51 protein-coding genes (2 of these 51 cut by a window edge) are annotated in these 57,671 nt (G+C 49.8%); 29 read left to right on the top strand and 22 right to left on the bottom strand.

Going from position 1 to position 57,671, the window contains the following annotated elements; translation table 11 throughout:
* Window positions 1-1,472, bottom strand: partial view of a hypothetical protein gene (locus tag ACED36_RS05745; protein WP_016959095.1) — the 5' portion only. Its footprint begins 256 nt before the window's first position; 1,472 of the gene's 1,728 nt are visible here — the first part of the coding sequence; it begins with the start codon at window positions 1,470-1,472; its stop codon lies off the left edge, out of view.
* 344 nt (window positions 1,473-1,816) lie between these two features.
* Window positions 1,817-2,236: a secondary thiamine-phosphate synthase enzyme YjbQ gene (locus ACED36_RS05740; protein WP_016959094.1), complete on the bottom strand. Its 420-nt coding sequence runs from the start codon at window positions 2,234-2,236 to the stop codon at window positions 1,817-1,819.
* Between the two features lie 307 nt (window positions 2,237-2,543).
* On the opposite strand from ACED36_RS05740, the gene pgi reads away from it, so the two are divergent.
* Entirely contained in the window at window positions 2,544-4,196 is a 1,653-nt protein-coding gene (gene pgi, locus ACED36_RS05735) for a glucose-6-phosphate isomerase (protein ID WP_371732920.1), read from the top strand.
* Window positions 4,197-4,261: 65 nt separating this feature from the next.
* On the opposite strand, the gene ACED36_RS05730 is transcribed toward pgi, so the two are convergent.
* Window positions 4,262-4,723 (bottom strand): chemotaxis protein CheX, encoded by a 462-nt coding sequence (locus ACED36_RS05730; protein WP_016959092.1) that lies wholly within the window; start codon window positions 4,721-4,723, stop codon window positions 4,262-4,264.
* A 17-nt stretch (window positions 4,724-4,740) separates the two neighbouring features.
* Entirely contained in the window at window positions 4,741-5,199 is a 459-nt protein-coding gene (gene zur, locus ACED36_RS05725; RefSeq protein WP_017005269.1) for a zinc uptake transcriptional repressor Zur, read from the bottom strand.
* Between the two features lie 292 nt (window positions 5,200-5,491).
* On the opposite strand from zur, the gene dusA reads away from it, so the two are divergent.
* The 3 genes from dusA to ACED36_RS05710 all read left to right on the top strand — a co-directional run bounded on the left by dusA (window position 5,492) and on the right by ACED36_RS05710 (window position 7,797).
* Window positions 5,492-6,532 carry a tRNA dihydrouridine(20/20a) synthase DusA gene (gene dusA, locus ACED36_RS05720; protein WP_371732919.1) on the top strand — a complete coding sequence of 347 codons (1,041 nt, stop codon included), beginning with the start codon at window positions 5,492-5,494 and terminating at the stop codon, window positions 6,530-6,532.
* Between the two features lie 193 nt (window positions 6,533-6,725).
* The gene (gene pspG / locus ACED36_RS05715; RefSeq protein WP_016959089.1) at window positions 6,726-6,992 is read left to right on the top strand and encodes an envelope stress response protein PspG; all 267 of its coding nucleotides are present in this window, start codon (window positions 6,726-6,728) and stop codon (window positions 6,990-6,992) included.
* Window positions 6,993-7,146: 154 nt separating this feature from the next.
* Complete coding sequence (locus tag ACED36_RS05710; RefSeq protein WP_016959088.1) at window positions 7,147-7,797, top strand: TIGR04219 family outer membrane beta-barrel protein; 651 nt, start codon at window positions 7,147-7,149, stop codon at window positions 7,795-7,797.
* A 136-nt stretch (window positions 7,798-7,933) separates the two neighbouring features.
* On the opposite strand, the gene ACED36_RS05705 is transcribed toward ACED36_RS05710, so the two are convergent.
* The 4 genes from ACED36_RS05705 to ACED36_RS05690 are packed head-to-tail and all read right to left on the bottom strand — an operon-like array spanning window position 7,934 to window position 11,614.
* Window positions 7,934-8,722: an ABC transporter permease gene (locus tag ACED36_RS05705; protein WP_017005267.1), complete on the bottom strand. Its 789-nt coding sequence runs from the start codon at window positions 8,720-8,722 to the stop codon at window positions 7,934-7,936.
* Complete coding sequence (locus ACED36_RS05700) at window positions 8,719-9,447, bottom strand: ATP-binding cassette domain-containing protein (protein WP_371732918.1); 729 nt, start codon at window positions 9,445-9,447, stop codon at window positions 8,719-8,721. The genes ACED36_RS05705 and ACED36_RS05700 overlap by 4 nt, the downstream gene beginning before the upstream one ends.
* Window positions 9,448-9,454: 7 nt before the next feature.
* Entirely contained in the window at window positions 9,455-10,432 is a 978-nt protein-coding gene (locus tag ACED36_RS05695) for a YVTN family beta-propeller repeat protein (protein ID WP_016959085.1), read from the bottom strand.
* Between the two features lie 12 nt (window positions 10,433-10,444).
* Entirely contained in the window at window positions 10,445-11,614 is a 1,170-nt protein-coding gene (locus ACED36_RS05690; protein WP_371732931.1) for an ABC transporter substrate-binding protein, read from the bottom strand.
* A 248-nt stretch (window positions 11,615-11,862) separates the two neighbouring features.
* Here ACED36_RS05690 and pedF point away from each other — a divergent pair, with 248 nt between their 5' ends.
* From pedF to ACED36_RS05635, 11 genes are all read left to right on the top strand, one after another.
* Entirely contained in the window at window positions 11,863-12,315 is a 453-nt protein-coding gene (pedF, locus tag ACED36_RS05685; protein ID WP_017005265.1) for a cytochrome c-550 PedF, read from the top strand.
* A 14-nt stretch (window positions 12,316-12,329) separates the two neighbouring features.
* The gene (locus ACED36_RS05680) at window positions 12,330-13,349 is read left to right on the top strand and encodes a transporter substrate-binding domain-containing protein (protein ID WP_371732917.1); all 1,020 of its coding nucleotides are present in this window, start codon (window positions 12,330-12,332) and stop codon (window positions 13,347-13,349) included.
* 126 nt (window positions 13,350-13,475) lie between these two features.
* The gene (locus ACED36_RS05675; RefSeq protein WP_371732916.1) at window positions 13,476-15,242 is read left to right on the top strand and encodes a PQQ-dependent methanol/ethanol family dehydrogenase; all 1,767 of its coding nucleotides are present in this window, start codon (window positions 13,476-13,478) and stop codon (window positions 15,240-15,242) included.
* A 405-nt stretch (window positions 15,243-15,647) separates the two neighbouring features.
* Window positions 15,648-17,156 (top strand): aldehyde dehydrogenase family protein, encoded by a 1,509-nt coding sequence (locus ACED36_RS05670; protein ID WP_016959079.1) that lies wholly within the window; start codon window positions 15,648-15,650, stop codon window positions 17,154-17,156.
* Between the two features lie 101 nt (window positions 17,157-17,257).
* The gene (locus ACED36_RS05665; protein ID WP_371732915.1) at window positions 17,258-19,381 is read left to right on the top strand and encodes a 4Fe-4S binding protein; all 2,124 of its coding nucleotides are present in this window, start codon (window positions 17,258-17,260) and stop codon (window positions 19,379-19,381) included.
* A 170-nt stretch (window positions 19,382-19,551) separates the two neighbouring features.
* Entirely contained in the window at window positions 19,552-19,623 is a 72-nt protein-coding gene (pqqA, locus tag ACED36_RS05660) for a pyrroloquinoline quinone precursor peptide PqqA (RefSeq protein WP_081796241.1), read from the top strand.
* A gap of 121 nt (window positions 19,624-19,744) precedes the next feature.
* Entirely contained in the window at window positions 19,745-20,665 is a 921-nt protein-coding gene (pqqB, locus tag ACED36_RS05655) for a pyrroloquinoline quinone biosynthesis protein PqqB (RefSeq protein ID WP_017005726.1), read from the top strand.
* A gap of 52 nt (window positions 20,666-20,717) precedes the next feature.
* Window positions 20,718-21,494 carry a pyrroloquinoline-quinone synthase PqqC gene (pqqC, locus tag ACED36_RS05650; RefSeq protein WP_017005724.1) on the top strand — a complete coding sequence of 259 codons (777 nt, stop codon included), beginning with the start codon at window positions 20,718-20,720 and terminating at the stop codon, window positions 21,492-21,494.
* Between the two features lie 107 nt (window positions 21,495-21,601).
* Window positions 21,602-21,868 carry a pyrroloquinoline quinone biosynthesis peptide chaperone PqqD gene (pqqD, locus tag ACED36_RS05645; RefSeq protein ID WP_016959075.1) on the top strand — a complete coding sequence of 89 codons (267 nt, stop codon included), beginning with the start codon at window positions 21,602-21,604 and terminating at the stop codon, window positions 21,866-21,868.
* Window positions 21,840-22,970 (top strand): pyrroloquinoline quinone biosynthesis protein PqqE, encoded by a 1,131-nt coding sequence (pqqE, locus tag ACED36_RS05640; RefSeq protein WP_017005260.1) that lies wholly within the window; start codon window positions 21,840-21,842, stop codon window positions 22,968-22,970. The genes pqqD and pqqE overlap by 29 nt, the downstream gene beginning before the upstream one ends.
* Before the next feature lie 21 nt (window positions 22,971-22,991).
* Window positions 22,992-25,034: an insulinase family protein gene (locus tag ACED36_RS05635; protein WP_371732914.1), complete on the top strand. Its 2,043-nt coding sequence runs from the start codon at window positions 22,992-22,994 to the stop codon at window positions 25,032-25,034.
* A 39-nt stretch (window positions 25,035-25,073) separates the two neighbouring features.
* Here the strand turns inward: ACED36_RS05635 and ACED36_RS05630 are convergent, their stop codons facing one another.
* On the bottom strand, window positions 25,074-25,742 hold the full coding sequence (locus ACED36_RS05630; protein ID WP_016959072.1) for a response regulator transcription factor: 669 nt from the start codon (window positions 25,740-25,742) through the stop codon (window positions 25,074-25,076).
* A 370-nt stretch (window positions 25,743-26,112) separates the two neighbouring features.
* On the opposite strand from ACED36_RS05630, the gene nosP reads away from it, so the two are divergent.
* From nosP to ACED36_RS05600, 6 genes are all read left to right on the top strand, one after another.
* Window positions 26,113-27,330 (top strand): nitric oxide-sensing protein NosP, encoded by a 1,218-nt coding sequence (gene nosP / locus ACED36_RS05625; protein WP_017005258.1) that lies wholly within the window; start codon window positions 26,113-26,115, stop codon window positions 27,328-27,330.
* 1 nt (window position 27,331) lies between these two features.
* On the top strand, window positions 27,332-29,971 hold the full coding sequence (locus tag ACED36_RS05620) for a NahK/ErcS family hybrid sensor histidine kinase/response regulator (RefSeq protein ID WP_371732913.1): 2,640 nt from the start codon (window positions 27,332-27,334) through the stop codon (window positions 29,969-29,971).
* An 82-nt stretch (window positions 29,972-30,053) separates the two neighbouring features.
* Window positions 30,054-30,284 (top strand): hypothetical protein, encoded by a 231-nt coding sequence (locus ACED36_RS05615; RefSeq protein ID WP_016959069.1) that lies wholly within the window; start codon window positions 30,054-30,056, stop codon window positions 30,282-30,284.
* 251 nt (window positions 30,285-30,535) lie between these two features.
* A complete protein-coding gene (locus ACED36_RS05610; RefSeq protein WP_371732912.1) occupies window positions 30,536-32,359 on the top strand; it encodes an assimilatory sulfite reductase (NADPH) flavoprotein subunit in 1,824 nt (607 codons plus the stop codon).
* A complete protein-coding gene (cysI, locus tag ACED36_RS05605; protein WP_371732911.1) occupies window positions 32,359-34,077 on the top strand; it encodes an assimilatory sulfite reductase (NADPH) hemoprotein subunit in 1,719 nt (572 codons plus the stop codon). The genes ACED36_RS05610 and cysI overlap by 1 nt, the downstream gene beginning before the upstream one ends.
* Window positions 34,070-34,831, top strand: a complete 762-nt coding sequence (locus ACED36_RS05600; protein WP_016959066.1) for a phosphoadenylyl-sulfate reductase — start codon at window positions 34,070-34,072, stop codon at window positions 34,829-34,831. Before cysI ends, ACED36_RS05600 begins: the two co-directional genes overlap by 8 nt.
* A 124-nt stretch (window positions 34,832-34,955) precedes the next feature.
* On the opposite strand, the gene ACED36_RS05595 is transcribed toward ACED36_RS05600, so the two are convergent.
* Window positions 34,956-35,114 (bottom strand): hypothetical protein, encoded by a 159-nt coding sequence (locus tag ACED36_RS05595; RefSeq protein WP_016959065.1) that lies wholly within the window; start codon window positions 35,112-35,114, stop codon window positions 34,956-34,958.
* 88 nt (window positions 35,115-35,202) lie between these two features.
* Window positions 35,203-36,099: a LysR family transcriptional regulator gene (locus tag ACED36_RS05590; protein ID WP_016959064.1), complete on the bottom strand. Its 897-nt coding sequence runs from the start codon at window positions 36,097-36,099 to the stop codon at window positions 35,203-35,205.
* A 132-nt stretch (window positions 36,100-36,231) separates the two neighbouring features.
* Here ACED36_RS05590 and ACED36_RS05585 point away from each other — a divergent pair, with 132 nt between their 5' ends.
* Together ACED36_RS05585 and ACED36_RS05580 are read left to right on the top strand one after the other, a co-directional pair.
* A complete protein-coding gene (locus ACED36_RS05585; RefSeq protein WP_371732910.1) occupies window positions 36,232-38,337 on the top strand; it encodes an alkyl/aryl-sulfatase in 2,106 nt (701 codons plus the stop codon).
* Window positions 38,338-38,435: 98 nt separating this feature from the next.
* Window positions 38,436-39,209: a hypothetical protein gene (locus ACED36_RS05580; protein ID WP_371732909.1), complete on the top strand. Its 774-nt coding sequence runs from the start codon at window positions 38,436-38,438 to the stop codon at window positions 39,207-39,209.
* An 87-nt stretch (window positions 39,210-39,296) separates the two neighbouring features.
* On the opposite strand, the gene ACED36_RS05575 is transcribed toward ACED36_RS05580, so the two are convergent.
* From ACED36_RS05575 to ACED36_RS05540, 8 genes are all read right to left on the bottom strand, one after another.
* Window positions 39,297-39,950: a DUF2380 domain-containing protein gene (locus tag ACED36_RS05575; protein WP_371732908.1), complete on the bottom strand. Its 654-nt coding sequence runs from the start codon at window positions 39,948-39,950 to the stop codon at window positions 39,297-39,299.
* 2 nt (window positions 39,951-39,952) lie between these two features.
* Window positions 39,953-40,831, bottom strand: coding sequence for a quinoprotein dehydrogenase-associated putative ABC transporter substrate-binding protein (locus tag ACED36_RS05570; protein ID WP_371732907.1), 879 nt, complete (start codon window positions 40,829-40,831; stop codon window positions 39,953-39,955).
* A 9-nt stretch (window positions 40,832-40,840) separates the two neighbouring features.
* A complete protein-coding gene (locus ACED36_RS05565; protein ID WP_016959059.1) occupies window positions 40,841-41,221 on the bottom strand; it encodes a hypothetical protein in 381 nt (126 codons plus the stop codon).
* A 35-nt stretch (window positions 41,222-41,256) separates the two neighbouring features.
* Window positions 41,257-41,706, bottom strand: a complete 450-nt coding sequence (locus ACED36_RS05560) for a plastocyanin/azurin family copper-binding protein (protein WP_016959058.1) — start codon at window positions 41,704-41,706, stop codon at window positions 41,257-41,259.
* Between the two features lie 118 nt (window positions 41,707-41,824).
* On the bottom strand, window positions 41,825-43,627 hold the full coding sequence (locus ACED36_RS05555) for a methanol/ethanol family PQQ-dependent dehydrogenase (protein ID WP_371732906.1): 1,803 nt from the start codon (window positions 43,625-43,627) through the stop codon (window positions 41,825-41,827).
* Between the two features lie 540 nt (window positions 43,628-44,167).
* The gene (locus ACED36_RS05550) at window positions 44,168-44,950 is read right to left on the bottom strand and encodes a quinoprotein dehydrogenase-associated SoxYZ-like carrier (RefSeq protein WP_371732905.1); all 783 of its coding nucleotides are present in this window, start codon (window positions 44,948-44,950) and stop codon (window positions 44,168-44,170) included.
* 15 nt (window positions 44,951-44,965) lie between these two features.
* On the bottom strand, window positions 44,966-45,883 hold the full coding sequence (locus ACED36_RS05545) for a quinoprotein relay system zinc metallohydrolase 2 (protein ID WP_371732904.1): 918 nt from the start codon (window positions 45,881-45,883) through the stop codon (window positions 44,966-44,968).
* Window positions 45,880-46,440: a rhodanese-like domain-containing protein gene (locus ACED36_RS05540; RefSeq protein WP_371732903.1), complete on the bottom strand. Its 561-nt coding sequence runs from the start codon at window positions 46,438-46,440 to the stop codon at window positions 45,880-45,882. The genes ACED36_RS05545 and ACED36_RS05540 overlap by 4 nt, the downstream gene beginning before the upstream one ends.
* Before the next feature lie 148 nt (window positions 46,441-46,588).
* On the opposite strand from ACED36_RS05540, the gene ACED36_RS05535 reads away from it, so the two are divergent.
* Window positions 46,589-47,536, top strand: a complete 948-nt coding sequence (locus tag ACED36_RS05535; RefSeq protein ID WP_016959053.1) for a LysR family transcriptional regulator — start codon at window positions 46,589-46,591, stop codon at window positions 47,534-47,536.
* A gap of 122 nt (window positions 47,537-47,658) precedes the next feature.
* On the opposite strand, the gene ACED36_RS05530 is transcribed toward ACED36_RS05535, so the two are convergent.
* Window positions 47,659-48,279, bottom strand: coding sequence for an FKBP-type peptidyl-prolyl cis-trans isomerase (locus ACED36_RS05530; RefSeq protein ID WP_371732902.1), 621 nt, complete (start codon window positions 48,277-48,279; stop codon window positions 47,659-47,661).
* A gap of 327 nt (window positions 48,280-48,606) precedes the next feature.
* Between ACED36_RS05530 and ACED36_RS05525 the strand changes: the two genes are divergently transcribed.
* Window positions 48,607-49,254, top strand: a complete 648-nt coding sequence (locus ACED36_RS05525; protein WP_016959051.1) for a LysM-like peptidoglycan-binding domain-containing protein — start codon at window positions 48,607-48,609, stop codon at window positions 49,252-49,254.
* A gap of 73 nt (window positions 49,255-49,327) precedes the next feature.
* Here the strand turns inward: ACED36_RS05525 and ACED36_RS05520 are convergent, their stop codons facing one another.
* Together ACED36_RS05520 and cpdB are read right to left on the bottom strand one after the other, a co-directional pair.
* Window positions 49,328-49,792, bottom strand: a complete 465-nt coding sequence (locus ACED36_RS05520) for a GNAT family N-acetyltransferase (protein WP_371732901.1) — start codon at window positions 49,790-49,792, stop codon at window positions 49,328-49,330.
* Window positions 49,793-49,968: 176 nt separating this feature from the next.
* Entirely contained in the window at window positions 49,969-51,921 is a 1,953-nt protein-coding gene (gene cpdB / locus ACED36_RS05515; protein ID WP_371732900.1) for a 2',3'-cyclic-nucleotide 2'-phosphodiesterase, read from the bottom strand.
* Window positions 51,922-52,210: 289 nt separating this feature from the next.
* On the opposite strand from cpdB, the gene cysG reads away from it, so the two are divergent.
* The 4 genes in view from cysG to ACED36_RS05495 are tightly spaced (at most 14 nt apart) and all read left to right on the top strand, a layout consistent with a single transcriptional unit that may run on beyond the window.
* Window positions 52,211-53,632: a siroheme synthase CysG gene (gene cysG / locus ACED36_RS05510; protein ID WP_016959048.1), complete on the top strand. Its 1,422-nt coding sequence runs from the start codon at window positions 52,211-52,213 to the stop codon at window positions 53,630-53,632.
* Between the two features lie 14 nt (window positions 53,633-53,646).
* Window positions 53,647-54,555, top strand: coding sequence for a sulfate adenylyltransferase subunit CysD (gene cysD / locus ACED36_RS05505; RefSeq protein ID WP_016959047.1), 909 nt, complete (start codon window positions 53,647-53,649; stop codon window positions 54,553-54,555).
* Window positions 54,556-54,565: 10 nt separating this feature from the next.
* Window positions 54,566-55,999, top strand: a complete 1,434-nt coding sequence (cysN, locus tag ACED36_RS05500) for a sulfate adenylyltransferase subunit CysN (protein WP_017006125.1) — start codon at window positions 54,566-54,568, stop codon at window positions 55,997-55,999.
* A gap of 6 nt (window positions 56,000-56,005) precedes the next feature.
* Window positions 56,006-57,671, top strand: partial view of an SLC13 family permease gene (locus ACED36_RS05495; protein WP_017005234.1) — the 5' portion only. Its footprint extends 62 nt past the window's final position; only the first 1,666 of its 1,728 coding nucleotides appear in the window; it begins with the start codon at window positions 56,006-56,008; the stop codon falls past the right edge of the window.

Genomic DNA, 57,671 nt, shown 5'->3' with positions numbered 1-57,671 from the left:
AGTGTGCTCGCTGAACCAATAGACAAGCCATCAATGGTTCCTTCAAAACGCGAACTGTGCGTCGAGTTATGGTAATCACCAATCCAAGTGACTGTGTCATTCTCAGAACACCAAGTCAGTGAATTCGTTGCTGACGTCCAGCCACCATTGCTACACCCTCGAATGCCAACTTCAGCCGGGTCATTATCAACGACAGTGACACTGGCTGACGTCAGATCGCTCTTGTCGGTGGAAACCCAAGCATCCAACGAGAAGTTCTCATTGCTTTCGTGCGTAGCATCATTAACCGTTGGCACGCCAATACGCACTGACGTTACGCCTTGCGGCAAACTGATTTCAGTCAACGTCGATGAAATGGTTGCAGAGCCCGTTGAGTTATCAGAGAACAGCAGTTCAACGGTATTTTCGTAATCGCTGTTCAAGTTTGCAGTGCCATCTTTAAGTGCAGCGCGCAGTGTGGTGTTTGCATCGTTAGTGGCTTTGTCAAAATTGACGGTGAAGTAGGCCGTTGAACCTTCATTCACTGACTCTGACGCTAATGTGATACCCGTGACTTCAGGGGTTAAATCACTCGCGAATTCTGTTTTTTCATAACAGGTGTGATCTTCAGACGTCACCGTCGCCATGGCGCTAATGCGGTTGGGGAACAAACCAACCAGCTTTCTCTCACCTGTAGATGGTTTGATGCGGTACAGGTGGTTGCTGTTCACGTTACCCGAGACGTTCTGGTTTTTGGCAGCAACAAGCATTTGGCCATTTTGATCCAACGTTGCTGCAGCAACGAAGTCAATAAAGTGGAAGGCTTTAAACGTCTGAGCGCCTGAGGCGGTATTGATTGAATATGTACGACCATTGGTGACGAACAATAGCTCACCATTTTGGAAGACAAAATCCCCCCAACTACTAAAGCCGCCAAATTTTAATTCATTACTGAAGTTAGCAATGTGGGTGATGTCACCGGTGGTTGGATCTACTTTAAAGATGGTTTGCGAATCGGAAGCAAACAATTCTCCAGTACTTGGGGCAAAAGCCATACGCAGAATCTGTTTTGTCACGGTTGGACCCGCGACATGCTCGCCCGTTGCTGGGTCCATGTAAGCCAGTTGATAAGCGTCAATGGTTTTGGCGTGTAAATCTAGGTTCTGGAGTTCTTCAGTCGTGACATCAGTTGCTGGTACTTCAACGTGATATGAGGTTGGCTGTGGCGTGCTGACGTAATAAAGACGATCCGATATCTGGTCATATGCCATGCTCGGTGTGCTGAACAGCGCACGGGAGTGATACTCCACTCGGTCGCCCGCATCGGAGAAATACTGAGACGACATCTGTTTTGCTTCTTGAACGTCAAGCAGTAGCCCCACATGTCCGCGTCCAGCATTCATTGAATAGACGTTGCCAGCACAATTCGCCATGGCTTGAGCTGAGATGAGGGACCCCGCAAGAATTGCAGTAGTAAGAAGTGTCTTTATCATTATTAATGTACCTAGAATCCGTTATAAATGGGCTAACCCATCATCCATGTTTGACCCGGTCATGTGTGCGGGCTTTGTTCATGTCGCTTACGTTTGCGGCACGTTATCGAAGGATGAAGTTTATTTAATTGTGTAAACAATTAATGGTTCAATAATGAGACATGTGGTTTTTTGGTGGTTTTAGGTAAGTCTTCATAAGACTTTTTCGAGAGTATGGTGGGAAAAGAATGATATGAAAATAATGATTTAATGGTAAGTGATCAACTTAAAGCATGAGTAAAGAATGGCTTACCCGTGTGTCACTTCAGGAAAGGAAGATCGCATCTCGTTATACACATCTATTCTTACTCCCCTTGAATTGTGACCACGACTTGTCGAGAACCGCCGTGGTCTCGATGTTCTCCCAGATAAATGCCCTGCCATGTCCCCAGCGCCATTCGGCCATTTGAAAGGGGAATCGACACGCTTGAGCCTAACAATGAACTCTTGATGTGTGCAGGCATGTCATCATCACCTTCATAAGTATGCTGATAGTAAGATGCGCGCTCTGGAACGAAGTGGTTGAAATGCGCTTCCATGTCGTTGCGCACGGTTGGATCAGCATTCTCGTTGAGCGTTAAACTGGCAGAAGTGTGTTGAATAAACAGGTGAACTAGCCCAACACGTAGATCGCGTAATTCTGGAATTTGTTGTTCGATTTCATCAGTAATTAAATGAAACCCGCGATGCTTTGCTTTCAGATGAATTGTTTTTTGAGTCCACATTTCACACACCTTTCTTCAGATTAATAGGTAAAGTTGGCCTTCACGGGTAATGAACCATTCTTTAGGGATACATCAATCACTGACTTAACGCAAAACGGCTGCAATGTAATCATGTCAACATGGTATCGTTCAACGAATCGCAATAAAAAGATATCCGCGTAAAACTGTGTAATGACCTAGCATGGGTACAAAGTAGATCGTAACATTACACCACTTTGGCGATGACATGACGAAGTGTGGTCTGCCTAGAATAATGTGGGATGACAGTGCCCACCAGAACCGACTCTGTCTATAAGGAACAATAACTATGTTGAAGTCCATTAATCCGACGCAAACGGCCGCGTGGAAAGCGCTGACCGCCCATTTTGAAGATGCGCAGGATTTGACCCTCACTAAGCTCTTTGCCAACGATCCGCATCGTTTTGATAAGTTCTCCGTGCGTTTCGGTAACGATATTCTGCTCGATTATTCAAAAAACCTGATCAGTGAGCAGACGTTGGATAAATTGTTCGCGCTGGCTGATGAAACCGAGCTGAAAGATGCCATTAGTGCCATGTTCCGCGGCGATAAAATCAACCAAACGGAAGATCGCGCCGTATTGCATACAGCTCTAAGAAACCGCAGCAACACGCCAGTGATTGTAGATGGCGAAGACGTCATGCCACACGTGAATGCTGTGCTTGAGAAGATGAAAGCTTTCTCTGAGCGTCTGATCAGTGGCGAGTGGAAAGGTTACACAGGCAAAGAAATTACCGACGTCGTGAACATCGGTATCGGTGGTTCTGATCTTGGTCCATACATGGTCAGTGAAGCGCTAGTATCATACAAAACGCGCCTGAACCTGCACTTTGTTTCCAACGTAGATGGTACTCACATTGCCGAAACGTTGAAAAACCTTGATCCAGAAACCACGCTGTTCTTGGTCGCATCGAAAACGTTTACCACCCAAGAAACCATGACCAACGCCCTGTCAGCGCGAGACTGGTTCCTTGCAACAGCGGAAGATCAAGCACACGTCGCGAAGCATTTCGCCGCACTGTCTACCAATGCAAAATCGGTTGCTGAGTTTGGTATCGACACCGACAACATGTTTGAGTTCTGGGATTGGGTTGGCGGTCGTTACTCTTTGTGGTCAGCGATCGGACTGTCGATTTGTCTGTCCGTTGGCTATGACAACTTTATTGAGTTGTTGGCGGGTGCGCACGACATGGATAACCATTTCCAGCAAGCCCCGTTGTCGCAGAATCTTCCGGTGCTACTGGCATTGATTGGTGTGTGGTACAACAATTTTTACGGCGCAGAGTCAGAAGCCATTCTGCCATACGATCAATACCTGCACCGTTTTGCCGCTTACTTCCAACAAGGCAACATGGAATCTAACGGCAAATACACTGACCGCAGTGGCCTTCCTGTTGATTATCAAACGGGCCCTATCATTTGGGGTGAGCCAGGTACAAATGGTCAACACGCGTTTTATCAGTTGATCCACCAAGGCACTAAAATCATTCCATGTGATTTTATCGCCCCTGCGATTAGCCACAACCCGTTGAGCGACCATCATCCTAAACTGATGGCAAACTTCTTTGCACAAACGGAAGCGCTAGCGTTTGGCAAAACGCGTCAGCAAGTGGAAGCCGAGTTTTTAGCTGCCGGTAAGTCAGCTGAAGAGGTGGCTGAGCTTGTACCGTTCAAAGTGTTTGAAGGTAACCGCCCAACCAACTCGATTCTGGTTAAGCAAATTACCCCTCGCACACTGGGCGCGTTGATTGCCATGTATGAGCATAAGATCTTCGCACAAGGTGTTATCTGGAACATCTTCAGCTTCGATCAGTGGGGTGTAGAACTCGGTAAACAACTGGCGAATCAAATCTTGCCAGAGTTGGCAGACCAGCAAAACGTGGCCAGCCACGACAGTTCAACCAATGGCTTGATTAACACCTTTAAACAGTGGCGCGTGTAAGCAAACTGTTTGACTAGAAAATAAAAAACGCCGCAATTGCGGCGTTTTTTATTTGGAATACATGATTAATCGAAGCAGATCTCGATGTATGCACGACCAAATTCAGAATCAAACGGCATAAGAATAATCTGACCATCGCTTTTGTGGGTGATGGTATGATCTTTCCCGGATACCACAATTGGCGTCGCCATTTCAAAATCGAAGCCTTTTTCAGCCAGAATGCGCTTCGCACCGCCCGTCACCATATTGGTGATTTCGCCGACCATATCCGTTACATCGGCATCTATAGACGTTGGGCGTTCACCCAACATGCGGTTCATGATTTCCAGCGCGAGCTCTTCTTCAAACGTGACAGAAAGCGATCCTTTAGTCTGATCGCCAACCATGCCGATCAAACCAGACACATCACCTTTTGCGATCTCTGATTTTTTAAGCTGCGGCTTCCTTGGTGTGATTTCTAGCTGCGCCATTGTGGTCAGCACGTTCACCAATGAAGACAAGAATGGGTTTACAAATTCAGCGCGCATAATAGTTGTTCACCGTCCTACTGCATTTTATGTGTTGCCAGCTGGCATGCGTGGCATATTCCATGTGTTTCAACAACGTGATGACTCACTGCAAAACCAACCTGATTCGCCTTTTTTTGAAGGGCGTTAGACAAGGCATCCGCATGACACTCTTCTACCGTGCCACACGCATCGCAAATCAACAGTTGAGAGCAATGTTGCTCATGACCGGGCAGACAGCAAGCAATAAAGCAGTTAGTTGACTCAACTTTGTGCACAAACCCCTGAGAAAGCAAAAAATCGAGCGCTCTATAGACAGTGGGTGGCTTGGCCTGTGGTTCAATTTCCCTTAACACATCAAGCAGGTCATACGCGGTTATAGCGCGCTTGCTCTGAATAATGATGTCATACACTCGTTCCCGTTGCGTGGTCATACGCACGCCCCGTTGTTCACACAACGACTGAGCTCGGGCGATGAGTTGTGAATGATTGGCCATAAGATCTCAAAAATCAGGTTGAGATGGATATTCTATCACAGCAAAAAAAACACGCACTCTCAAGGCCGTGACCGCGGTTCGTCTTTGAGACATTGTAGCTTATACGTATGGTGATACGGGATGGGAGAACGAATGCAGCCAGCCATTTTTTACTGGTTCAAGGTGGCAACTACGCATATTCAGATCGCCAGCTATTTGGTCCAGCTCACACTTTGAGGTAGAATCCGCTCACTTTTTATCAGGTGCTGCATTGGCGGCACTGTTGCGTGACTGAGTGCAATGAGGTTTATCCATGCTGAATGAAGCTACTGACATCCAAAATCCACAATCAGGCGTTACGTCTGAGGGTGTGTCTTACCCGTCAGCCCGTTTCTCCGTCGCTCCGATGCTGGATTGGACAGACCGCCATTGTCGCTACTTCCACCGCATTCTTTCTAAGAACGCGCTGCTGTATACCGAGATGATCACCACAGGGGCAATCATTCATGGTAAAGGCGATTTTTTGCTGTTTAATGACGAAGAGCACCCGGTGTCTTTGCAATTGGGCGGTTCTAACCCTGTCGATCTCGCGACCTGTGCCAAGCTGGCGGTTGAACGTGGCTATGACGAAATTAACTTGAACGTGGGTTGCCCGTCTGATCGTGTGCAAAACGGTCGTTTCGGTGCGTGTTTGATGGGTGAAGCTGAGCTGGTGGCGCAATGTGTTTCAGCCATGAAAGCCGTGGTGGATATTCCGGTTACGGTGAAAACGCGTATCGGTATTGATGACCAAGACAGCTACGAATTTTTGGTCGATTTCGTGCGCACAGTTCACGAGAAATCAGGCTGTGACAACTTCACGATTCATGCCCGTAAGGCGTGGCTTTCTGGTTTAAGCCCGAAAGAAAACCGTGAAATCCCGCCGCTGGATTACCCGCGTGTTTATCAGCTTAAGAAAGACTTTCCGCATCTGACGATGGCCATTAATGGCGGTATCAAATCTCTCGAAGAAGCAGAAGAGCATTTGCAATTCATGGACGGCGTGATGATTGGCCGCGAGGCTTACCAAAGCCCTTACATGATGGCAGAAGTCGATCAACGCCTGTTCGGTAGCAATGCGCCGATCATCAAGCGAAGTGACGCAGTGAAAGCCATGTTCCCTTACATTGAAGAGCAGTTGAGCAAAGGCGCTCATCTGAATCACATTAGTCGCCACATGCTGGGTATATTCCAAAACATGCCTGGCGCTCGTCAATGGCGTCGTTATATCAGCGAAAATGCGCATAAGCCGGGTTCTGGCATTGAAGTGCTTGAAGCGGCATTGGCGAAAATCCCAGCGGAGTTGAATGTTTAAATTCAACGAGCAAGGTATTGGTTAAAAATACCGCAAGAGTTGGTGTGATTTACCAATAAATAGGAAAGCGTAGCGAGTTAATCGTTACGCTTTTTTATTATCTATATGATTTTAAACAGTTAGTAAAGTTGGCCTGCTTCGTGCAATACCAGAAGATAATTGGAAGTGACACTGTGTACTCGAGGAGAGTCTGATGATTGAGTTTCTATTTCTGGTGGGGTTCACCATTGCATTGTTAGCCACTGGCATTAGTTTTATTGGCGTAATAGCAGCCATGGTCGTGGGCTTTGTCGTGATGGCACTGGCGGGCATGATTGGCTTAGTGTTTAAAATGTTGCCATGGATTATCGTGATAGCGGTGATTATTTGGTTGCTAAAAGGACGTGATAAAACCGCTAAAAATGCCCGAGATTATTACCACAAGCGTTCACGTCGTCGCGAACGAGCACGTCGTTACTAAAAGTACGACGACAAGAGGGATAGTCGCTCTTGGTGTCCAGATTTATATTGATGATTCCGCATAAAATTCCGACAGTTTGTGCGGAATTTTTGTGTCAGTTTTGCTATAGTCCTCGCAAACCATAAACTGCAAAATGTAAGGCGGAGTCCTTTCAATGAAAAAATTAAACCTTTCTCTTGCTGCGTTAGCCGTAGCAGCAACCGTTTCTCTGCCTGCGCAATCAGCGGTGCTTTTGGGCGCTAAAGCGGGTGTGGATGCTTGGTACGCCGATGCGAAAATCAACGATGTTCGTGCTGATGATACTAACGTACAGGGCTCTTACTACGTCGCATTTGAACACTTCATCCCATTGGTACCTAACGCAAAAATTCGTTACACCGATGTGAGCTCTCAAGGCGCTAACACACAGAGTGTTGCTTTTACTCAGTACGATTTGATCGCTTACTATGAAATTCTGGACAACGACCTGATTTCTTTCGATATCGGTCTGAACCTACAGAAATTTGAAGGTAACTTTGGCGTTCATAAATTCGATGAGTGGCAACCCGCTGTTTACAGTGATGTGCGTCTAGGTATTCCAGCAACGCCAGTGTCTCTGTTCGGTACCTTCAGCTTTGGTAGCTACGATGAAACCAGCACGGTTGATGCGGAAGCGGGCGTATTGTTCACGCTGGGTCTTGTTGCGGCAGATCTGAACTTTAAAGCGGGTTACCGTGTTCAAGACTACGACTTCAACTACTTTGGCGCTAACCCAGGTAAGTTCATGAACGACGGCTTCTTTGGTGGCGTTGAACTGAACTTCTAATTGCTTCCAAGCAATGCAAGTTTCGAAACCGCGCATCGGCGCGGTTTTTTTATGCCTGTTGTTGTGGCTGAAAGGGTTGCTGCAGGAGCGAAAGGTTACTGAAAAGCGGTTAACTGAAACAAGTAAAAAAACGAAGCTAGCGTCCGCCTTTTCCTTGATTTCGCGTGGGCTGAAAGCCCGCAACCGCAAGAATAACAAACACCAAGGTACAGGCAAAAACCACCAGCAGTGCGGTGACATTTAATTGTTCATACAGTGCAAAACGGATTAGCTCGACGCCAAATGTGAAGGGATTAAAGCGGCAAATCTCATACAGCCACACGCTGGCTTCTTGCATCTTCCAAAGCGGGTAGAGCGCGGAAGAGAGAAAAAACATCGGGAAGATGACAAAATTCATCACCCCCGCAAAATTTTCCAATTGCTTGATGCGAGAGGCAATCACAATCCCGAGCGCACTGAGCATGAGGGCGGTGAGAAAAAGCGCAGGGATCGCCAGAATATAACCCATCGGCTCAAGTGGTCTGTCATAAAGGGCGGCAATAACCAAAAATACGCCGACCTGCAAAACGCTGACCAATGCGCTCGCAATCTGTTTTGAAAGTAACAAGAACGGTCTAGGCAAGGGGCTGGTCAGCAACACCTTGATGCTGCCCATTTCGCGGTCATACACAATCGACAGTGAGCTTTGCATACCGTTGAACAGCAAGATCATGGCGCACAGTCCCGGCAGTATGTATTCCTCGTAATTGATGTAAGTGGAATAGGGCTCCATGATGGCGATGCCGAGCGTTGCCCGAAAACCTGCCGCAAACACAATAAGCCACAGCAGCGGCCTCACTAAGCTGGCGGCAAAACGCGCCCGCTGAGAGAAAAAACGCAGCCATTCTCGATAACAAATCCCAACAAACGCGTACCAATAGGTCATCGGGCGGCCTCCGTGTTTTCATCATCCGTGGTGAGTGCGGCAAACACTTTTGCCAGTGTGGGGTGTTGATGCAGACTGCGCAAGGTGCTGGCTTTATTGTGTGCCTGTAATTTGCCGCGATGTAAGATCAGCACATCGTCATCGTCATCCACTTCTTCAATCAAATGGGTTGCCCACAGCACACAAAGTGGTTGCTGCTCGCAAAGGGCGCGCACGGCATCCGATAACGATCTACGCGCTTTGGGATCAAGCCCGCTGGTGGGTTCATCCAGCAGCAATACTGAAGGGGAGTGCATTAAGGCGCGGACTAATTCAGTGCGCCGACGATGCCCGCCGTTTAACGCACGGACTTTGTCGTGAAGCCGATCCGTGAGCGAGAAGTGCGCCAGCAAGGGAGCCGCTTTATTCATGCTTTGTGATTGGCTGAAACCATGCAGCGCCCCGTAATAACTGAGGTTCTGCGCCACGGTTAAATCCATATCCAGTGTGCTTTGCTGAAACACCACGCCAAGCTTGGCCATGGTACGTCGGCTAGGCGTTTCATTCAGTATTTTAATCTCGCCATGTTGGCAGGGTGCGAGCTGGGTAAGCAGCGAGAATAGGGTGCTTTTACCCGCGCCATTTGGCCCGAGCAACATATGCAAACCCTGTCCGAGCGACAGGGTGAGATCGTCTAGCGCAAGGCGCGCGCCATAACGGTAAGTGAGTTCGCTAACATCTATCATGAATGGGTTAGTTCGCCTCTTTGACTGCAACACCCCAAGGGTAGCGTCCGACTTTGACGGTTTTTAATACCTTGCGGTTTGGCACGTCGATGATCGACACATCACCACTGACGCCATTGGTGGCAAGCAGTCTGTCCTGAGCACCGTTAAACGCCATTTGCCACACGCGGCGACCTACCAACAAGTAGTCTTCGACTTCCAACGTATCAGTATTGACTACCGCCACGTGGTTTGCCGGACCTAATGCGACAAACGCCGTTTTTCCATCAGCGGTCAGGCGCACGCCCACGGGCTGAACTTTGTCTTTGTGCACGCCTTTAGGCGCAAAATTGATTTTCTTAATGATCTCTTTGCTCGCCGTATCGATAACCGATACCGTGCCGCCGATTTCTGCACTGACCCAAAGCTGTTTGCCGTCTGGGCTGAATTCCGCATAGCGTGGACGCGCATCGACCAAAGTGTTGTGCACCATGGCGTTGGTTTTGGTGTCAATCCAGTGAACCATGTTGGAGGTTTCAGAAGTGATGATCGCCGTGTTTCCGTCCGGGCTGACCGCGACACCTTCCGGCTCCACGCCCACTTCCACTTGCGCGATCACGCTGGCGCTTGGAATATCCACCACTGTCATCAAAGCATCGTCTTCATTGGCGATGTAAAGGCGTTTGCCATCTGGATGAAGGGCGAACAATTCAGGATCTTCCCCTGATGGTAATTCGCCCACTAAGGTGTTGGTCGCTAGATCGAGCACTTGTACGGTGTCAGATTCACTGGCGCAGATGTAAAGCTGCGTGCCGTCCTTGCTGAGTTCGATGCCTCGAGGGCGATCGCCGACGGCGATGGTGTTGACCACTTCCATCGTGTCCATATCAATCACACTCAGGGTGTCGTCTTTCTCATTGGCGACGTAGGCAAATTCCTTGGCGAAGGCTGGTGCTGCGAGCATGGTGGCAAGCGTCATAGCAAGCAGAGTTCGAGTCAGAGTCATAACGTGACGTCCTTATGCGTTATCGGGTGAAGGGTATAAGCGGCATTGGCTTTGCGCGCGATCAATGCCCAAAGAATCCAATTCGTTGCGAGGGTGCAGAAAACCGTCAAATGGCGCGGAAGCAATCAGAGCCTGATCGTCAAACAGTGGCACGGTTTGGCGAAGCTGCCCATTCCATGAGCGATAGGTCAGCTTGCGACCTTTGTAAGCGGCAAGCTGAAAGCGCTCGCCCAACATAAAGGGCAGTAAGGTCGCTACGTTAGCCGTGTTGGAGGCGGTGACAGCCTCGTTAACTGAACGCACAGCGACCCACGCGGCATAATCTTTAGCGCTCATGGTGCGGGCGAACAAATCATTGAAGCGATTTTGCAGCTGAACCGCGCCCCATTGCTCAATCACGTAATGCCAGCCGTCGGCGCGCAGTCCTTGTGTGCCAACCACAGGGCGAGGTAACCAAGTGTTGTAAGGCAAATGCTGACCAAACACGTTGTTTTCATCGACAGCCCACACCACGTCGTAATCGCTCGCTTGGGTAAATAAAGGCAATTCAGCAGAGGCGGTGCGGCGAAGGTCGGTATCAAAATTCCATACTTTCTCTGCGACCACCTTGTGATTGAATTTATTCAGTGTGTGTTTGACCGTCACCAAAAAGGCGTCGTCTTCTGGCGACATTCCAGAGACCAAAAACACGCGATTGAGTCGACGTACTCTGAGCCATTGCGCAATGGCGTCGGCGCGCATGCTGTAACTGAGGGCGGTATGCAGGGTGTTCGGCAGGCAGGTTGATGTGCGCAAGGCATCGTCTTGATTGCCGATGTTGAGAAGCACGGCATCGTCCGGCAGTGCCTTTCGCAAAGTCACAAGAGAAGGAGTATCAAGGTCGGTCAGGAAAAAGCGCACACCGTCTTGGTACCACTGGTTCGCGGTGGCGTTTAACTGGTCACTATCTGCGTTGGTTTCGGTGCGCAGGCTGTATTTTTGACCCAAAAATTTGCCGGTACCATTGGCATCATCAATCGACAAGGTGGCTCCTGCCTCGCCGTTATTCTCTGGTTCTCTAAGGTAGATCGGCGCGGCGGTGGAGGTATCGACGGGCTGTCGTAGAAGACCTATTTCGATGTTGACGCTGGCAAGTGTCATACAAGAAAAAAACGCGGCAAAGAGGGGCACGCAAAGTGTCATTATCCGTCCGTTGGCGAGTACAGCAAGTCTATCCATTGGTTAAAACACTCCGTATGAAATTCCGTCTTTACTCTATGCAGTGTGGTCTGCTTTTGCCAAATAGCGGGTCTCTGTTTTAAAAAAATCCTCCCAAAGAATGAGGAATAACCCCGCTTTTGTAGCATGTTCTCAATACATTGACGCTCCTACACTTCTCCCTGTACTGCTTAAACGTTCCCCGCATTGATTGAAAAAGGAGCTCGCGCAACATGGAAAAGGTTGAACGCAATATCTGCTTAGTCACCGCTGTCGCACTTGTCGCGACACTCAGTTCACAGCTTGTTTTTGCTCATGGCAATGTCACCCCGCAATCTATCGACACCACATCCATTCCGGTGCTGGGGGCTGATTGGACCGACACCAACCCTTATCGCGATTTGTCTGGCAATGTCAGGGTGGAAGTCGAGCGTATTGGCGCGTCGGCGTATAACCAAAACTGCGCACGCTGCCACGGTCTTGAAGGCATTTCAGGCGGTATTGCGCCGGATCTTCGCATCTTGTCTCCCGACTATGATGGGGATGAGTGGTACATCTATCGCGTGAAAAACGGCGCGGTGCGTAATGGCGCGGTGTACATGCCGAAGATGACGGAGCACCTCAACCAAGAAGCGCTGTGGGCAATTCGTACTTGGCTTGAATCCGTGGCGCCGGAAAACGGTTAACGGGAGGCGCAGTGATGACTCGAATTTTGCCGCTTATCTCAACAAGGCTTCGCCCTATTTTCTCGATCCTGCTTGCGACATGGATGCTGCAAGTAGGGCCTTCAAATGCGCTGTCTTACGACGATATTCAATCGCGAGGAGTGATAGGCATTGCCGTGTATAGCAACTTCCCGCCGTATTCGTTTATGGACGAAAATGGCAACCCTGCGGGAATGGATGTTGAGCTGGCAAATGCGTTGGCAAAAGGGCTAGGCGTCGAGCTAAATCTTCACTGGATGACACCTGATGAAACCGTTGAAGATGACATGCGCAATTACCTTTGGAAGGGGATGAACCTGTCCAGCGACGATGGCCAGCGTGTGAAAGCTGACGTCATGTTGCGAGTGCCTTACGACAGAGCATTCGCCATGCAGCGCGACGATCTCGGCTTGCCCGCTCATGAGTTGGTCCATATGTTTGCGCCCTACCACAGTGAGCGCTGGTTGCTGGCATATGACGGGGACAAACTCGATACACCGCAAACCGCAGCACGTTTTATGTATCACCCTGTTGGGGTTGAAGTCGACACCGTGCCTCAGTTTTATTTGACCACGGCATACGGCGGGCGTTTTCGCGATAACAGCCGTACCTTCCCTTCGGTAACCGAGGCTTTTTCGGCGATGAAACGCGGCGATGTCGCCATGGTGATGGGGATGAGCTCACAGCTCCAATGGCTTCATCAGCAAGCTTCTTACCCCGCATCAAACAAGGTGAAAAACACATCACGGAACGACGAATTCTTGTCAGACACATCAAAGAAAAACGCGTCGCCAGACGCAGCTCCCACCCAGAAACTCACTGAGCTTGCATTCCCTTTACTTGGCCGTGCCGAGTGGGAACTCGGTATCGCCGTGCACACAAACTACCGTCAGTTGGCGTATGCACTGGAAGACATTGTGGTCGCACACATCGAAAACGGCGACTTCTTACGCTGGGGCGAAAAGTATGGCGTTCGCTATCAACTGCCGAATCGCTATTTGCCTGTGCCCCTTTAACGTTTAGCGCCTGCTTTCCCTGTCAAATCAAGGCCGCTATGCGGCGGGATTGGGCGAGGTGGCGCTAGCATGAAATCACGACATGACGTGCTTACCCAAGCAGTCAGCCAACAATGAGGTACTCCCATGACAGCAACGTCATTTAAACGCTGCGGCATTTATGCTGCGCTATCACTCGCTTTGACCGCCGCGCCGGTTTATGCGGGTGTCACGGACGAAGACATCATCGCCGATCAGGAAACCACCGAGGATATCGTGACTTATGGTCTTGGGCTTCGAGGGCAGCGTTACAGCCCGCTTGAATCCATCAACCGTGAAACCGTGCAAGAAATTCGTCCGGTATGGGCATTTTCGCTGGGCGGTGAAAAGCAGCGCGGTCAAGAAAGCCAGCCGATGGTCAAAGACGGCGTCATGTATGTGACGGGCTCTTATTCACGCGTTTACGCCATTGACGTAAAAACGGGGGATGAGCTTTGGCAATACGATGCACGATTACCGGATGGCATCATGCCGTGTTGTGACGTGATTAACCGTGGCGTTGCCTTGTATGACGATTTGGTGATTTTCGGCACCTTGGACGCCAAGCTAGTAGCGTTAGATGCCAAAACGGGCAAAGTGCGCTGGAAAAAAACCGTGGATAACTACCAAGACGGCTATTCGATCACAGCTGCCCCTATTGTGGTCAAAGGTAACGTGATCACCGGCGTTTCCGGTGGTGAATTCGGTGTTGTCGGTAAAGTACGTGCGTATGACGCCAAAACCGGAGCGCTGGTTTGGGAGCGCCCGACCGTTGAAGGCCACATGGGTTACGTGTGGAAAGACGGTAAGAAAATGGAGAACGGTATTTCTGGCGGCAAACCGGGTCAAACCTGGCCTGCGGATCTGTGGAAAAGCGGCGGCGCTGCACCTTGGTTAGGTGGCACGTATGATGCCGACACGGATTTACTGTTTTTTGGTACGGGTAACCCCGCGCCATGGAACTCCCACATGCGTCCGGGCGATAACCTCTTTTCCTCTTCTCGCCTCGCGATCGATCCCGATGACGGCAAAATTGTTTGGCACTTTCAAACCACGCCGCACGATGGCTGGGATTTTGATGGGGTGAACGAGCTGATTTCGTTTGATTACACCGAAAACGGCAAGCCAGTGAAAGCTGCCGCCACGGCTGACCGTAACGGTTTCTTTTATGTGTTGAATCGCACCAACGGTGAATTCATTCGTGGTTTCCCGTTTGTGGACAAAATCAGCTGGGCAAAAGGCTTGGATGACAAAGGTCGTCCAATGTTTGTGTCAGAGAACCGCCCAGGCGATCCAACCGAAATTAAAGACGGCAAGCAGGGCAACACCGTGACTTCCGCGCCGTCCTTCCTTGGCGGTAAAAACTGGATGCCGATGGCATATAGCGCGAAAACGGGTTTGTTCTACGTGCCTGCTAATGAGTGGCAAATGGACATTTGGAATGAGCCGGTTGCTTACAAAAAAGGGGCCGCTTACCTCGGTGCGGGTTTTACCATTAAAGCGCTAAATGAAGATTACATCGGTGTGTTGCGTGCTTACGATCCGAAAACCGGTGAGCGTGTCTGGGAATACAAAAACTATGCGCCCTTGTGGGGTGGCGTGTTGACGACCGCGGGTGGACTGGTATTCACCGGTAACCCAGAAGGCTACCTGATGGCTTTTGATGACAAGACGGGCGAGCTGCTTTACAAGTTCAATACTGGCTCTGGCATCGTGGGTAGCCCGGTGACATGGGACATGGACGGTGAGCAATACATCTCGGTCTTGTCTGGCTGGGGCGGTGCAGTGCCACTTTGGGGGGGCGACGTTGCCAAGCGCGTGAAGGACTTCAACCAAGGTGGCATGGTGTGGACCTTTAAGCTGCCGAAGCGCTAAACCTTCACGTTGAACTTACTTGATGAAAACCACAATGCCGAGCGGATGCTCGGCATTCTCTTGTCTGGTGATCGCCATGATCGCCAAGAACGCAGTGATAACAGGTATTCGTCATGCAACGTGTTGCCGTTATTGAAATCGGGACAGACAGAGGTGTGCGGAGCGAATAATACTCATCGTTAAGCGCGTAAATCTGTGGCCTAGCCCTCGCTCCCGGTCTCATCTCCCTCCAAAGTATGAGATTTTGCCGACCATGGGGCGATGGAGAGATCCTGTGAGAGTTTCATACTCTAACCATAACGCCTGACACTGTTCTGAATTGACCAACTCCTTAAATAGATATTTGGTTTGACTAAGACATGTTAGGGACGACACAGGGAAAATCGCCAAACACAGGGGTGGACAATGATTTACGCAAAACCGAATACCGACGGAGCCGTCGTTAATTTTAAGGCGCGTTATGCTAACTACATCGGCGGTGACTGGGTTCCGCCAATCAAAGGGCAGTATTTCACCGACACCTCGCCTTGCACAGGTGATTCCATCGCTGAAATCCCTCGCTCAACCGCAGAAGACGTTGAGCTGGCGCTCGACGCCGCTCACCAAGCCAAAGCGACTTGGGGGGCTACATCTGCCACAGAGCGTTCAAACATCCTGCTCAAAATTGCCGATCGCATCGAAGCCAACATCGAATACTTGGCCGTGGCGGAATCGTGGGAAAACGGCAAGGCTGTTCGTGAGACCCTTGCCGCTGACCTCCCGCTTTGTGTCGATCATTTCCGCTACTTCGCCGGCGCGATTAGGTCGCAAGAGGGGTCTGCGGCTGAAATCGATGCCAATACCGTGGCCTACCACATTCATGAGCCTCTCGGTGTTGTAGGGCAAATCATCCCATGGAACTTCCCGCTATTAATGGCGGCATGGAAGCTGGCGCCAGCATTGGCTGCTGGTAACTGCATCGTTCTTAAACCCGCGGAGCAAACCCCAACCACTATCTTGTTGTTGATGGAAATCATTGGCGATCTGATCCCACCAGGCGTTTTAAACGTGATTAACGGCATGGGCCCAGAAGCCGGTCAGGCTCTGGCAACGTCAACGCGCATTGCGAAAATAGCGTTCACAGGTTCGACGGCCATTGGTAACCACGTGCTGCGCTGCGCGGCTGACAACCTGATCCCTTCAACGGTTGAGCTGGGTGGGAAATCACCGAATATCTTCTTTGAAGATGTGATGCAGCAAGAAGATGAATTCATCAGCAAAGCCGTTGAAGGCTGCGTGCTGGCGTTCTTTAACCAAGGCGAAGTGTGTACTTGCCCATCTCGCGTGCTGGTTCAAGAAAGCATTTATGACGCGTTTATCGCCAAGGTCATTGAGCGCACTAAAGCGATTAAACATGGCAACCCGCTCGACACCGAAACGCAAGTGGGTGCTCAGGCATCCAATGAGCAATTCGAAAAGATCATGGGTTACATGGACATCGGCCGTGCCGAAGGTGCTGAAGTCTTGATGGGCGGGCATTCGACTGATCTGAATGGTGGTTACTATGTGCAACCGACTATCTTCAAAGGCGACAACACCATGCGTGTGTTCCAAGAAGAGATTTTTGGTCCGGTGATCGCTGTGACTACTTTCAAAGATGAAGCTGAAGCGCTAGCACTCGCCAATGACACGGAATACGGTCTGGGTGCAGGGCTTTGGACGCGTGATGTTAACCGCGCATATCGCATGGGCCGTGCTATTCAAGCGGGGCGTGTGTGGACCAACTGCTACCACCTCTATCCTGCACACGCCGCATTCGGCGGCTACAAGAAGTCAGGTATTGGCCGCGAGAACCACAAAATGATGCTCAACCATTATCAACAAACTAAAAACTTGCTGGTGAGCTACGACATCAATCCGTTAGGTTTCTTCTGATCCTTGTCCGCTCGTTGAAGGCAGTTGCGACCTCCCCGCGCTGCCTGACACAATAGCTTTTGCGGGGCATGATGCCCCGCTTTTTTATGAGCAGGTTTGTCATGCGATGGCGTAGTGCCCTGTTTCTATGGCTGCTTTTAATCTTGCTGCCTTTCTTGGTTTCTGCTGAATCTTGGCGGGAAGTGAGTGAGGAGGCACAGGCAATATTTCCTAGCGCCACACGGATGAAAGCGTCCAGTGACACGTTACCTGTCACTGAAATCTATCAACTCGATCAGCCCCTTGGTTTTTTGTTTGAAACGGATGATCTGACCGATTTCCCCGGCTTTTCTGGTGACAGCATTAATCTGCGTGTTGGCCTCGACACCGACGGGCACATTCTCGGCATTGCCTTACTCGGCCATCATGAGCCTATTTTTCTTCACGGTCTGGGTGAAAAGCCGCTGGTGGATTTTATCAATCAGTACGGTGGTTTATCACTCAAACAACAAGTGTTAGTCGGCAGCGCGCAACAGCGTATCGCCAGTGATGACATTGTCTATTTTGATGGCGTGACCAAAGCGACGGTGTCGGTGATGGTGGTGCATGACACTATTATTTCGGCGGCGCGAAAAGTGGCGCAGGCACGGCTGACAGGCTTTGGTTCGTCAGTGCAAACCAAATTGGATACCGACACTTTTTCGCCCAAATCACTGAGCGCATTGAACGATGACAACTACCTCTATCACTGGCAACTGAGCGAGGAAGAGGCTGCCGCCGCGTTGGGGGTCAATGCCTCGCGCCTTGCCGATGCGCGCGATTCGGATCAACCCGACAATACGTCGTTTATCGATCTCACGTTGGCGGTGTTAAATCCGCCGATGGTCGGAAAAAACCTGCTCGGTGAAACGGAATACCAGCGCGTGATGAACACGCTCGCGCCCGGTGAAATCGCGTTGCTGGTGGGATCACGCGGAGGCTATCATTTTGTGGCGGACGATTTTGTTCGCGGCACCACGCCCGCTCGCTTTTCACTGCGTCAGCAAGGTAGCCCGTTGGCGCTGCGTGATGCGGATTTGTTTCATCTCCAACAAGCCGACTTTGCTTTGCCACTTGCGCCGTTTGAGCGGCTCAATATCTTCACGTTCTCCGATCAGAGCGGGTTTGATCCCGCCGTGCCGCTGTCGGTCGGCATGACAGTGCAACTGGTGAAAAACCATTTGGAATCTGAGCATGTGTTTGTCGAAAGCCTATATGCATTGCCGTCGACCTTGTTGGTGGCAGTGCCGCCAGCAGAAAAACCCTTGCCGCTTTGGCAACGAATTTGGATTGACAGGCAAGCTGAGATCGCGGTGATGGCGATGTATTTGGTGCTGCTCACGGGCGTGTTTGTGTTTCAGCGTCGGCTAGCGCGGTTCAATCGTTATTTGACGCCTGCGCGGCTGGCTTCTTTGGTGTTTGTGATTGGCTTCATTGGCTTTTATGCCCAAGGGCAGTTGTCGGTTGTGAATATCTACACCTTGTTGTTATCACTCTGGAATGGCTTTGATATTCGGGTGTTCTTACTCGATCCTATTTTGTTTGTGCTGTGGACGTATGTGTTTATCAGCCTGTTTCTATGGGGGCGAGGGCTGTTCTGCGGTTGGCTTTGCCCGTTTGGTGCCATGCAGGAACTTATCGCCGCAGTGGCAGAAAAGTATCGTGTTCGGCAGTGGAAAATCAGCGATGCGTGGCATCAGCGGCTGATTTATCTCAAATACTTCGTTTTAGTGTTGCTGGTGGGCATGGCGTTTAACCGTTTGTCGCTGGCCGAAACCATGGCAGAGGTCGAACCGTTCAAAACGGCCGTCACCTTGGTGTTTGATCGCAGCCTGCCTTTCGTGATTTATGCCTTGGCTCTGCTGCTGATCAGCGCGCGTGTTCACAAAGCCTATTGTCGCTACCTTTGCCCACTCGGAGCTGGGTTGGCGGTATTGGGACGTTTTCGGCTTTTCAGTTGGCTGAATCGTCGCAGCGAATGCGGTAGCCCATGTCGTCTATGTGAAAAAAGTTGCGGTATCAATGCCATCCACAAAGACGGCAGCATTGATTACAACGAGTGTGTGCAGTGTTTAGAGTGCGTGGCGATCATCAGTGATGAAAATCGCTGCGTGGCAAACAAATACGGCAAGAACCGAAAATCGAAAAGGGCGACTCAGTCATCAGATGAAAGCGTGGTAGTGGTTGTTTCACCACATATTTATTAGTGGTGAGAGGGAGTCAGTATTGGCTTTCCCTGATTAGGCAAAAGTCTATTGTGTCTCGTACGAGAGAAATCATCACAAAGTAGGATTGGTAGTTTTAGGACTTCTTATTAGGCTAGAAACGGTGGCGAGTATTTTTGTCACTTGAGTATCTGGTACAAGGAGTAAGCACTATGTGGAAAAAACCTAGCTACACAGAACTACGACTCGGCTTTGAAGTCACCCTCTATATCAGCAATCGTTGAGAGAGTCGAAATGGGATGCCGCCTTCGGGATGCATCCCTTTTTTTATGTTCGTAAAAACGTTCGTAAAAGATGGTTCGAAAAATACCGATAATAAAATACAGACAGCAAAGGAGTGCGTTGATGCAGATTGTGGTTTTGGGTTCTGCCGCAGGAGGCGGTTTTCCTCAATGGAATTGTCATTGCCGTATGTGTCAGTCGGTGCGTAACGGCACCAGCCGCGCTTTGCCTCGCACGCAATCTTCCATTGCTGTCAGTGATGACGGTGAAAACTGGGTAGTGATTAACACATCGCCCGATATTCGCCAGCAAATTAATGCCACGCCGCAGCTTGCCAAAGCCGACGGTTCAAGGGGGTCAGCCATTCGCGCGGTGATCGTGACGGATGCGCAAATTGATCACACCACAGGGCTGCTCATCTTGCGTGAAGGCTTACCGCTCGATTTGTACTGCACACCGGAAGTGGAACAAGAACTCAGCTCTAGCTATCCCATTTTGTCGATGATGAAACATTGGGAAGGCGGTTATCGAACCCACACGATCGATGCGCAATCTGCTGATGGCTGGCATATTCCGGCGGTGCCTGCGTTACGTTTTACCCCGATCACGTTAACGTCGAATGCACCGCCATTTTCTCCTTTTCGTCATCGACCGCGTCCCGGTGACAACATCGGTCTAAAAATAACCGATACACGCAGCGGGAAATCGTTGTTCTATGCGCCGGGGTTAGGGGTGAAAGATGATCCAGCTGTGCTTTCAGCGCTAGCCGATGCCGATTGCGTGATGATAGATGGCACCTTGTGGACGGATGATGAAATGATCCGTGAAGGGCTAGGGGAATCCCTTGGCAGCGACATGGGACACTTATCTGTGTCCGGTGAGAACGGCATGTTGGCGCTGCTTGCTGAATACGAGAAGCCGCGCAAAGTGTTGATCCATATTAACAACACTAACCCTATTCTCGACCCTGATTCTAGCGAGCATCAAGCGGTGCTGGATGCCGGTGTCGACATCGCATTTGATGGCATGGAAATGACCGTTTAGGCGTTAAAACACCAGAAATTCGCCACGCAGTATGCGACCCCAAGGAGGGATGATGACGAACACTGCCATGACAACAGCGATGAGCCGAGAAGCATTTAAGGAAGCACTGCTCAGTAAAGGGCAGTACTACCATATTCATCATCCTTTTCACAAAGCCATGTACAGCGGCAATTGCACCAAAGCGCAAATTCGCGCTTGGGTGGCGAACCGTTTTTACTATCAAACCTCCATACCTATTAAAGATGCCGCCATTATGGCCAATTGCCGTGACCCTGACATTCGACGCGAATGGGTACAGCGTATTCTCGATCATGATGGGCATCAGAGCCTTGATTGCAAATGGGGCGGCATTGAAGCCTGGCTTCGATTAGCGGAAGCCGTGGGCTTGGATCGCCAAGATGTGATTGATGAGAAATGGGTGCTACCGGGTGTACGTTTTGCCGTGGATGCCTATGTCAATTTTGCGCGTCGAGCAACATGGCAAGAAGCCGCCTGCTCGTCGTTAACCGAATTGTTTGCACCGGAAATTCATCAATCACGATTGGATTCTTGGCCTACCCATTATGCGTGGATTGATCCCGAGGGGCTGACTTATTTTCGTCAGCGCTTGAGTCAGGCACGTCGCGATGTGGCGCATGGCTTATCCATCACGCTTGATCATTTTCAAACTGCAGAACAGCAAGGCAAGGCGCTGAATATCCTTCAGTTTAAGCTTGATATTCTGTGGTCTTTACTCGATGCCATCAGCATGGCGTATGAATTTGAACGCCCGCCTTATACGGGTATTACCGATAAACCTGTTTGGCATCATGCACTGGATCGTTCATAGCTAAGCGGATCGGAGCAGATCAGAGCTAAGCAGAGAATAGCGGAATTGTTCATAAACAAAGCGTTCGTAAAAGCCGAAGACGACCTAACATCAAGGAGTGACAGTGTGTGAGTGATGAGCCGAAGTACCAGCGAAATGCCATGTTTCGTATGCAGTTTGAAAAAGCACAGGATTGCCATGTGCTGCTGTTTCCAGAAGGCATGGTGAAGCTCAGTGAAAGCGCCGCAGAAATTTTGACGCAGTTTGATTCGCCACGATCTGTCTTGGAGGTGATTGCGCAGTTGGAAGAAAAGTTTCCCGGTGTGGATCTGGCGCAAGATGTGAATGAGTTTGTGGAGGTCGCCCGTGACAAAAAATGGCTCGAGAACTGTTAATCCGCCGCTTTGGTTACTGGCAGAGCTGACCTATCGCTGTCCGCTTCACTGTGCGTATTGTTCTAACCCGCTGAATCTTGGTGACGCAGCCGATGAGCTTTCTACCGAAGAGTGGTATCGCGTTTTAGATCAAGGTCGCGAGCTGGGGGCGGTGCAACTTGGGTTCTCCGGTGGAGAGCCTTTGCTGCGTAAAGATTTGGAATTGCTGGTCGCACACGCGCATCAACTGGGTTATTACACCAACCTCATTACTTCAGCCGTTGGCCTCAACGAAAAACGCATTGAAGCGCTGAAGATCGCAGGGTTGGATCATATTCAGATCAGCTTTCAATCTGCCGATCCCGATTTGAGCGATGCCATTGCGGGCAAGCGTCATGCCTTCGCCCACAAAAAAGCCATGTTCAATTCTGTGAAAGCGCACGGCTTTCCAATGGTGATGAACGTGGTGATCACAAGGCAAAATATCGAGTCGATTGAAGCCATTATGGCGCTGGCGATTGAACTCAACGCAGATTTTGTTGAACTGGCGACCTCCCAATACTATGGCTGGGCGCTGCACAATCGCGATGCCTTGCTGCCCTCACGCACTCAAATCGAACAAGCTGAAGCCAAAGTAAACGCACTGCGTGACACGCAACAAGGGGTCGGACCCAAGTTTATTTTCGTCACGCCGGATTATCACGAGAGCCGCCCTAAGCCTTGTATGAGTGGCTGGGGGAACATATTCATGAACATTGCCCCGGATGGTTTGGCTCTGCCGTGCCACAGCGCGGCTATGCTCGATTTACCTCATCCAAACGTGAAAGATCACTCGCTTTCGCACATTTGGCATGACTCAGAAAGCTTTAATCACTTCCGCGGATTTGACTGGATGCAGGAACCTTGCCGAAGCTGTAATGAGAAGGAAAAGGATTTTGGTGGTTGTCGATGTCAGGCGATGTTGCTGACAGGGGACCCTGCCAAAGCCGATCCAGTTTGCAGCAAGTCTCCCGATCACCATGTGATCGAAGAGGCGGTGGCAAAGGCAAATCAAGGCTGTCACAGCACAGCATTGGCGAGAACCATTAAAAATAGCCAACTGATTTTGTCTGTCAAACCTTGAGCATCTTGATGAGGGAAGTCTATGGCGAAATCACATCCTGCCGCGCCGGATTGGCTATTGTTGCCGCCCAACGAGCAGCAATTGGAAACAGGGTGGGTGGGTTATCGCCATGTGAGTGGAGCGCTGCACTGGCATCATGCCTCGTCGGAAGAATCACGCTTAAGTGCGGCGATTGTTCTCCCCACGCCCGTTAATGATGACAGTGGGATCACCCATGCGTTAGAACACATGGTGTTGCGTGGTTCCATGCGCTATCCCGAACCCGAAACCTTTCTTTCCCTTCGCAGTGAGCTGGCTTTGCTCGAATTCAATGCCAGCACCCAAAAAGAGACCACCCGTTTTCACCTGTCAGGGTATGACCCGAATTCAGTACTGCGCGGCATAGGCTTTTTTGCGGACAGCATTTTGTCGCCGCAGCTGACGCAAGAAGATTTTGATCAGGAAATCGTTCGTCAGCATGACAGTGGGTACGACGGCGCGATGTATCGTGAAATTGGCGAATACATGCGTCATCAAAGCTTTCGAGCGTCTACGGTGCAAGCGGTGAATAGTGACCTGCGAGCGGCGCTGTATGGTGGGATGCCCGATACGATTCCCAAATTAGATATCGGCATGCTTCGTCGCTATCACAGCCATTATTATCGTCCTGACAACATGCTGCTACTGACCTCAGGTTCTTGGCCGATGGTGGCGTTATGGCGGCAAATGTCCAAAGCGCTTAACAATGTGGGAGAGCCTTTGCCAGTATCAATGGAAATCCCGAATATATTCGCGGACATTCCACTTGAGAAAGACGGCGATCGAATTGAAACCTTGCCGTTTTCTTCACATTGGGCGGCGGCGCTATATCCGACGCTGAATGCGCTTAAGAGCCAGAAACAGTTGAAAGCCTTAGGGGCGGAACTGCTGCCGTTGACCAGTGATTTTCAACCTGTGCCCGCGCTGCGATGTCGCGTGTCGGCGCAATGTGACAAGCATGCCCTTGAACGTCATATTGATGATTGCTGCATTCGTCTTTCTTCACGTCGTGCGATGTGGCAAACCGGTTGTTTCACGCTGCAACAGGGCAGAAACATGGTGAATCGATGGGGGAATGGGTTGCAGCGTTTGTATCACGAATTTTCAGAAACCCCATTTGCACCACCGTGTTTACAAGCAGACGTCTGCGATTCTTTGCTGCAACAAGACCCGAAAGAGAATACACCGCATCGTCATGGCGAATGGCTTTCTCCTTGCCCGCCGCTGACTCGCATGGCGATTTTGTGTCGCAGCAATGTGCGTGATGCAGAAACGCGTAGCAGCTTGGAACGCTGGCTTGTGCTTTGTCAGCAGCGCACGCTCAGATGGGCATGGATGAAAGGTAAGCCCATGCTTGGCTCGATGAGGGAGTGGCATTGTGCCAATGCGTTGGTGCTGGGCTATACCGTGGATTTGCCTGAAAGAGACGTCGTCGCACTGCGCCATTTCTGGCATCAAACACTGAGTGCAGATGAGATCAGTGCCGTCGATGGCGAGTGGCAGCATACGCCGCAAGGCATTGTGTTTTGCTGTGCGGGCAGTGTTCCTGTGGTTCGCACAGGGGCTATCATGGCCAGTCACCGAGATGACGAGACGGCGATGCATGTGACGTTGTCTTTCCCTCATACGACCGAAGCAGGCGCCATGGCAGCGCTTGGGCAAGCGGTAATGGCATCCTCATTGGTGCAAAAGCGTCGATTAGGTGGGCGTTGTTACAGCGTTGCGGTATCGCTGGATTTAATGAGCTACGAATTGACCTTTGATACCGTGGCCGATAGCGATCCGAGTGTCAGTTTCATTGCGCTGCTAAATGCGTTTGAAACCCTTTCTTTACCCTTAGGTGAAATTGGTTTTGAACAAGCATGCCGCGGTGGATTGGGTCTGGTATCGGCGCGTTACAACAAATCTCATGCCCGATTTCATCGTGCTTTGCTTAACACAGTAGGGCGAAGCGTCGCGCTGGATTTCTCTGTGGTGACCCCAACAAATCTCGCCCAACTGGCAACCAAAGTGCTTTATGCGTTAAAGCACCCAACGTTGCATTGAAGCGGGTTCGTCCGGTGATCAGAGCGCCTTGCCGATAGATCACCGTTTGAGGTAGCGATCAAAGTCGATATTGGTGACGCCAACAACCGCTTGGATCCGATTGTGCACGCCCAATTTCTTTAAGATCGCTGACACGTGAGATTTAACCGTGGTTTCGGAAATACTCAGCTCGTAAGCGATTTGCTTGTTGGCGGAGCCTTGTGCCATCGATTTTAATACCAACAATTGGCGGCGCGTCAGGGTGTGGAGCATTTCAGGAGAAAACTGCGGGTCGTCTTTGCGACGCGGAGAGCCGTCTTTATCGCTCTCTGCGCGAATGATGTCAGCCGGTAAATACACATGGCCATCAAGGATTTGCTCGAAGGCCTCGCGCATTTTCTCGCGAGAGGCGCTTTTGGCGATGAAACCTACGGCACCATACGCAATGGTCTGCAAGATAATTTGTTTGTTGGTTTCCGCTGAAATAATCGCGATAGGGATGGTGGGGTGTTGATTGCGAAGCTCGAGCAAACCTTTAAGGCCGGCCATGCCAGGCATGTTGAGATCAAGCAAGATAAGATCCAGCTCAGAATGCTCATCCGCCAGCACCAGCGTGCGTTCGATATCTTCTGACTGAAGGATCTCACACTCTTCATAGCGCCCGCGGATCACCGAGATCAGCGCATCACGAAAGAGAGGATGATCGTCAGCAACGAGAAATTTGTACATAACACAATCCCTTCAAGTAGTCGCACCACCATCTTCCCGATAGGGCTTACAACTGTGTATCTGCAAGTTTAAAACGCCAGATTCTGCAGGTTAAAAAAAGCGAAGCCATCATCACGCCATACGCAACGATACGCCTGTCTTTTAGTGTAGAGACCCTGATTCCATTTGTGACCCATGACCTGTCACATTCTTGAAATTTTTGACTCGCACAGTTTGCAAAATTGTAAATATCCTTCGTAAGTATGAGGTTTCAATACCAATACAACGCGTAAACTAATAAGTGATGTATACCTTGTATCTCGAGGTTACTCGGGTATCGAGACACCTAATTTGATCGTGATTCAATTCTGAACGCGACTAGGAGGCCGACATGGCAGCGCTTCAACCATCAGTGCAGCAATCGTCAGTGCAGAAACAGGCAATATTCAGTGCAGCGACTTATCAGCTTGATGCGACCAAGGCGGCGCATGAGCTCGCCCTTCAGCTTGATAACGAAGAGATTGGCTTTGTGCTGTTCTTTTGCTCCTCGGCTTACGATTTGGAGGCGCTGGGCAAAGAGATGAACCATGCGTTCTCGCATTGCGAGGTGATGGGTTGCACGTCGGCGGGGGAAATTACCGAGTCGGGGTATGCCAAAAGCAGTATCAGTGCGCTGGGCTTTTCACGCCGAGATTTTAAAGTGTCTGGGATGCGCGTGCCGTTAGAAGAGTTTGATCTTCATGCGGCGCAGCTTTGTGTCAGCTCGCTCATTGAAGCTTGCCAGCACGATCAAAAAGCGCCGATCAGCAGTAACACTTTCGTACTGACGTTAATTGATGGCCTCTCGCCAAACGAAGAGCGCTTTTTGGTCACGCTCGATACCGCGCTGGGTCGTTTGCCGCATTTTGGTGGCTCGGCAGGCGATGACATCAACCTTGCCAATACTCATGTTTACAGTGAAGGGGCGTTTCATACTGAATCTGCCATTGTGGTGATGTTCAACACCCATTGCCCCTTTGAAGTGTTCACCACTCACCATATTGAAAGCCTTGACAGTAAGCTGGTGGTAACCGAAGCCGATTGTACGGCGCGTCGCGTGTATGAATTTAATGCCGAACCGGCTGCAGAGGTATACGCAAGGGAAGTGGGGATCGCTCTGGAAGATCTGCGCCCTGAGATCTATGCCTTGCACCCGCTGGCGGTGTTGATTGGCGATCAGTATTACGTCCGCTCGATCCAGAAAGTGAATGAAGATCTGAGCCTCGATTTCTATTGTGCGGTGGACGACGGCATTGTGGTCACTGCGATGCGACCGGGCGATCTGTTTGCCGATACACAAACCAAACTGAGCGCGATTGAAGCGCGCATTGGCGAGCTTGAAATGACCTTAGGTTGTGACTGTTTCTTGCGGCGGTTGGAGATCGAACAGGCGCAGATGCGCGATAAAGCCAAAGCCATGTTTGCCCGTTTTCGTCTCATTGGTTTTAACACTTATGGCGAGCAGCTCAATGGTATCCACATGAACCAGACGCTCACAGGGGTGATGATTGGGAAGCCGCCAAAATCAGGCGAACCTTATACGGAAAATGCAGAGCGAAAGGTAGGCTAAATTGAGCGACGAACAACAGACATTGGAACAACAACTGGCTGCTCTAAAAGCCGAAAACGCACGTCAAAAGAAGATGATTGATGCGTTGGTTCGCCGTGTTGAACAGGGCGGAGGTGGCGCGCAGCTTGATGCTTGGGGCGCGTTTCAACATTCTGTTGTGTTGGCAGATCAGGTTCGTGAAAAAACAGATGAGCTTAATCATGCGCTGCAATCGATTGAGTCGGCAAATCGCCAGTTATCGCAGGCTAAATACCAAGCCGAGCAAGCGCATCAGCGTTTTATCGACGCCATAGAATCTATCTCTGATGGTTTTGCCTTGTATGATCCTAATCGCGAGCTTGTCTATTCCAACAGCCATTTCCAACGTTACTGGCGTGATAACGCTATCTCACTCAATACCCCTGCATTGACACCAGAGAAAATTCGTCAGCTGGCGGAAGAGCACGGTTTGATTGTGCGCGAAGTGGATGAAAATCATAACGGGCATACGATAAAACTGCACGACAATCGCTGGTTACAAATCAAAGAACGCGAAACCAGCGATGGCGGCATGGTGATGTTGTATTCCGATATTACCCAACTCAAGTTGGCGGAAACGGCCCGCTTTGAAGCCGCGATGGCAGAAAAAAGCCGCGTGCTGCAAAACATGGTCGATAACCTGTCGCAAGGCGTGCTGATGGTGAGCAAGCAAGGCGGTATCGAGGTCTTTAACCAACGCTTTCTTGCCATGACAGGGTTTACTCAAACCCAACTTAACGGCGCGCACATTGAGGCGTTAACGGCGGCTTCGCCAATGACGTTGTGGCGTATTGGACGCGGTGGGATGCATCCGCCCGAAGGAATACGCGTACAAACCTTGCCGGACGGACGCGTGATTGAAGTGCGCAGTCATGCGATGGAAGATGATGGCTATGTGAATACCTACACCGACATTACGCAGCGCTACCTTGATGCCAAAGAGCTTCGTGAAACCGAACAATGGCTGAGACTTATCACCGATAATGTGCCCGCCCTTATCGCCTATGTTGGAGACGATTTACGCTATCAATTTACAAACCGCGCCTATGACCAATGGTATGGCTTCCCAAGCGGAGAATTGCTTGGGCAGCATATTTCTATTTCACGCAGCCAATCCAAATTTGCCGCACTGAAACCCTATGTTGATCGCGCACTGTCTGGCGAGTCAGTGGTGTTTGAAATTGAAGAATACAACGCCAGTGGAGAGGCTCGCTACGTGGTAAAAAGCTATGTGCCGAACCAGTCATCGAACGGCACTATCACCGGATTGTTTGTTCTCAATTGGGATATCACGGAACGTAGACAAAGTGCGCAACAGTTAGAGTTGGCGTACCAGACGCTGGAAGTACGGGTGCAAGAGCGTACCGCACAGTTGCAGGAACTTAACACCCAGCTTCAGGGTGAAGTGGAAGAGCGTCGGGTGATTCAAGAGCGCTTGCTGGAAACCAAAAAAGAAGCAGAACGCGCTAACTTGTCTAAAACCAAATTCCTTGCCGCAATTAGCCATGATCTGCTGCAGCCACTCAATGCGGCGCAATTGTATCTTGGCTCTTTGCTCAGTCATCGCATGTCGCCCTCTGCACGCAAGCTGGTCAACTCGCTGACCCATTCTTTGGATGATGTGGAATCATTGATCACCACATTGGTGGAAATTTCCAAGCTTGATGCGGGCGTGGTCAGGGCAGATAAACAGTCATTCCCAGTTAGCGATCTACTGGACAATATCGCTCATGACTTTGCTCATGCTGCAGAAGGTAGCCGTGTCGAGGTGCGTTACGTGCCAAGCTCTGCCTGTGTGTACTCTGATTCCCAATTGCTCGCCCGTATTCTTCGCAATCTGATGACCAATGCGCTTCGTTATACTTCGTCGGGTAAAATTCTATTGGGCAGTCGTCGTTGTCGCGATGGGCTACGCATTGAAGTGCTCGATACGGGTGTAGGCATACCGGAAGATAAGAAAAAAGAAATATTTCAAGAGTTTAAGCGCTTGACGTCTGATCATGATCACCTTCATACCCAACTAGGACTTGGCCTTGCCATCGTGGATAAAATTTCCAGCGTACTGGGGCACACAGTGACGGTGGATTCCATACCCGGCGTCGGCTCGCGCTTTTCTGTTCTTGTGCCCTATGGCGCAGCCGAAACACAAAGCCCGCGCAATATTGAAGCTTTGGTGGCGGATGGCGTTGTGGCGCTGCAAGGGGCGCGAGTGTGGGTGGTCGATAACGATCAAAACATTTGTAGTGCGATGGAAGAGTTATTGCAACGCTGGGGCTGTGAAGTGACGACGGCAGGTTCATTGCAAGCGCTGCAAATCAGTTGTGATACGGTGCAATCGCCTGTGGAATTATTGATCGCCGATTATCACCTTGATAACCAGCTGACAGGGTTGGCATTGGCAAAATCACTCAACGCTCAACGACTGCAGCCCGTGCCGACCGTCATTGTGACGGCCAATCGAAGTGAAGAATTACAGCACCACGCGCGCGACTGTGGCTACTTGGTGCTGCATAAGCCCATTTCACCAATGCGCTTGAAAATGACCATGGTGCATCTGCTCAACGGTGATAATGGCGACGGTCTTTCGTTGACGTCGGCATCTACATCGTCTCGAAATCGATAGCACGGCCTGTGGCACATCCAAGTCGGGGCGACTATGCTTTTGAGTATTCTCCTCTGTTTTGGTACGTGAACAGGAAGGCTCAATGACAAAATCAGAACTTCGTTCCCTCTATAGCCAGCAGATGCTGGTGGAAGCCGTCGTCGAACCTTCTTTATCTAGCGATGGATGGATTGTTGAGTTTCGCCATGCCAGAGGCGGCCTTGTGCCACTCACCGATGGCAATGGCTTAGAGCAGTGTTTCGGCGACGTTGATCTTGCCACTGAAAATGCGTTGGATATTGGTTTTCACCAAGTGCGCATCGTCGACATGTAACCTCGTTTTCTCTCGGTAAGTTATCGCGTTGCGTTCACTGCGCTGCATGGCGCTGAATTCGTGTGCCCCTCAAATCCCGCTTTCGCTCTCGCATCAAAACGTCTTGTTTCCTTTCTTCACTCATCCTTGTGCTGCTGTCCACCGCGGGCATGGCGAATACCCATGGTTATAAAACATGCATTTCTATTCTTTCTAGTTATTACGGCGAATAGTTAATCTATGTTCACGAGATAGAAAAGGAATGTCGTGACATGTTACTCAAGGAACTTTCTGCACTGGCAAGCCCGCTTAACGATCAGCAGATCGGCCAACTGCAGCAGACCGTGGCAGAATTATCGCCACAACAGCTGGCCTGGATCAGCGGCTACTTTTGGGGCTTAAGCCAGACGCCTGCAACAGCAGGCAGCAACCCTCAACCCCTTGCGCAGGCGGTTGCCACAGCAGCGAAGCCTGCGGGCAAGCTCACCATCATCTATGCATCGCAAACCGGTAACGCGAAAGGTGTTGCTGAAGCATTGAAAGCGAGCGCGCATGCTGAGGGTGTCGAGGTTGCACTGTTTTCAGCCGATGATTACAAACCCCGTGATTTGGCCAAAGAAACACACCTGATCATCGTCGCATCCACGAACGGTGAAGGCGAGGCGCCTGATAATGCGATTTCACTGCATGAGTTTCTTCAATCGAAGAAGGCACCAAAGCTGGATAACCTGCAATATGCGGTGTTGGGCTTAGGCGATTCAAGCTACGAATTTTTCTGCCAAACCGGTAAAGATTTTGATGCATTCCTGTCAAAGCTTGGCGCAAAAGCCATTATTCCTCGCCTTGATTGCGATGTGGACTACGACGCAGATGCCGATACTTGGCGTGCAGATGTGCTGGGTAAAGTCAAAGAAACGATTGGTGGTGGCGCTGATGAGGTGGTGGTGCCACTGCATGCTGCAACCACAGCCGGCGCAGCATCGGCGTACAATAAGCAAAATCCGTATGCGGCGGAATTGGTCACCAACCAAAAAATTACAGGCCGTGATTCTGGCAAAGATGTTCGCCACATCGAAATTGATTTGGGTGAGTCTGGTTTAACGTATCAGCCGGGTGACGCGCTGGGTATTTATTACAGCAACAGCCCTGAATTGGTTGACGAGATCTTGGCGAAAGTCAGCCTGACTGGCGATGAAAGTGTTGAAGTAGGCGGCGAGTCTTTGTCGCTGCGTAACGCATTGACGGACAAGTTTGAAATCACTGCCGCTAACCCACAACAAGTGGCGGCATATGCAGAACTGTCTGGTAGCAAAAAGCTTCAGAAGCTGGCGGAAGACAAAGACAAGCTTCGCCAATACGCCAACAACACTCAAGTTGTCGATGTGCTGGGTGAGAAGAAAACCAAGCTGTCTGCCGAGCAACTGGCTGGCTTGCTTCGCAAACTCACCCCGCGTTTGTATTCTATTGCTTCAAGCCAAGAAGACGTGGGTGAAGAGGTGCATTTGACGGTGGCTTTGGTGGCATTCCAAAACGGTGACAATACCCGTATTGGCGGCGCATCAGGTTTCTTGGCGCAGCGTGCAGAAGATGCAGAGTCCGTGAAAGTGTTTATTGAACACAACAACAACTTCAAGTTACCTGCCGACGACAACGCCCCTGTGATCATGGTGGGACCAGGAACAGGTATCGCACCTTTCCGCGCCTTCATGCAAGAGCGCGATGTGCGTGGCGCAGAAGGTAAAAACTGGCTGTTCTTTGGTGATCGTACTTTCACCCAAGATTTCCTTTACCAAGTCGAGTGGCAGAAATTCCTCAAAGATGGTTTATTGACCAAAATTGACCTCGCCTTTAGCCGAGATCAAGCCGAGAAAGAATACGTTCAGCATAAAATCCTTGAGCAAGCAGAAGCGGTTTGGCAGTGGCTACAAGAAGGTGCATACCTTTACATCTGTGGCGACGCGACCCACATGGCGAAAGATGTCCATGAAGCATTGATTAACGTTGTCGAGCAGCAAGGCGGCAAGAGCCGAGAAGACGCAGAAGGTTATTTGAATGATCTGCGTAAGGCGAAGCGCTATCAAAAGGATGTGTATTAATGAGTGACAAGCAAGTTGTATTGGGTGAAGAACTTGGCCCATTGGCTGATAACGAGCGCCTGAAAAGAGAAAGTAACTTCCTGCGCGGTACGATTGAAAAAGACTTGGGTGATCGCGTCACGGGTGGATTTACAGCAGATAACTTCCAGCTGATCCGTTTCCATGGCATGTATCAGCAAGATGACCGCGACATTCGCGCTGAGCGTCAAAAGCAAAAACTTGAGCCGCTGCAAAATGTCATGCTGCGTGCCCGTATGCCGGGTGGCATCATCACGCCAACTCAGTGGCTGGCGATTGATCAATTCGCGACTGAACACACTATGTACGGCAGTATTCGCCTGACCACACGTCAGACGTTTCAGTTCCATGGCGTACTAAAGCCGAACATCAAGTTGATGCACCAAACGCTGAACAAAATTGGTATTGATTCCATTGCAACAGCGGGTGATGTGAACCGTAACGTGCTGTGTACCACCAACCCAGTAGAATCAGAGCTTCACCAAGAAGCGTATGAGTGGGCGAAGAAAATCAGTGAGCACTTGCTGCCGAAAACCCGTGCGTATGCGGAGATTTGGTTAGACGGTGAAAAGATTGAAGGGCATCAAGACGAAGAGCCGATTCTGGGTTCTAACTATCTGCCACGTAAATTTAAAACCACGGTTGTTATTCCGCCGCAAAACGACGTGGATGTGCACGCGAACGATCTTAACTTCGTGGCCATTGCTGACAACGGCAAGCTAGTGGGTTTCAACGTATTGGTCGGCGGTGGTCTGGCAATGACCCACGGCGATAACGCGACGTACCCGCGTAAAGCTGACGATTTTGGCTTTGTGCCACTCGATAAAACGCTAGATGTGGCAACCGCCGTGGTCACCACGCAGCGCGATTGGGGTAACCGTTCAAACCGTAAGAACGCGAAAACCAAATACACGCTGGATCGCGTCGGTAGTGACGTATTTAAAGCGGAAGTGGAAAAACGCGCAGGTATCACGTTTGAGGCGGTTCGCCCGTATGAATTTACTGACCGTGGCGATCGCATCGGTTGGGCAGAAGGCATTGACGGTAAACACCACTTAGCGCTGTTTATCGAAAACGGTCGCTTACTGGATTATCCAGGCAAGCCACTGAAATCCGGCGTGGCTGAAATTGCCAAGATCCACAAAGGTGATTTCCGCATGACCGCCAACCAGAACTTGATCATTGCCGGCGTGTCGAAAGCGAACAAAGCGAAGATCGACAAGATTGCGCGTGAATACGGTTTGATTGACGATGGTGTGAGCGAGCAGCGTAAGAACTCTATGGCCTGTGTCGCCTTCCCAACGTGCCCGTTGGCGATGGCTGAAGCCGAGCGTTTCTTGCCACAGTTCGTCACTGACGTTGAAGACATTTTGGAAAAACACGACTTGGAAGATGAGCATATCATCTTGCGTGTCACGGGTTGTCCGAACGGCTGTGGCCGCGCCATGCTGGCTGAAATTGGTTTGGTCGGTAAAGCGCCGGGCCGTTATAACCTGCACTTAGGCGGTAACCGTGAAGGTACCCGTGTGCCTAAAATGTATAAAGAGAACATCACCGATGCGCAAATCCTCGAAGAGATCGACACTTTAGTTGGTCGTTGGGCGACAGAGCGTAACGACGGTGAAGGCTTCGGTGATTTCGTCATTCGTGCTGGCGTGGTTGCAGAAGTGATTGTCTCCAAGAGGGATTTCTATGCCTAAATTTCAACTGTCCGATTTGCTAAGCCGTAACAAAGCTCAGCAAATCTTGGAACTGGCGCCAATTAACGCTGAACTGGAAACCCTGTCAGCACAGGAGCGGGTTCAGTGGGCGTTGGAAAATCTGCAGGGCGAGTTCGCTTTGTCATCAAGCTTTGGCATTCAAGCGGCAGTGATGCTGCACTTGGTGGTCCAAGAAAAACCAGATACCCCCGTGATCTTGACGGACACAGGCTACTTGTTCGCAGAGACGTATCAATTTATTGATGATCTCACTAAGCAGTTGTCATTGGACTTGCGAGTTTATCGCGCTGAGCAAAGCGCTGCTTGGCAAGAAGCGCAATATGGCAAGCTGTGGGAGCAAGGTGTTGACGGCATTCAACAATACAACCGCATCAACAAAGTTGAGCCAATGCGTCGTGCGCTGGATGAACTGAACGTGGGCACTTGGTTCTCGGGTCTTCGCCGTGACCAATCAAGCTCGCGCCAAACGTTGCCTATTCTTGGTATTCAAAATGGCGTGTTCAAGTTCTTGCCCGTGATTGATTGGACTAACAAAGACGTGCATTACTATCTGCAAGAGCACAATTTGCCGTATCACCCATTGTGGGATCAAGGCTATGTCTCAGTCGGTGATGTGCACACTACGCGTAAACTTGAAGAAGGCATGACAGAAGAAGAAACGCGTTTCTTTGGCTTGAAGCGAGAGTGTGGTTTGCATGAAGATCATGTTGGTGGAGATGGCGAGGGGATTTAACTCTTTATTCTTCTACACATAAAAACGCGTAGAGAAATAAAAAGTGACGTTAATAGCGTCACTTTTTTTATGCCCTGTTTCCATACGAATATCTATGCTGAAAATCTAAAGCAAACTCTCATGCCTAGTAATCACGAAAGGTGCTATCGACGTCTTTGTAGCACTGCTCTCTGTCGGCGTTGTTACGAATTTTAGAGCAATCATTTTCCGCCCATGAACGGCCAATATCAGCACTGCAGGCGCTTAAGATGAGCGGTATAACAAGCAGCAGAATCTTCTTCATGGCAGCTTTCTCCGTTTGGTATTCATTGTCGTGTCGTGGGCGTCACTGACGGTCGACTTTTCACATTTAATCGTTTCAGTTCGCACTCTCAGGCATTGATTAGCGTAGTCAGGGTTTCTCTGAGCCATTGATTGGCTGGGCTGTGCTGGTTTCGTTTGTGCCAGACGATTTGATGCACCACTTTTTGTGTCTCAAACGGGGGCGCTAACACCTGCAACCCAAATCGCTCGGCATACTTACCGGACAGTTTCTCACTGGTCATGGCGACACAATCGCTGTCGCTAACCAACGCCATCATGGACAAAACAGACTCGCACTCGGCGCTGATTTTACGTTCTTTCAATATTTCAGTGGTGAAGAAGTCTGCTGCATAAAGGTTAGATCGACGAATGCGCAAGGTGATGTGTTTTTCTTGATAGTACTGCGCTTTGCTGATGGTGCTCTGAACCCTTGGGTGCGTTTTGGCACAAATCAGTTTCATCGACTCTTCAAATAGCGGCACTGAGGCGTATGACTGGCCGTCGACTTTGCCGATATCAATGGCCAGATCGGCTTTTTGCAGACTCAGCATCTCCAGCATGTCTTCTTCATTTTTAGGAGTAGGGTTGAACTGAATGGCGCAGTTTCCTAGCAGATCGGAACGCTCAACCAAGGGTTGAAGAATTTGCAGGACGACTTCATTGACCAGCACATTGAATTTGCGATGGTGCTGTGGCGTGAACTGGTTGATGTTGCCCATGGCTTTTGCCATTTGCTCAAAAGCCGGTGAGATATCGTTAGCCAGTTGAACCGCTGCCGACGTCGGGCTGATACCGCGTCCTTCCCGCACAAACAACTCTACTCCCATTTGTTGTTGTAACCGCTTTAATGCGCCACTAACACCCGGTTGTGTCATGTTGAGTGCATCCGCAGCCAGCGTGATGGAACGCAGCCTATAAACATCTAAGAACACAGAAAGCAGGTTCAGATCGAGCTTGGAATCCATAGACGTCACGCCTCAATACATAGCTAATGGTTATGTTTTTAATAAAGTTATCTTTATTTATGCTGATGTGTCAACTCGGTACTATTTCCTCATCGAAACAAAAGACCCTATTCAGCAAAAAGAGAGGCAATCATGGCCAATTTCAAAAAGCATCCAATCAGCGCATTCGTTATCTCAACACTGTTGGCGTTCCCTGTGATGGCGTCGAACCACGATCATGACCATGTTCATGGCGATTTAGAGGTCAATGGCAAGCCAGCCACAACAGAAACGATTGCGGTAAACAGTGCCTTGTCAGACACATTAAATTGGGCCGACCGCGATGCGTTTGAACGAAATCAAAAAGGCTTGATTGCCGCGCTGGATGAGTCTTCAGCCAATATCATGCTCAACAATTATGACTTCATTAGCCAAGATGAAGTAGCAGATTCCGTTAACCCTTCGCTGTATCGCCAAGCGCAAGTAAACAACACGGCAGCAGGGTTGTATGAAGTGCGTGATGGCATCTACCAAGTGCGTGGCACAGATTTATCGAACATCACTTTCATTCGCGGTAACACAGGTTGGATTGCTTACGATGTGCTGCTTACCAAACAAGCGGCAGAAATCTCGACCAAGTTTTTCCTAGAAAATGTGCCTGAAGGTGGGGATTTACCCATTGTTGCGATGATTTACTCGCACTCTCATGCCGACCACTTCGGCGGTGCGCGCGGCATCGTGGACATGTTCCCAGATGTAAAAGTTTACGGCTCACACAACATCACCAAAGAAGTGGTGGATGAAAACGTGTTGGCGGGCAATGCGATGTCCCGTCGTGCAGCATACCAATATGGCGCAACATTGGGGGCGCATGAGCATGGGATTGTTGATGCAGGTTTGGGCAAAGCGATGTCGACCAGCTCTCCCGAGTACGGCAGCGGCGACATCACCTATGTCGCACCGGATTACACCTTCAACAGTGAGGAAAAATTCGAAACTTACTCTGTTGATGGCCTAGAAATGATTTTCATCGACACCGCAGGCACGGAATCTCCATCAGGCATGGCGACCTTTATTCCGTCAATGAATGCTTTGTGGACAGGCGAGATGATGTATCACGGCATGCACAACGTTTATACCCTGCGCGGCGCGAAAGTGCGTGATGCACTGAAATGGTCGAAAGACATCAATGAGATGATCAATGCATGGGGCGCAGACATTGACGTGTTGTTCGGTTCTCACTCATCGCCAATCTGGGGTAACGATGAAGTGCAGGATTTCATGAAGCTTCAGCGTGATAACTATGGCTTTGTGCACAACCAAACGTTGCGTCTCGCCAATGATGGCGTGGTGATTCAAGACATTGGCGATGCAGTGATTGATGTGATTCCTGAGTCGATTCAACAAGCGTGGCACACCAATGGCTATCACGGTTCTTACAGCCACAATGCCAAAGCGGTATACAACATGTACTTGGGTTATTTCGACATGAACCCTGCCAATTTGAACCCGTTGCCGACACAAGCGGAAGCTGAGAAGTTCCTTGAATATATGGGTGGTGCGGATGCGGTGATGTTGAAAGCCAATGCGGATTTCAAAGAGGGTGAATATCGCTTTGTTGCCACCGCAATGGACAAGGTGGTACGCGCTGAACCTAACAACAAAGAAGCGCGAAAACTGCTGGCTGATACCTATGAGCAATTGGGTTATCAATCCGAAACCATGGGTTGGCGAAACACCTACCTGACGGGGGCGCAAGAGCTGCGAGTAGGCACACTGCCGGGTAACCCGAAAACGGCGTCTCCTGATGTGCTGGCTGAAATGAGTATCACTAATTTGCTGGATTACATGGCGGTGAAAGTGGATTCGACGATTGCTCAACACTCGCCATTCACGATGAATGTTGTGGTACCGGATCTGAACGAAGTGCACTTTGTGGAAATGTCGAACGGTAACCTGAGTAATGGCTTGGTCGACAAAGTACGTCACGCTGATGCAAGCATCGTGATCAGCAAGAAGAACGTCACCAAGATCTTGTTGGGTGAGACGACATTAAATGACCTGTTGAAAGAGCAAAGCGTTATTTACAAAGGCGACAGCAGTGTAATGCAGAAACTGGCACAGGCCTCGGTGGAATTTGAAAGTGCATTTGAAATTGTTCCACGTCCAGCAGACGGTCTAATGGTTGATGCGCACTTGTACGACTTACACAACGATGACGAAGCACTAGCCCATGAAGATCATGTTCACACCCACTGAGTTGGGGCGCTGAAACAGGCAATCACCTTGAGTGGTAACACTAAATACTGGTAACACAAAGGGGCGCTCCGTTGGCCCCTTTTTTCTAGGGAAACGTTATGAAAAATTCTTCTTATTCTCGCACTCTGGTTCTGGTTTCTTTGTCGTTGGCTAGCCCGTCTTTGTTGGCGTTAGAGGGCGATGACGCGCTGCAAGATATGTCTGATCCGTTGGCGGTGTACACCCAAGGTGGTGTGGGCATCACGGACCAAGGGTTAAATTTCAAACTCGGCATGGCCTATGACACGGGCAATCCCGACACCATGGCGATGAACATTCTAGAGCTAAAAGGGTTTGCAGGGGATTTGCTGCACTTGGATGGCAACGACAGCTTTGATGCCTTGCGCTATCGCCATTTCAGTTTAGATACCACCACCGGGCGCGGCTCTCAGCTTGATGTGAATTGGGACTTTGAAAGTGACCTTGGCAGTGCGTCTTACAGCTTTATGCAAGCCTTACCGGCAATGGGAGATTTGCAACTTTATCCACTCGCGGGTGCGGGGTTGACCGTGACCGACACGGCGGAAATTCGTGGCACTGAAAACCCTGTTGGCAGCGTGGGTTATGCGATTCCTTCGACCTATATGGTGGTGGGGACTTACGCAAAATACACCATAAATGAAAATATTTGGCTCAACTACAACCCCATGTATATCAACACCCTGAACAGCAATCACTATATGTCAGATTTGATGGATGGATGGCACCATGAAGTGGCGGCGAGTTACCAATTGAACTCGCGTCAGAACGTACGCCTTTTTGCCAATTACGCTGACAGTTCAGGCTCAAGTAGCAGTGTGGATTGGCGTTTGGAATTTAACCATCAATTTTGAGGATTCTGATCAGTCTCTCGGTCTCGCATCAAGAGACTAAAGCGAATGGACACTTAGGATACAAGGATGTACCGCCATCAACGCTCGTTATTTTTCCTCTTTCTGCTGTTGCTCAACCGTATTTATCGCCTCATTGATTTGCCTCGCTAACGTATTCACCCCTCGCTGATTTAATTTCTGTTGTTGCCCTTTTATTTCCACAATAATTTCAGGCAGTTGCTTGCCCGTCGGTACGTGGACAACATGGGTGATTAAATAGGCAAACAAAAAGCTGGGCTTATGAAGGCGACTCACCACCACCCAGTCAGTGTTTAACACCCTCCCCAAATCTGTCACCGCTCTGGGGTGAGAGAACAAATAACCAAAGCCCTGATCGGCCTCGGCGTAAAGTGCCATAGCTACAGGTGTTATCGTAAAATCGTATTGCGTATTTAGGGCTTCTCTCAGAAGAGGTGCGAGTGTGGCGGTACGGGCAATTTCTTGGGCGTTTGGTGCATTTTCGCTGTATTGCGTTGCACGGTCGCTTTCTGCCAATGTCAGATCGTTGAGTTCAAAATCCAGCACAGCGACGGAAGCAAACGCGATAGGTATCCAAGCCAGCAGCAAAGAAATGAACAGCATGATGATGAAGGGGAGGAAGCTGCGAGCCCGCTTTTTAATCACTGGCGGCGTGGAAGGTTCTGCCGCGGCAGGTAAACGAGAAGGTGCTTCTCTGCCGCGTTGCGATTTATTGGCGGGCATGATTAATCATCGTCGTCATCTGGTCGGGGTTTTGATGACGCTTCCACAACGGGGATGCCATAGTCTTGCAAGATCATGGCGATTTGCGGTGCATTGGCATCCATGGCCATTTCTACGGTTTCTTTCCATGGTCGCTCGCCATATCGGACGCCCATCGACATGGGGAAATCAAACACATTGCTGCCTTCTGATGTCATGGATATCACAGAAAGTTCAGGGTGAGACTTTACAAAGTACCCTGCAATTGGCCCCCATATCACCAACATATCGAATTCACCGTCAGCAACGCGCTTCACCATTTTTCCTGGGTAATCATCGCCATCGCCATTCATGATGCGGAAAAATGATGTGTTGTCTTTAAAGCCGTTATCTCTCAGCCAAGTCACCGCGGGAGAGGGGGCGAATGCGGCGATACTTAGAGACTGTTTTACGCTGTCCGGCACAGTGGCAACGTCTTGTTGTGTCAACGCCGCACCCAGTGGTCCGTCTTTTTTGAAGATGATCGAATAAGATGAGCGGTAATAGGGCTTGGTGGTGGCGGCAATATCAAATTGAGTGGGGACACCAATGACAAGATCACAGGCGAAGCGCCCTGTGTTGTCTGACCAATTTTTCAATGTATTGCGGATAAATCCCATACGTTGGGGGAACCACACATATTCAACATCTAGCCCAAAATATTCACCCAGCTGATCGGCGATTTTGTTCTCAAAGCCTTGCTGATCCTTGTTGGAATAAGGAAGGTTGTTAGGGTCTGCGCACACTCTCAGTTTGTCTGGCAGTGGTGAAGGGAAGGATTTCTCCACCGCTACCGTTGGTTGCAAGATGAGGGTGAATAACAAGGACAATAAGGCAATACTGCGATAACAAAATGACTTCATCTTTGCCTCCTACTGCTGGATACGAGTGATTTGTTGCGCCGAGAAGCACTGTTGGTCGGCTTCTTCACGAATCGCGAGAAGCTCACCTCTGGCAGTGCGGCTGTCTTTGGACGAACGGAAATAGCCACCGCGCTCGCCACGCATGTTGCGCAGGCGCAAGAAGGCATCAGCATGAACATAATCATCGAAGGCGAGTTGTTCGGAAATCTTGTCTATGACGCAACTGCAACCGTACATGTTGACGTAGCTAGGGCCGCCTTTGAGTGCCATGCACTCTTGGACGAATTTCACCCTTTCTAGTGTGGGGAAGTCATTGGCACTGGCTGGCTGGGAGAGAGCCAGCAATGCCAAGACAAAGAGTGAACTTACCGTTTTAACTGCTTTCATCATAAGTTGCCTCCTGCAATTTATCCGCGAATCTGGCGTTATAACAAACCTTGCTGTTGCATCTGTTTCTTGAATTTCTTTAATAGCCCTTTGGCGGGCAGCAGTGATTTATCTTTTTCTATTTCTGCCATGTAGCCGTCGATAATGCCTTCAATGTCACTCGGGTTACCGACCAGTAAAACGCCGCCCATTCGAGCGCCCCAGTGTGGGGTGCATTTGTAAACGTAAACGCCTTCGTTTTCGAACACGAAGCTAACGTTCATTCCCATTTCAGTTTGTATTTTCTCTGTGCCTTCTGGCACCATCACATCAATGGTTTCAATCAGGTGTGCTGGCATATTGGTCCATGAGACTCTATCGCCTGGCTGTAAAACCACGACCATCGGCGCGAATTTCACCCCAACCGCCTTTACTTCATATTCTTCTGCATATCCCTGGCTTGTTAAGCCCAATAACAAACAAATTGACCACAAAAAACGTTTAGCCATATGAATTCCCTTCTCAGCAATAACATTGAGTTTAGAAGGCAACTGCTTCACTCAATTGGTTGCATTGATTCAATGTTGAGAAAAAAGGGGAGTTAAACTCCCCTGGTTATTGTTTTGATTAGTTAGGTAAAGCGAAGACCGTCAGCACACCACCCAATTGGGTGTAATCAGACAGTTTACGGTAGGCGCCTACTGCACCCAGACCGTCTGTATCACCTTCAAGACCTGCGGCCATGCCGATACCAGCCCAACCACCTACGCCAGACAGAATAGCGATGTATTGCTTGCCGTCATGGACATAAGTGTTGACGTTACCGATGATGCCGGATGGCGTTTTAAAGCGATAAAGCTCCTTACCCGTTTTTTCGTCCACCGCTTTGAGGTAGCCCTCAAGGGTGCCGTAAAATACCACGCCGCCGCCTGTTGCCAGTGCGCCACTCCATACGGAGAACGGCTCTGGGATTGACCAAACGATTTCACCTTTTTCCGCATCCCAAGCAATGAAGTTGCCCAAGCCGCCATGGCTTCCTGGTGCTGGGAACATGGAAAGGGTCGCGCCGACGTAGGGTTGACCTGCGGTGTAAGCGACTTCAAACGGTTCGTAGTTCATGCACACATGGTTGGTAGGGACATAGAACAAACCAGTACGCGGGCTGTACGATGCGGGTTGTTGGTCTTTCGAGCCCAATGCGGCAGGGCAAATGCCCTTAGTATCCACATCTTCTTCGCTGGTAGAGTATTTCGCCACAACTTGTGGTACGCCCGTTTCCATATCGACATGGGTTGCCCAGTTAACCGCAGGATCAAATTTCTCTGCCACTAGCAGTTCACCGGTGATGCGGTCAAGGGTGTAACCAAAGCCGTTACGGTCGAAATGCACCAGCAGCTTTCTGTCTTTGCCGTTGAATTTCTTATCGACAAGGATCATCTCGTTGACGCCGTCATAATCCCACTCATCGTGTGGCGTCATTTGGTACAGCCATTTGGCCATGCCCGTGTCAGCATCACGCGCCATGATGGTCATGGAGTATTTGTTGTCACCTGGGCGCTGTGAAGGGTTCCATGTACTTGGGTTACCTGTGCCGTAGTAGATAAGATTCAGCTCAGGATCGTAAGTGAACCAACCCCACGTGGTACCGCCACCAATTTCCCACTGATCCCCTTCCCAAGACTCGAGGCTCGAATCTTTACCTATGGGTTTGAGCATGGCGGTGGTTTTTTTAGGATCGACGAGCATTTCCTCGTCAGGGCCTGTGCTGTATGCGCGCCAAGCAAGGCTGCCGTCTTTGATGTTGTAAGCCGTGAGGTAACCGCGTACGCCAAATTCACCGCCACTGATGCCTGTGATGATTTTGTCTTTCACCACGAGCGGCGCGTTGGTATTGGTGCCGCCTGATTTAGGATCGCCATTGACGATTTTCCAAATCACTTCACCGGTTTTCTGATCGAGTGCGACCAATGTGGTATCGGCTTGTTGCAGGAAGATCTTGCCGTCGGCGTATGCCAAACCGCGGTTGACGGTGTCACAGCACATGACCGCGATGACGGAAGCGTCTTGCTTAGGTTCATAACTCCAGATGAGGGCTTTCGTTTTTAAATCAATGGCAAACACTTTATTGGGGAAAGGGGTGTGGATGTACATGGTGTCGCCCAATACGAGTGGTCCACCTTCATGCCCGCGCAACACGCCGGTTGAAAATGTCCATGCCACCTGAAGATCTTTCGCATTCTTTGCGTTGATCTGATCCAGCGGACTATAGCGGTTGCCGGAATAGTTACCGCCCCACATCACCCACTGATCCGGATCTTGCTGTAATTTTAATAGCTCGTCGTTTGCCTGAGACGCTGCTGGAAACAGCAGAGTTAGGGAAACAGTTGCTACTGCGAGCAAACTGCTTCGCAACCTTTTTACACCTATCATGTTTACTTCCTCCGTGACAGCGAGTGCTATTGAGCGTTTGGTGCTCAAAGGCACATCAGCCTTAATTGTCTCAATTTTTGATGGGCGCAATCCGCGGGTTGTGAGGGACGCTATTTTGGCCAGCACTCAACGTATGAAAGAACATAAGGTTGTGCTTGTGGCTTGTTGGCGATCTACAACATGCGGTCTCGCGTTTCAGCATTGACCCCGAATGCCAATTCGTTCCAACATCGGATGATGCGACAATGCTGCCGCCCATTGATAACGAAGTGTCGTCATCAAAACGTTGGTGAATTGAGTTTATGGCAGCTTTTGAGGTTGTGTGAGGAGCAAAGGAGCACAACACTTTTGTTGCAAGGCAACAATGTGCATTAAGCGGAGTTGGTTCCTTAATGCATTGATAATAATGTGATTGATGGCGGTGTTAACGAAAGGATTTATTCAGATCAACTCAGAAAGAGCCAGATGTCATTACTGTCTTTTCAGTAAGATACGACATCTGGATAACCTTATTTTTTGTTGGGATTTTTTGGATTAAGATCAAATGTCCCATTCGCTGGAAAATTCTCGTCCGGCTGAATCTTTCACATTCGCTTTGAGCTTTCCGCGTTTTTCTGCATCGACATGAAACGTGAAGGTAGGGTTCTCACTAATAGAGATCCCACCGTTAAACTGCATCACAGGTTCACCTTCAAGCGTGATTTGTACATCACTCACATAATCAGATGGGATCCAATGGCGCGTGACCTGATCGATTTGCAGACCACTGTAGTTAGGATGACTGATCAGCAATTGCAGCATGCGGGTGTCAGTGTTACCAAGATCTTTGAGCTTCATTTTGCCCATTCTCTGGCGCGCCAGAAGATCATCGGCACCCGCAGGGGCAGAACAACCACCTGAAGCTTTGACAAAGTTACTCGCCATGTGCAGTTTGCCATCCGCTGTTTTTGCGATAACTCGCACTGGACTGTAAGCGTTGACGCGCACACGGGTAGAGATATTGGCGACACCGTTGTTTGGGCTCATATCAAAGGTGCCGACAATGGGGGAGGGGTTGTTGTCGACAATAAGGTGAATGGTTTCTATGGGATTAGGGTCGTCCTGACGCACATTCACTTTTATTTCTAGCGGCACCAGCGCAGCATCGAGCGCACGGACTGGCGAGATTAGTGTGACAACATCATCTTCAATAATCTCTGGCGAACCAGGAAAGAGGCTGTCGCGGATCAGCGGCCAATTCATGCTTTCTTGTTCACTTTGTGCGAAAGAAAGCATGGGGAGAAGCGCCAGCACGGCGGATAGCAATAGAGCGATCTTTTTCATTTCGATTTCCTCACATCATTCCCACTCCAGCTCTTTGTAAGCCTGAATCACATTGCGTGAATGAAACTGTTCAAACAGTTTCCAATCCTTGGCATGCGATGTCATCACCGTAAGGCTGGCAGTGTTGATATCAATAGGTTGATTGATGGCGGCACGAACTTCTTGTGCCAGCGAGAAGAGATAGTGCGTCTGTTTTGCAAACGCATTTTTGCCAACTTGAATAGACCCGTGGCCGGGGATCACTCGCTGATACGGCAGTGCCTCCAAGGTGGCGATCACGTTGAGCCAACCTGTAAGGCTGCCATCTAACGTGGGGATGTGGTCGATAAACAGCAGGTCGCCTGTAATGAGTGTACCTGTGGCTGGGTCAAACACGCTCAAATCATGGCGAGTGTGCGCACGTTCATGGGCCGTGAGCACTAATATGCGATTGCCTAATTCTATCTCCTCCTGCGATTCGATAAGACGGGTAGCGGCGATGGGTTTCGTTCCTTCAAACCATGGCGAGGTTAGGCGTTGCAGGTAATACCCTGTTTTGGCGTTAAAATCGCCCGGATAGCGCGTATGAGCAATGAATTCTGGCTTCTCAGCGACAAATGCCTGATTACCGAAGTTATGGTCTGGATGGACATGGGTATTGATAACGTAACGAATGGGCAGCGGTGTGATATCGCGAATGGCTTGGTAGATAGCTTCGCCCGCACGACGACTGCCTCCTGTGTCGATCACGGCCACCGATTCATCGCCCACAACGACGGTGATATTGGCGACTGGGCCAGAATCTGTGGTGAATAGGTCGTCAATTTTCCCTTGATGGTAAAACACGCCGGGTGCGACTTCTTGTAGAGAGATAGTCTGAGCCAGTGGTGAAAAGGCCATGAAAATGGATAGCCAGATGCTCGGTAACAGTAGGCGTGTTTGGAGGCTTTTCATGGGCGGATCGGCGTGTGTGTTTCGAGTGCAAACCCCGCCTCCTTCCAACCCGTCACGCCTGCGCGATACCAAACTACGTCTTGCGCACCTAATTCAAGGGCGCGCTTGGCTGCATTCCAAGAATGCCAGCAGTTGGGCTCACAAAATATCACGACAGCTTGGTCACTCGGCAGATTCTGCTTTAGCAGATTGATTAGCGAATCTGGCATGATGCCGTGACCCACATTGGCAAGCCAAAGCGCATTGGGCAGTGTTTCTCGCCTTGGTTCAATCCATAGGGTGGTTTTGAGCAAATTATCGGGTTTGTTTGGCGCAGGGTAGACGTCAATCAAGAGGGGATCATGAAGGGTCATAAATTGTTTGAGCGCTTGGGGCGTTTCAATCACGGTGGCGCCAATGAGCGAATATGGAACCGATGCCCGATAATTCTCGGTACGATAGTTATCTGGCTCTGGCTCTGACACCTTGTTTGTTTCTGCATTGACACTTAATGCGCAAAAACAAAGCAAAATCGCAGACTTAACACACTTTTGCATTCCTTTGATCTGGCTGTTCATACTACTTTCTTCCGATAACTCTCCTACCTTAGTAGGAGATGGGCGGAGAGCTATCCATTATGGAGTAACATTAGGATAACAATCAGACCGTCAAAGGGCGGGTTTTATTGTTGCAGCAATCAATAAACTTCTTTTCAGTGGAGCAAAGATGAACCGTTGGAGTGGTGTTGAAGAATTTGTTGAAGTTGTTAACAGTGGCAGTTTTACCGCCGCCGCACGAAAGTTAGGTGTTTCAACCTCTCATGTCAGTCGACGTATTGACGCGTTAGAGAGTCGGTTGAGTACACGATTGCTTTATCGTACAACCAGACAGATCACGCTGACCGAGGTCGGCAAAACCTATTTTGAGCATTGTAATGACCTTATCGAAGCATTCGGTGAGGCCGAAGCGCTCGTCACGCAAATGCAAACCGAGCCAGTCGGCACGTTAAAAATCACGTCACCTTCGGTGTTTGGTGAGAAATATATCGCGCCTCTGACCAATGACTTTATCAAGGTTTACCCTAAGCTGAGTGTCGAGTTTCACTTCACCAATGACGTGATCGATATGGTGCACGATGGGTACGATTTGGCGATACGCACCGGTGATCTGAAAGACAGCACCTTGATGGCGAAGAAACTCGCGCCACGTAAACTGCATGTCTGTGCGTCACCTGCGTATATCAAGGAGTTTGGGATTCCGAACGATCTTGAGGAACTGCATCAGCACAATTGCTTGGTCGGGCTGGCTGATTCATGGGCGTTTCAAGACAATGGCGTCATGATCCAATTCAAACCCAAAGGGCGCTGGCACGGTAACAGTGGAAGTGCGGTGTTAGATGCCACCCTGCGCGGATTGGGGTTGGCGCAATTACCAGACTATTATGTGAATCAGAAGCTTCGTTCCGGTGAGTTGGTGGAAATATTGGTGGAATATCGGGCACCAGACTCGGCGGTATGGGCGGTGTATCCGTTCAATCGAAATCTGTCAGCCAAAGTACGCTTGTTTGTGGATTTCTTGTCTGATCACTTTTCCACACATTTGCCTTGGGCTGATGAAGAGGTCGATGACAGTGGAGATGATCATAACGATGATGAGCGACAGGCGGCGAATTAGTTTCCGTACGAGAGAAGGTTGTTCATGGATTCAGTGTTAATCATCACATGACCAAATGACATAGCGGAAACAAAAAAGCCAGCGAGAGAATCGCTGGCTTTTGCATGACTGGCGCCCTGAAATTACAGGATGTCCAGCAGCTCTACTTCGAATACTAGTGCTGCGAATGGTGGGATAGCAGCGCCAGCGCCGCGCTCACCGTAAGCAAGATCTTGTGGGATAGACAGTTTCCACTTAGAGCCAACAGGCATCATTTGCAGTGCTTCAACCCAACCTTGGATTACGCCAGTGACTGGGAACTCAGCAGGTTGACCGCGCTCTACAGAGCTGTCAAACACAGTGCCGTCAGTCAGCATACCGTGGTAGTGAACACGTACTTGCTTGTCGCTGGTAGGGATGTCGCCGTTACCTTCAACCAGAACTTCAAACTGAAGACCTGAATCAGTCACAGTCACTTCGTCACGCTTTGCATTTTCAGCAAGGAATGCTTCGCCGTCAGCGGCTGCTGCTTTTGCTGCTTCTTGACGGATTGCGTCTGCTTTCGTGTGCAGTTCACGCAGTGCGTTGTTGATTTCGTCAACTTCGATTGCTGGCATGTCGCCTGCTAGTGCCGTTGCGATACCTTTTGCGATTGCGTCAACGTTCAGACCTTCTAGACCGCTACCAGCCAGTTGCTGACCCATTTGAAGGCCAATGCCATAGCTTGCTTTTTGTTCTACGGTCTCTAGTTTTACTTCAGACATGTCGTCTCTCTTTGTTTGTGGGTTTACACCCAAACCACGGGCGAAATGTTACATCCTCACCGCGTTTAGGTTTAAAGTGGGAAAGGATAACAGGTGCAGGTAGCTCGGGACAAATCGTGTTACTTGAATCTGGACGAAAAATGCCGGACAGTACGATTGTCAGCCAAACTGATGTGTTTGTTCAAACATAAGAGTTTGTGTCAATTCAGCTTTATTCTGCGAATTCAACGCGGTGACGCTGACATTTTTCTGATATTACGCGTCTACTATGCGTTACCGTATTCTTTGCATACTTGATGAGACCCGATGAAGAAATTGGGAGAGGTGATGACCTTGAAAGGAAAGCGCGAGAAGGGAAAAGCTTCTGCCACGCCGCCTCTGGGCGAGGTGTTGAAACAAGCGCAAGAGAAACTAAAAGGGTTACTGGCCCCCGCCATTGCCCGAGTGACGCCTTATTGGCAAGCATTACCAAAGCCACATCGTATCGGCGTGTCAGCGCTTGCGGTGCTTTTGGTGTTACTGCTGTTGTGGCCATCGAGTGAACCGACACCTTTAATTGAGCCCACAGAGGGTCAAAGGGTGGCTGTGCCATTGAACATTGATGCCAACCAAGCATCAGAAAGCAATCCTGCATCTGCCAATGATTCAGCATCAGAAGATACGGGTTTTGATCGCACGTCTGCCCCCCTGGTCGCGCCGCAAACCATCGACACGGATTGGGTGAACTATGAAGTGGCCCGTGGTGATACGCTGTCGAATATCTTCCGTACGCAAAATGTGCCGCTAAAAGATTTGTATGCGATCTCGGCTATTGAAGGCGCGGACAAACCGCTAAGCCGCATTCAGCCAGGTCAGCTATTGCGCTTTAAACGCAATACACAGGGCGATCTGGATATTATCCAGATCGAGAGCGCTGGTAATCAGTCAGTGATCTTTTTCAGGTTGTCAGATGGCAGCTTTGCGCGACGCAAATAGCGAGAAGCTAGAACAACATCGCCAATAGCAAAGATTGACTCGACATTACCTAACCTAGCGACGGCTGCATGAATCATGCAGCCGTTTTTGCGTCTGTTTTTCGCATATCAATGTGTGGAATACCATCTTCTAGGTATTGCTCTGAGATCTCTTTAAAGCCATGTCGACGGTAAAACTCACGCAGATGATACTGCGCGCCGATGGTGATCGGTGCTTGAGGCCATGTGTTGTGCGCTTCTAGAATCGCGTAGTGCACTAACGCATTGCCGCAGCCATTGCCGCGCTCCGTATTGGCGGTGACCACGCGACCAATGCTGATCTCCGGGTAAGTGAGGCCAGCGGGTAGAATACGGGCGTATGCCGTCATCTTGTCATCGCGATAGCCCAACACGTGGCGTGTGTCGGGATGAAGGTCGTGCCCATCCAGTTCAGGGTAAGGGCAGTTTTGCTCAACCACGAACACGTCGGTGCGCAGGCGGAGCAGGTCATAAAGTTGCCTTGTAGACAACTGACCAAAGGTCAAGGTTATCCATTGCATGGGTTGTTCCTAATAGTTATAAAATTCTTGGTTTTTCTCGAGCATATATTTGTTTGTAGTTCAGATAACGTATTTCTACTCGCCAAGATAATAAAAAACCGCGACCAAGGCCGCGGTTTTTTTGTATCAAAGATGGTCTTTTTCAATAATTAAACATGCCGTTAACAGGCTGTTAATTATTTCTTTAAATCAATACGGTACTGCGCGAAGCCCACATCATCAGTGCCAATCTTTTCCATAGGATATTGGCCTTTCGCGCCAATGAACTCAGCGGCTTTGTCACTGGGTGACGTTTCAAACACCACATTGAGATCGATGTCGGTGGCAATTGGGGAAAATGACCAGTTGTTATCCGCCGTTGGTGTCACCTCGCCTTTCTCTTTGGTGACGCTGCTGATGTAATTTGCAACGACGGTGCGGTTTTCATCGGGCGATGCAAACGCAATGAAATCATTACCTGTGCCTGGGAACTTGCCCAAGTACGCGCGGTAGTTGTTGGTCGCAATCAAAAATGGCTGCGCCATATCAACCGGTTTACCGTTAAAGGTCAGGCTCTGAATGCGCTGTGAGCCTGGGTTGATCAAGTTGCAATCACCGTCATACCGCGCCGCTTGAGTCACGTCAATTTGGTAATTTACGCCGTCGATGACATCAAAGTTGTAGGTGCGGAAGCCGTCCCAATCAATCAGTGATTGCTGTGCGCTTGAAGCCGGGTCGATGTGCTTGAATTGACCCGCGCTGCATTCCAGCCATTCTTTCACTTCATTGCCCGTCACCTTGAGGGTGACGAGGGTGTTTGGATACAAGTAAAGGTCTGCAGCATTACGGAAAGTCAGTTCGCCAGATTCCACTTCGGTGAAGTTAGACGGATCGTTTTTACGACCACCTGCTTTAAATGGTGCGGCGGCAGACAAAACGGGAATGCCATCCAGATCCGGATCCCCTTGAATGAAGCGCTCGACGTAATCTTTCTGCGCCAGATTAACGATCTGCACGGTCGGGTCGTCTTGCACCAGCGACAGGAAGCTGTACATCACGTCATTGGCTTTACCGATAGGCTGATTAACAAACTCACGGGTAGCATGATGATCATGCTCAAGCGCTTTAAGCATTGCAGGATCGGCATCGGCAAGAGACTCACCATCAAAGATCGGGCGTGATTCGCTCTGAATAGGCGTTACGACCCAATCATCACCTTGCTTGTCGAGCTGCAGATCCATGATGCCGACATGGCTACCCCAGCGGCCGGGCATGACTGCCGCAACGCCTTTAATGGTGCCTTTTTCGTTATCGACGCCTTGAATATTATCAAAGCCTTTGCCTGGGAACACGGCGTGAGAGTGACCAAAGGCAATGGCATCGATACCTTCAACATCGGCGAGGTAGTAGACCGAGTTTTCCGCCATGGCTTTATATTCGTCTTGCGACAAGCCGGAGTGCGGAATAGCGACAATCACGTCTGCGCCTTTGGCTTTCATCTCAGGTACGAGTTTTTCTGCGGTGGCTTTGATGTCTTTGGCAATCACTTTGCCTTCGAGATTTTTCTTATCCCACACCAAGATTTGCGGCGGCACAAAACCGATATAACCCACCTTCACCAGATGGGTTTTTCCATCGGTGTCAGTCATGGTGTGTTCTTTAATGATGTAAGGTGCGATGAGTGGTTCGCCGGTGTTTGCATCAAACACATTCGCCGATACATAAGGGAACGCAGCGCCATCTAAGCTGCGTGCAAGAAAATCGAGGCCATAGTTAAATTCGTGATTACCTAAGTTACCTGCGTCGTAATCCAACAGGTTCATGGCTTTGTAAACAGGATGAACATCGCCGTCTTTCAGGCCTTTCGCCGCCATGTAATCGCCCATTGGGCTGCCTTGAATAAGGTCTCCGTTATCAACCAGCACGCTGTTGGTCGCTTCACCTTGCGCTGCTTTAACTAAGGTTGCGGTGCGTACTAAGCCAATTTTTTCGCTGGGTTTGTCTTTGTAATAATCGTAATCCATCACATTGTTATGGATGTCGGTGGTTTCTATGATGCGCAGTTTGATGGTTTCTGCCATTGCTGGGCTTGCCATGGCGAGCATGCCAGTAAGGACGGCGATGGACAGAGGTCGGGCTGTGAGTGTCATAAATGTCTCCGAAACGTCAGGACTAAAAGTGGATGTATTTTGCATACTAGCGTCATGAAAAGGTTACATTTCATTGTGTAGTGTGATCTTTAGCGCGATAAATGTGACGGGATGCATAGCAAGCGGAGTCTGATGTCGTGCTGCGATGAGAGAGCGGTTCGATATGACGTTTTGGCTATGTATGTAAAAATGAAATAACCAAAAAGTTATAAAAGATGAAATTTTAGAATTTCAAGTAATATCAGCAACTCTCTATAGTGGCAGTCATTAGATAGAAAGGACTCACACTATGGATTATTTGCCGATTTTTGCGAAGCTTGAAAACCGCCCTTGTTTAGTCGTGGGTGGTGGTGAAGTGGCTTGGCGCAAAACACGTATGCTGATGAAAGCAGGCGCTGCGGTGACTGTTGTTGCGCCACATGCTGACGCAGAGATTGTTGAAGCGGCTGAGCGTGGCGAATTGGTGTGGGTCAAAGAAGCGTTTACACCTCAGCATCTCAAGGCCGTTGTTCTGGTTATCGCGGCGACAGATAACCCACTCGTGAATGAGCTGGTTTCACAAGCCGCCAATGCGCGCCATATTTTGGCAAACGTGGTGGATGACACCCCAAAATGCAGCTTTATCGTTCCCTCTATTGTTGATCGCAGCCCGATTGTGATTGCGATTTCCTCTGGCGGTAAATCCCCTGTGCTGGCGCGTTTACTGCGCGAGAAACTCGAAACCCTTATTCCTTCTCACATTGGTCGCATGGCTAAACTGGCTGGCGAATTTCGTGACACCTTGAAGAAAAAAGTGACCACGCTGAACGGACGAAGAAAGTTCTGGGAGACGGCGTTTGATGGTCGTTTTAGTTCACTGGTTGCAGCGGGCGATGAAGAGGGCGCAAAAGCTGAACTTGAAAAGCTCACCACGGGCGTGTCACTGCAAGGTGAAGTGTCATTGATTGGTGCTGGCCCAGGCGACCCAGGCTTGCTGACCCTGCGCGCGCTGCAATTGATGCAGCAAGCGGATGTGGTTTTGTATGACTACTTGGTGTCGGATGAAATCATGGAGCTGTGCCGACGCGATGCAGAGCTGATTTGTGTGGGCAAGCGCGCCTCTTATCACAGCGTGTCACAAGAAGAGACCAATGCCTTGCTGGTCAAGCATGCGCAAGAAGGTCGACGTGTGGTGCGTTTGAAAGGCGGTGACCCGTTTATGTTTGGTCGTGGCGGTGAAGAGCTGCAAGTACTGCAAGAATCTGGCGTGCCGTTTCAGGTCGTGCCAGGAATTACCGCTGCCGCAGGCGCAACGGCGTATGCCGGCATTCCGCTGACGCATCGCGATCATGCGCAAACCGCGATGTTTGTGACGGGTCATCTGAAAAAAGAAGATGACAGTTTCCGCTGGGCAACGCTTGCTCGTGGTCGCCAAACCTTGGTCATTTATATGGGCCTGATGAAAAGCGCGCATATTCAAGAGCAGCTAATTCAACATGGGCGTGACCCGCAAACGCCGGTAGCCATCATAGAAAATGGCACCCGCATCAATCAGAAAATTTACAAAGGCACATTGAGCGAATTGGAGTCACTGGCTGAAGGTGTGGGCTCGCCTGCACTTATCGTGGTCGGTGAAGTGGTTCAACTCGCCGATCAATTGAGCTGGTTTGGAAAGCAATCCTTCAATACAGAGGGTGATATTCACGCACCTTCCGTGGTTAATTTAGGCTAAGGAAATATCAAAGAATGGAAGCCAAGACCCTTACCCACCTCAAGCAACTTGAGGCAGAAAGTATCCATATCATTCGTGAAGTGGCGGCAGAATTCGACAATCCCGTGATGATGTATTCCATCGGGAAAGACAGTTCCGTCATGCTCCACCTCGCACGTAAAGCTTTTTATCCGGGCAAGATCCCGTTTCCACTGCTTCACGTCGACACGGATTGGAAATTCAGAGAAATGATTGAATTTCGTGACAGTGCGGCGGAAAAGTATGGCTTTGAGCTGCTGGTGCACAAGAATCCAGAAGGTATTGCAATGGGCTGTAGCCCATTCGTTCATGGCTCTTCTAAGCACACTGACATCATGAAAACGCAAGGCTTGAAGCAAGCGCTGGACAAATATGGCTTTGATGCGGCATTTGGCGGCGCACGTCGTGATGAAGAGAAAAGCCGCGCTAAGGAACGTGTTTATAGCTTCCGTGATAAACACCACCGCTGGGATCCAAAAAATCAGCGTCCTGAGCTTTGGCACACTTATAACGGTCAGGTTAACAAAGGCGAAAGCATCCGTGTTTTCCCGCTGTCGAACTGGACTGAGCTGGATATCTGGCAATACATCTACCTCGAAGGCATCGATATTGTGCCGTTGTACCTGTCAGAAATTCGCCCTGTGGTTGACCGCGACGGCATGCTGATCATGGTTGACGACGATCGCATGGAATTGCGTGAAGGCGAGAAAGTGGAATACAAGAGTGTACGTTTTAGAACACTCGGTTGTTACCCACTGACGGGTGCGGTTGAATCAACGGCAGACACCTTGACAGGCATCATTGAAGAAATGCTGGTGGCGACATCGAGTGAGCGTCAAGGACGCGCCATTGACCATGACCAATCTGGTTCAATGGAAATGAAGAAACGTCAGGGATATTTCTAAGGGATTTAGCATGAACAGCTTAATTGAACAACAAGTGGCCGAGTTAGGTATCGAGGCCTATCTGGATCAGCACCAGAATAAATCGATGCTGCGTTTTCTGACCTGTGGTTCTGTGGATGATGGTAAAAGCACCCTCATCGGTCGCTTACTGCATGACTCTCATCAGATTTATGAAGATCAGCTAGCCGCGATTCACACCGATAGCCAAAAGGTCGGTACAACGGGTGAAAAGCCGGATTTGGCACTATTGGTTGATGGTTTGCAAGCCGAGCGCGAGCAAGGGATCACGATCGACGTTGCGTATCGTTACTTTTCGACGCGCCCACGTAAATTCATTATTGCTGATACTCCAGGACATGAGCAGTACACCCGCAATATGGCGACAGGCGCGTCGACGTGTGATGTGGCCGTGATCTTGATTGATGCGCGTAAAGGCGTATTGGATCAGACGCGTCGTCATTCATTCATTGCAAGCCAGCTTGGTATTCGCCACTTTGTGGTTGCGGTGAACAAGATGGACTTGGTTGGCTTTGAAGAATCTCGTTATGAAGAAATCAAAGCGCAGTATCTGGATTTTGCCAAGAAGTTGAACCGTCAGATTGATATCCAACTGGTACCACTATCGGCACTGGAAGGCGACAACGTGGTTGAACGCAGTGTGCATACACCTTGGTATCAAGGTGAAACGCTGCTGACGATGCTAGAAACCGTTGATGTAAACAGCGATAAAGACAAGGGTGCATTTCGCTTCCCTGTTCAGTACGTGAACCGTCCGAATCTCGACTTCCGTGGTTTCTCTGGCACCATTTCAAGCGGTGTTGTACGTCCGGGCGATGAAGTGAAAGTGTTGCCATCAGGCAAAACGTCAACGGTTGAACGTATCGTCACCTTTGATGGTGATCTCGAGTTTGCACATGCTGGGCAAGCGGTGACGTTAACACTGACCGATGAGATTGATTGCAGTCGCGGTGATTTGATTGTCCCTGTCGCGGAGCAGCACAAAGCGACCAGCAAACTGGCAGCAAGCATTGTGTGGATGGATGAATCTCCACTAGAGATTGGTCGTCAATACGATATCAAAGTCGCTGGCAAAAAAACGGTTGGCGCTGTGAGCAAAATTCGCCATCAAGTTGACATTAACTCGCTCGATACATTTGATGCAGACAGCCTGCCATTGAACGGCATTGCGGAGTGTGAAGTGGAATTAACCGAGTCTGTGTCATTGGATCTTTATCAAGACTGCGCTGATACCGGTGGCTTCATCGTGATTGACCGCCTGACTAATGTGACGGTTGGTGCAGGGATGATCAGCGAGCTTCTGGAAGACACCGCAACACAAACCCAAGCGACAGATATTTCTGCGTTTGAAGTGGAACTCAACGCACTGGTTCGCAAGCACTTCCCACATTGGAATGCACGTGACATCAGTAAGTTACTTGGGTAATCCATTATGAACTGGGATCAGTCTCTGGTGATGGGTCTGCTGCTGGCAGTGGTTGCAGGCTTGGTACTGTCCAAGATCAAGCCGGCCATTTTGTTTGCAGCTGTGGCATTCATCGCGTTTCAATCTGGACTGATTTCTGTCGAGGCACTGGCAGGGAACTTCACCAACAGTTCCTTGCTAACCCTTGTGATGTTGATTCTGGCGTCTGCAGCGTTAGAAAAAACCCGATTGGTGAGCTGGGTCAGTGGTCAGTTATCAACGGGTCGTTTAGGTACCGTGGTGGCCAAGCTCGGACTATCCACCGCGATTCTTAGCTCCTTTACTAACAATACTGCGGTGGTGGTTTCTTTGATTGGTGCGGTAAAACGCAACCGTCGTCATGCCCCATCGCGTTTGTTGATCCCGCTTTCTTATGCGGCGATCTTGGGGGGAACGCTGACGCTGATCGGCACCTCGACTAACCTCATCATTAACAGCTTCGTCGAAAACGCGGGCTTGCCTTCACTGAGTTTCTTCGCGCCATCAATGATAGGCCTAGCCGTATTGGCTGGCGGCTTGTTGGTGTTGATCCCTTTCTGTTATCTGCTGCCAAATCACGACGATCAAAGTGACGATGATCTGCCTTATGTATTAGAAGCCGTTGTCACCAAAGGCTCACCACTTGTTGGCAAAACCGTGGTCGAAAACGATTTACGCGCATTACGCCGATTGTTTCTGGCAGAAATCGTGCGGGATGGTGAATTGATTGCACCTGTTTGCCCGGATACTAAATTACGTGAAGGTGACAAATTACAATTTTGTGGGGATGTGGAAAGCGTAGCAACCTTACAAGAAATTGAAGGTCTGGCGCTGTTTGGTCAGCATCATATTAACGGTCAGAACTTACTTGAACTGGTGGTGAGCCATAGCGCGTCAATTCTGGGTAAATCACTCAAAGAAGCTAAATTTCGTGAAAATTTTGATGCGGTAGTGGTCGCTATTCGTCGTGGACATGAAAAGCTTGAAGGTGGCTTAGGTAACATCGCTTTGCAGGCCGGTGACACCTTGGTCATTGTGCCAGGCAAAGGTTTTGCTAAGGCACAGCAGCGAATGCAACGTGAGTTTGTGCTGGTCAATGGGCTAGATTCAAGCGCACGTTTGGATTCGGCCATGAGTGCGTGGGTACTCGCTGGTTTTGCCTCTGTGATTGGCGCGGCATTGATGGATTGGATTCCGCTGCTTAACGGATTGGCAGCGTACCTGACCGTTCTGTTGCTGACGGGAGTGGTTAATTTGGTGGAATTGAAGCGCCGCTTCCCCGCCGAAATTGTTGTGATTGTCGGCAGTGCGTTGAGTTTGGCGCAATTGATGATCACTTCAGGACTCTCCGCGCAAATGGGTGAGCTTTTTATCTTTTGGTTTAATGGCTGGGGGGTGTATGGGGCATTGATTGCAACCTACCTACTTACCTTGGTATTGACCGAATTAGTGACCAACAATGCCGCCGCAGCACTGGCATTTCCGATTGGATATAGCCTCGCTCTCGGATATGGAGTAGATCCGATGCCATTTATTATGGCAGTCTTGTTCGGCGCGAGTGCGAGCTTCATCTCGCCCTATGGTTACCAAACCAATTTACTGGTCTACAGTGTGGGTAACTACCAGTTGACGGATTACTTGCGCATCGGATTAC

Origin of the sequence: Enterovibrio sp. FF113 (assembly GCF_041439165.1) — a bacterium.
GTDB classification, from domain to species: Bacteria; Pseudomonadota; Gammaproteobacteria; order Enterobacterales; family Vibrionaceae; genus Enterovibrio; species Enterovibrio norvegicus_A.
This window is presented reverse-complemented; position numbering and strand designations above follow the sequence as displayed.

What these genes read in the sequence shown, in the direction of transcription:
- cysI (WP_371732911.1), top strand. Translation starts at nt 32,359, where the DNA reads ATGAGTGACAAGCAAGTTGTATTGGGTGAAGAACTTGGCCCATTGGCT.
- ACED36_RS05635 (WP_371732914.1), top strand. Translation starts at nt 22,992, where the DNA reads ATGGCGAAATCACATCCTGCCGCGCCGGATTGGCTATTGTTGCCGCCC.
- ACED36_RS05600 (WP_016959066.1), top strand. Translation starts at nt 34,070, where the DNA reads ATGCCTAAATTTCAACTGTCCGATTTGCTAAGCCGTAACAAAGCTCAG.
- ACED36_RS05740 (WP_016959094.1), bottom strand. Translation starts at nt 2,236, where the DNA reads ATGTGGACTCAAAAAACAATTCATCTGAAAGCAAAGCATCGCGGGTTT.
- ACED36_RS05610 (WP_371732912.1), top strand. Translation starts at nt 30,536, where the DNA reads ATGTTACTCAAGGAACTTTCTGCACTGGCAAGCCCGCTTAACGATCAG.
- ACED36_RS05535 (WP_016959053.1), top strand. Translation starts at nt 46,589, where the DNA reads ATGAACCGTTGGAGTGGTGTTGAAGAATTTGTTGAAGTTGTTAACAGT.
- pqqB (WP_017005726.1), top strand. Translation starts at nt 19,745, where the DNA reads ATGCAGATTGTGGTTTTGGGTTCTGCCGCAGGAGGCGGTTTTCCTCAA.
- ACED36_RS05545 (WP_371732904.1), bottom strand. Translation starts at nt 45,883, where the DNA reads ATGAAAAGCCTCCAAACACGCCTACTGTTACCGAGCATCTGGCTATCC.
- cysD (WP_016959047.1), top strand. Translation starts at nt 53,647, where the DNA reads ATGGAAGCCAAGACCCTTACCCACCTCAAGCAACTTGAGGCAGAAAGT.
- ACED36_RS05675 (WP_371732916.1), top strand. Translation starts at nt 13,476, where the DNA reads ATGACAGCAACGTCATTTAAACGCTGCGGCATTTATGCTGCGCTATCA.
- ACED36_RS05575 (WP_371732908.1), bottom strand. Translation starts at nt 39,950, where the DNA reads ATGCCCGCCAATAAATCGCAACGCGGCAGAGAAGCACCTTCTCGTTTA.
- dusA (WP_371732919.1), top strand. Translation starts at nt 5,492, where the DNA reads ATGCTGAATGAAGCTACTGACATCCAAAATCCACAATCAGGCGTTACG.
- ACED36_RS05690 (WP_371732931.1), bottom strand. Translation starts at nt 11,614, where the DNA reads ATGACACTTTGCGTGCCCCTCTTTGCCGCGTTTTTTTCTTGTATGACA.
- ACED36_RS05540 (WP_371732903.1), bottom strand. Translation starts at nt 46,440, where the DNA reads ATGAACAGCCAGATCAAAGGAATGCAAAAGTGTGTTAAGTCTGCGATT.
- ACED36_RS05560 (WP_016959058.1), bottom strand. Translation starts at nt 41,706, where the DNA reads ATGGCTAAACGTTTTTTGTGGTCAATTTGTTTGTTATTGGGCTTAACA.
- ACED36_RS05530 (WP_371732902.1), bottom strand. Translation starts at nt 48,279, where the DNA reads ATGTCTGAAGTAAAACTAGAGACCGTAGAACAAAAAGCAAGCTATGGC.
- ACED36_RS05695 (WP_016959085.1), bottom strand. Translation starts at nt 10,432, where the DNA reads ATGACTCTGACTCGAACTCTGCTTGCTATGACGCTTGCCACCATGCTC.
- ACED36_RS05585 (WP_371732910.1), top strand. Translation starts at nt 36,232, where the DNA reads ATGGCCAATTTCAAAAAGCATCCAATCAGCGCATTCGTTATCTCAACA.
- ACED36_RS05565 (WP_016959059.1), bottom strand. Translation starts at nt 41,221, where the DNA reads ATGATGAAAGCAGTTAAAACGGTAAGTTCACTCTTTGTCTTGGCATTG.
- ACED36_RS05630 (WP_016959072.1), bottom strand. Translation starts at nt 25,742, where the DNA reads ATGTACAAATTTCTCGTTGCTGACGATCATCCTCTCTTTCGTGATGCG.
- ACED36_RS05580 (WP_371732909.1), top strand. Translation starts at nt 38,436, where the DNA reads ATGAAAAATTCTTCTTATTCTCGCACTCTGGTTCTGGTTTCTTTGTCG.
- ACED36_RS05680 (WP_371732917.1), top strand. Translation starts at nt 12,330, where the DNA reads ATGACTCGAATTTTGCCGCTTATCTCAACAAGGCTTCGCCCTATTTTC.
- ACED36_RS05550 (WP_371732905.1), bottom strand. Translation starts at nt 44,950, where the DNA reads ATGAAAAAGATCGCTCTATTGCTATCCGCCGTGCTGGCGCTTCTCCCC.
- pqqC (WP_017005724.1), top strand. Translation starts at nt 20,718, where the DNA reads ATGACGAACACTGCCATGACAACAGCGATGAGCCGAGAAGCATTTAAG.
- ACED36_RS05590 (WP_016959064.1), bottom strand. Translation starts at nt 36,099, where the DNA reads ATGGATTCCAAGCTCGATCTGAACCTGCTTTCTGTGTTCTTAGATGTT.
- cysN (WP_017006125.1), top strand. Translation starts at nt 54,566, where the DNA reads ATGAACAGCTTAATTGAACAACAAGTGGCCGAGTTAGGTATCGAGGCC.
- ACED36_RS05705 (WP_017005267.1), bottom strand. Translation starts at nt 8,722, where the DNA reads ATGACCTATTGGTACGCGTTTGTTGGGATTTGTTATCGAGAATGGCTG.
- ACED36_RS05570 (WP_371732907.1), bottom strand. Translation starts at nt 40,831, where the DNA reads ATGAAGTCATTTTGTTATCGCAGTATTGCCTTATTGTCCTTGTTATTC.
- ACED36_RS05710 (WP_016959088.1), top strand. Translation starts at nt 7,147, where the DNA reads ATGAAAAAATTAAACCTTTCTCTTGCTGCGTTAGCCGTAGCAGCAACC.
- pedF (WP_017005265.1), top strand. Translation starts at nt 11,863, where the DNA reads ATGGAAAAGGTTGAACGCAATATCTGCTTAGTCACCGCTGTCGCACTT.
- ACED36_RS05730 (WP_016959092.1), bottom strand. Translation starts at nt 4,723, where the DNA reads ATGCGCGCTGAATTTGTAAACCCATTCTTGTCTTCATTGGTGAACGTG.
- nosP (WP_017005258.1), top strand. Translation starts at nt 26,113, where the DNA reads ATGGCAGCGCTTCAACCATCAGTGCAGCAATCGTCAGTGCAGAAACAG.
- ACED36_RS05700 (WP_371732918.1), bottom strand. Translation starts at nt 9,447, where the DNA reads ATGATAGATGTTAGCGAACTCACTTACCGTTATGGCGCGCGCCTTGCG.
- ACED36_RS05615 (WP_016959069.1), top strand. Translation starts at nt 30,054, where the DNA reads ATGACAAAATCAGAACTTCGTTCCCTCTATAGCCAGCAGATGCTGGTG.
- cysG (WP_016959048.1), top strand. Translation starts at nt 52,211, where the DNA reads ATGGATTATTTGCCGATTTTTGCGAAGCTTGAAAACCGCCCTTGTTTA.
- ACED36_RS05595 (WP_016959065.1), bottom strand. Translation starts at nt 35,114, where the DNA reads ATGAAGAAGATTCTGCTGCTTGTTATACCGCTCATCTTAAGCGCCTGC.
- ACED36_RS05670 (WP_016959079.1), top strand. Translation starts at nt 15,648, where the DNA reads ATGATTTACGCAAAACCGAATACCGACGGAGCCGTCGTTAATTTTAAG.
- ACED36_RS05525 (WP_016959051.1), top strand. Translation starts at nt 48,607, where the DNA reads ATGACCTTGAAAGGAAAGCGCGAGAAGGGAAAAGCTTCTGCCACGCCG.
- pspG (WP_016959089.1), top strand. Translation starts at nt 6,726, where the DNA reads ATGATTGAGTTTCTATTTCTGGTGGGGTTCACCATTGCATTGTTAGCC.
- cpdB (WP_371732900.1), bottom strand. Translation starts at nt 51,921, where the DNA reads ATGACACTCACAGCCCGACCTCTGTCCATCGCCGTCCTTACTGGCATG.
- ACED36_RS05520 (WP_371732901.1), bottom strand. Translation starts at nt 49,792, where the DNA reads ATGCAATGGATAACCTTGACCTTTGGTCAGTTGTCTACAAGGCAACTT.
- ACED36_RS05665 (WP_371732915.1), top strand. Translation starts at nt 17,258, where the DNA reads ATGCGATGGCGTAGTGCCCTGTTTCTATGGCTGCTTTTAATCTTGCTG.
- zur (WP_017005269.1), bottom strand. Translation starts at nt 5,199, where the DNA reads ATGGCCAATCATTCACAACTCATCGCCCGAGCTCAGTCGTTGTGTGAA.
- pgi (WP_371732920.1), top strand. Translation starts at nt 2,544, where the DNA reads ATGTTGAAGTCCATTAATCCGACGCAAACGGCCGCGTGGAAAGCGCTG.
- ACED36_RS05555 (WP_371732906.1), bottom strand. Translation starts at nt 43,627, where the DNA reads ATGATAGGTGTAAAAAGGTTGCGAAGCAGTTTGCTCGCAGTAGCAACT.